This window comes from Parasphingorhabdus sp. (assembly GCF_048269915.1).
Taxonomy (GTDB): Bacteria; Pseudomonadota; Alphaproteobacteria; order Sphingomonadales; family Sphingomonadaceae; genus Parasphingorhabdus.
On sequence record NZ_JBLWTY010000002.1, the window covers coordinates 344162 to 386287 of the forward strand.

Consider the following 42126-nt stretch of genomic DNA (forward strand, 5'->3'; position numbering starts at 1 on the left):
CGCTCGTCTACGCGATCGAGCCTGATCAGCATCCGATCGCAAGCTATTACCGCAATTCGATCATCCATCATTTTCTCGACAAGGCGATAATCGAACTGTCGATTTTGAAAGCGCGAGAGGTCAGTGACGGCAACCCGGCCGATATTTTCTGGGAAGAGACTGACCGCCTTCGTGATCTGTTTAAATTCGAGTTTTTCTATCCCGAAAAACAGCAGTATCGTGAGAATTTAAAGGTCGAATTACAACGGGCAGATCCGGATTGGCAGGCAAAACTGGAAGAGGGGGGTGCCATGCTCGCCAGTCTCACCAACCGCTTCCAGCCGCTCGTCGGTCACGCGGTATTCTTGCCATTTGTTGAAGCCTATACGATCGTTCTGGATATCTTGTCACGGCTGGAGCCGGGCAACGCGATCGACAAGAAAACCTGTGTGGAAACCGCTTTGAAAGAGGGGCGCCAGGCTTATTTGCTTCGCCGGATCACCAGCGAGGCATCGATCGGCAAAATCCTGTTTGAGAATGGCTTTAAAATGGCAGCGGGTCTCGGTCTGACCGGGGAAACAACCCCGGCCACGATTGCTCAAAGGAAGGCGTTGTTGCGGAAGTTTCGTGCCCTTTCCCGTCGTATGGAAAAGTCGCGACTGGAACTGCTGACGCTAACCGACAAGATATTTGAATGATCCGTGCTGTCGAAAGGACAGAATTCATGACCGAGCCGAGCAATATAAGTCAGCTGAGCGCGCAAGATGCACAGTTTCTATATATTCAGTCTGCTACGAATCTCACGCATGTGACGGCTGTCTATATCTATGATCCATCGACTGCACCGGGCGGAAAGGTGCGGTATAAGGATATTATCGAACATATGCGCAAGCGCATCGATGTCTCGCCGATGTTCAAACGGAAATTATATCGTTTGCCGCTAGATATCGACCATCCTTATTGGGTCGAAGACGAGCATTTCGATCTCGAGGCGCATATTTCTCACGGCCGCCTGCCTAAGCCCGGCGACTGGCGGCAATTTTGCATTCATGTGGCGCGCCATCACAGCAAACCACTGGATATGACCCGGCCGCTCTGGGACATGTATGTGCTGGAAGGTCTCGACAATATTCCGGGCTATGCCAAGGGCAGCTATGCCATTTTGACTCGAATCCATCATTCCACCATCGATGGCGTGTCCGCGGTTCATTTCTTTGCCGCCATTTCGGACATGGACGCCAAAGGAACGCCTGCGATACCGCTACCCGAAGGCAAGCCAGCTGCCAACGACCTGCCGACAGCCGCAGAGATGCTGAACCGTGCAGTTAACAGTACCGTCGCCTCACCGGTAAAATTGGCTCAGGCGCTGCTGAAATTCACGCCTGCGCTTCTCTCGACCGCGCAAAAAAGCCTGAAAGGCGGCGAAGAGAAAAGCGATGCCGGCGTTCCGCAAACCCGGTTCAATGGTCCCGTCACGCCCAATAAAATCTTCGACGCGATTACATTTGATCTCGACGACCTGAAGCAAATGCGCCTCAAGGTGAACGATGCGACGATAAATGATGTTGTGCTCGCGATCTGCAGCGGCGCGTTGCGCCACTATCTGACCAAACATAAGGAACTTCCCGAAGAGTCGCTTGTGGCGGTGGCTCCCGTCAATGCACGTAGCCGTTCGGGTGAGGAATCCAATCCGGGCAATAATATATCTGCGATGACGATAAAAATCTGGTCGAATATTGCCGATCCGCTTGAACGCCTCCAGGCAATCCGGGATATGACGCGCGAAACCAAGGCAGCTAAATCCGGCCTCAGCGCGCGAATCCTGACCGACCTAACCCAGCATATTCCTGGCGCTACCATGGCGGGTGTTGCGCGGATCCTGATCGACGAACGTTTTGCTCCGAAAATGAGCAATTTGATGGTTTCCAACGTTCCTGGCCCCCAGATTCAGTTATATATGAATGGAGCGAAGCTGACGCACCAATATGGTCTGGCACCTCTGGCGCACGGAATGGGCCTGTTTATCGCTGCGCTAAGCTATAACGGAACAATCTCCTTCAACATCATTTCCGACCGCAAAATGATGCCGGATGTTGAGTTTTTCCGCGAATGCCTGCAAAAGGCGTTTAACGAACTGGGCGACGCCAAGCCAAATATGCGTGTATCTGGGACCAATAAAACGACGATGGCATCGAAGTCGGTGGCATCAAAAAAGCCGGCGGTACGGAAAGACGGTTCGGTGATGTATCGGCGGGTTGCCAAAAAACCCAGAACAGCTGCATCAAAAGCGATCGGAGGAGGAAATCCGAAGGGGAATTAGGAAGCGGATATATGGTAGGCCGTCCGATACAAGAGCGTCGACCGATACCATGCGTAATTTTGGTGAAAGAGTGAACCGAAGATGATCCTGAACACGACGTTGAAGATGGAAAAAGCAATGGCTCAGGCCAAAAGCTATTCTGAATGGTCGAAAGCCGCGAAGGCGCACGACAAATCCACTGGAGTAGACATATGGAAATCGTCGGACGAGAGTAAACATTTCGACTATAAGTCGATCCGCCGCCGCCTGAAACGCATCTCCAAGCTTTGGAAGTCTCAGGATAATGCCGGGCTGCTTTATGCACTGAATGAAGGCATCCACGGAAATATGGACGGGATGGGCCACCCCCGGCTGCACCAGAAGGCGCAATTCGGCACCAAGCAACTCATTCAGGACTATGTCGACGCGATCGTCAATTCGCTGGAATATCTGGCGAGCGAAAAGGTAACCGATATCCCGTTTGAGGAAAAACTCGATTTCTTTCGACGGGCGCAGCATTGTTATGGGCGATCAGCGTTCCTGATGAGTGGTTCCGGCGCTTATCTCTATTTCCATGTCGGCGTCGCCAAGGCGCTTTGGGAAGAAGGGTTGCTGCCCCACATCCTGTCCGGCTCGAGCGGTGGTTCGATAGTTGGCGCACTGATGAGCACTCATAGTGATCAGGATATCCCGCCGTTTTTCGAACCGGAGAATCTGGTCGTGAGCTCGGACCATGAAAACGAAGGGAAGGGAGGCTTTCTGGGTGGCCCCACTCGGATGCGGGCAGATGAAATTCGCCAGCGCCTGACGAATTTGCTTCCCGACCTGACATTTCAGGAGGCATATGAGCTCACCGGGCGCCATCTCAATATTTCCATTGCCCCGGCGGAAAAACACCAGACTTCGCGTCTGTTGAACGCCATTGCATCTCCCAATGTCTATATTCGCGAAGCCGTTCTGGCCTCTTGCGCGGTGCCGGGCATTTATCCGGCCGTTACATTGGCGGCAAAAAACCATCGAGGCGAGCGGGTTCCCTATTTGCCAAATCGCAAATGGGTTGACGGTTCCGTCACGAATGACCTGCCGGTTAAAAGACTTGCCCGGCTCTATGGTGTCAATCACCATATTGTCAGTCAGGCGAACCCGCTGATCACCCCGTTTGCCACCGATTTCAGCCAGAAACGCAATCCGCTCTCCTCTATCCGGAACGCGTCGACCGCGACCATGAAGGCGTGGCTCAACGCCAATGTGGAAATGATGCAGAAGCCGCTGTCCTATTTTCCGCGGTTGAATAGCATGACCAATATGGCGCTATCGGTTATTAATCAGGATTATACGGGTGATATCAACATTATCCGGCCAACGATGTTCTGGGGATTATCCAAGATTTTGAGCAATTTGCCGATTGAGGATATCGCGGAACTGATCCGGCTCGGTGAGCATACGACATGGCCGAAAATTGAGATGGTCCGTACCCAGACCAAGATCAGTCAGACGCTGGATCGGATTTTATTCGATTATGAAAGCGAACTGGCGCATGATCACGAGCTTGTCGTGAAAAGGAAAATCGCTTGAAGAACGAGGAGGGGATGCTGACGCTTCCGACGGCATCAAAGGCTGCGGGCGCACAAATATACTGGCAAAAATGGCTACCCGGCAAGTATCCCAAAGCCGTTATTCTGCTAGTGCACGGTTATGCCGAACATTCGGGACGATACCAGTATTTCGCAGAACATTGCGTGGGCAAAGGCTATGCTGTCTATGCTCTGGACCATTGGGGGCATGGCAAATCCGATGGTACGCCAGGATTTGTACCGAGTTTTTCGGTATTTCACGATGGTATCGGCGAGTTGGCCCGTTGCGCCAGACAGGATTTCCCGGAACTACCCGTCATACTCATTGGCCATAGTATGGGCGGATTGATCAGCGCCACCTACCTGATATCGGATCAGTCCAAATTTTCTGCATGCGTCCTCTCCGGCCCGGCGATCAAGGCCGCAGAGGAACCCTCCGCCTTTTTAACGGCCATCAGTGGCTTTTTGTCCCGCTTTTTCCCAAAACTCGGTGTACTCGAACTGGATCCGAATGGTGTCAGCCGTGATCCGCAGGTAGTCGCCGATTATCTTGCCGATCCTCTCGTCTACAACGGGAAAATGGGGGCCAGGCTGGCAGCGGAAATGCTTGGAGCCATGACCAACATCCAGAATAATGCCGGACAGATTACGCTGCCCCTGCTTATGCTCCACGGGGAAGAAGATAGCCTGGCCGCGGCAGACGGTTCAAGGTTCCTCGACGCTCATGTTTCTTCGCAGGAAAAGAAGCTCAAAATCTATCCGGAATTGTTTCACGAGATTTTCAATGAACCGGAAAAAGATATGGTCTTGAACGATATGACCGACTGGTTGGACAAACAACTGGCGGCGAGAGGAGTGTAACTTGGAAGTGATCGAAATTTTCCTCATCCTTTTGGGCGTCTTGATGGTGTCGTTGCTTGCGGTCTATGTCCTGTTTCCGCGTACCTTATACGGTTTCTTGCGCAACAGCTTGCGGCGAAAAGGCAAGCTGACCGCAAAGTCGATCAAGGTGGGCGACATGATCTGGCCTTATCTCGAAGGTGGTCCACCCGATGGCGAGCCTTTGGTGCTTCTTCACGGCTTTGGCGGTGACAAGGATAATTGGGCGATATACGCGCCGGAAATCGTCGGCAAATATCGTCTGATTGCTCCGGACTTGCCCGGGTTCGGGGAGAATATCCGCGACATCGATCGTGATTATGACATGGCTACGCAGGCAGCCCGCGTTCGCGATTTTCTGGATGCGATGGGGATAAAGAAATGCCACATCGGCGGCAACAGCATGGGCGGGTTTGTCTCGCTGCGTTTTGCACTGGATTATCCGGAACGCTTGATCTCGATGACCTTGTTCAACAACGCGGGCGTCGTCGGAGCCAATGAAAGTGAACTTCAGAAAGAGGCCCAGGCAGGGATAAACCCCTTGGAGATCCACAGTCCCGACGACGTGAAGCGGATGCTCGCTTTCGTTGCCCACAAACCGATGAAAGTCCCCGGGCAATTCCGGAAGATTTTCTACGAAGATTTCGCCGTGCATCGTGAGCTGCTCGACAAGATTTTCTGGACGCTCGTGGAAGATGGCACGGGAAAGCCACTGAATGATCAGCTCGATCAAGTGAAGGCGCCGACGCTTATCATCTGGGGCCGTCATGATCAGCTGATAGATGTCAGTTGCGTCAATGTGCTTGAAGACGGCATTCCCAATGCTGAATCGGTCGTATTTGAGGATGTCGGTCATGTTCCGATGATCGAAAACCCCAGGCGAACCGCCGAAAGGCATCTGGAGTTCCTTGCAAAATACTGAAATCCCCTGCAGTTTAAACAGGATGCACTCTCGCTAGAGGAGTCGTCGATGGAGGGTGTTTATGGAATTGAATGTTGGACTGCTGGGTGGCGGCTCATGGGGCACCACTGTGGCGTCACTGGTTTCGCGCAATGCACCCATTAAACTCTGGGCGCGAGATCTGGAAACCGTCCGCGATATCAACGACAATCACCGGAACAGCAAATATTTGCCGGGCGTAAATTTGCCCCATGCGTTGACCGCTACGTCCGAAATCGGTGAAGCGGTGTCGGGAGCAGACGTACTGGTCATGGGGATTCCCTCCAATAATTTTCGTAGCGTTTTGGAAGAAGCGCGGCAGTATCTTCGCCCATGGGTGCCAGTGATCAGTTTGACCAAGGGACTGGAACTGGCAACCAGCAAGCGGATGACCGAGGTGATCGAAGAGGTGCTGCCGGGACATCCGGTCGGCGTTTTAACCGGTCCCAATCTGGCCCGCGAAATCATGGCTGGTCAGGCAGCGGCGAGCGTCATCTCGATGGAAGACGAGATTATCGTGAAACAGCTGCAGCAACTTTTCCACTCGGGGCTGTTTCGCGTCTACACCAACACCGATCTACTCGGTTGTGAACTGGGCGGCGTGCTAAAAAACATCATCGCGATTGCCGTCGGTATGGGCGATGGTTTAGGAGCCGGGGACAATACCCGCTCGGCATTGATTACCAGAGGGCTTGCAGAAATCACCCGTCTGGGGGTCGCCATGGGTGGTAAACCGGAGACATTTTCCGGTCTCACCGGCATGGGCGATATGATCGCCACCTGTATCAGCCCCCTAAGCCGTAATCGTCACGTTGGCGTCGAGCTTGGCAAAGGACGCCATATTGATGAAATTGTCGATGAAATGCTGATGGTAGCGGAGGGGGTCAAAAGTGCGCCGACAGTGATTGCTCTGGCCAAGAAATATGGTGTCGCAATGCCTATCGCCGAGGATGTTTATGAGGTCACAAAGGGCAATGGTTCTGCGGTCCGGGCATTTCGCGGATTGGTTAAGCAATCCGCGGGCGCTGAGTCAGACGCGGGCTGAAACCCTGTGGTTGCGAAGAAAAATCCCACATTCGAAACTCGACCCAAATCACAGGCTATGCGGGAAAAACCGCGTCATTCGTGGATGATGTTAATAATTTCCCCGCAATCACTCTCCTGCAAATGATTCAAAGATAAGCAAATTCCTGAATCCATTAAGCATATTTGGCAATTTTCTGGGTTTTGCTTGCTTTGAAATGGGGCATATCATAAAATTCGATACCGTAGCCGGAGGATTTTGTTAGGCGGAGTAATGTCAACAGCTTTGGCATACAAGGAGTGCAGTATGGATTTTCGCAGTCGCGCGGCCAACGATCCGGAACAAAATCTGCTCGTTGAAGCAGAGGAAATGCTAGTATCGGCGGCACTCCCTTGTGAAGCGAGTATTCTAGAAAAACAATTTGAGGAAATCGATCTGCGGTTTGATCGTTCCGACCAAATATTCTGGTGCTATATGAACCAGAAATCGCGGCCCAGTTATACATATCAACTGGGCGAGGAGATCCAGCAGGTTCAGGACTGGATTCACTCCAATTATGCGATGGATGGTTCAAGGAACCCAGACCCTTTGCGCTATTTTGTTTGTGGATCACATACACCCGGGATCTATAATCTGGGCGGCGACCTGAAACATTTTGCAGATTGTATCCGTCGCCGTGATCTGGGAGCGTTAAAGAAATACGCGCGCATCTGCGTTCACATGCAATATGAGAATAGTACAGGGTTTGGTGCACCAATCATAACCATGGCATTGGTTCAGGGGGATGCGCTCGGCGGCGGTTTTGAGCATGCACTGGCTTTTGACGTGCTGGTCGCTGAAAAAAGCGCCCGATTGGGGCTTCCGGAAATTCTATTCAATCTCTTCCCTGGGATGGGCGCGTATAGTTTCCTGCGACAACGGCTTGGACGCCAGGAGACCGAGCGGTTCATTCTCGAAGGCAAATTATTCACCGCCACCGAGCTGTTTGAAATGGGTGTCGTCGATATATTGGCCGATGACGGAATGGGCGAAGCTGCGATTATTGAATATACCAAGAAGAATCATAAACGGTTTCATGCCGAACGGGCGATCTATCGCGCCCGGAAAATCGCCAATCCTGTAAGTTTGGAAGAGCTTCTGGAGATCACCGACATATGGGCTGAAACCGCGCTTTGTCTGGAAGAGGCGGATATCCGGAAGATGCTGCGTCTGGCATCAGCGCAGGACCGGCGTATTCAACGCTCGTTGCGCGCGGTCACCGATAGCGAACCAGCGGTCGGTTAAATTAGTGCAGATTTTTTGGCTGGAATCTTGTCTTGGCCGACTCCTGAAATATTTTCGAGGCAAGCGCGAATATCGGAAACCTGCCGGTCAACTTTTGTCAGATATTCAAACCGTCGGTCCATGAAATCTTGCTCGGTTATCACCTCCAATATTGCGCATGTTTCAACCAGACGGTTGGCACCGACGTTCGAGGCACCGCTCTTGAAAGCGTGTGCATGGAAGCGAAAATCATCAATCGATTCATCATGGACTGATTTTCTAAACGCAATCAGGATCTCGTCGGCGTCTTGCAAATAGGCTTCGACCACGGATTGAACAAAAGACTCATCGCCGATCGAAAGTAGATAGTCTAGCTGAGCCGGATCAACGGCCGACCGATCAGGCTGGCGCGCTTGATCATCGATATTGCTGACCACTCCCATCGGATCAGCGTCGATGGCTTTTGCTGTTCGAGAGGATAGTTCGACGGTTTGCGAAGCGATGATTTCAATCAGTTCCTTTGCTTCAATCGGTTTGGTCATCCGCAAATCCATGCCGGCATCAAGACATTTTTTCTCGGTGCTCTCGGTGGAATCAGCGGTTAAACCTATGATCGGAACGTGCATCCGTGGGCCCTCAATCTGACGCCATAGCTTGCAGCATTCAATCCCGCCCATATTGGGCATGTTGACGTCCAGAAATACTATATCAAAATTCCCGCTTTCGAGGGCTTCGAGAGCTTCCTCCCCGTCCGCGACTGCAGTGACTTCGTGACCCGCATTGGCCAATATCGTCTCGAGGACCATCTGGTTCGTGCGGTTGTCGTCAGCAATCAACACCCGAACAGGAAAAACGTCCAATGGTTGAATAGTCTCTCGCAGTTCGATTTGTTTCTGGGTTAGCGAGCCTACAAAGGAACAGCCAATCTGGACAGCGCTGCGGACCGCTCGGAAATCTGAGCCTTGCGGTAGAAGCGTAGCAAATGCTGCACGCAACTGAATGTCCTTCAGACTTTTTTTCTTGCCTTCGGTAAGCAAAACGGGAGGAAGTTTGGCTTCCCGGAACGCTGTCCATAGCGATGCCCCGTCATCATAGTCGTTCGCAATTTCTTCATCCAGGAGAGCAATATCGTAAAATTCAAGATTGCGGTGATCGAGAATTTTTTCGATGTCATCTGATTTTAGACACTGGATGTGATCTATTGTCATGGCTTGGCTATCGGCATCGCAAATAACAGGTACCTGTGCATCTCGTGTCAGGGAGAGAATTTTGACCGGATCGGGACTGCGGGTTACGGTTTCCGCTGGTTCGGCCGGGAATGACAAAGTAAATGTGCTGCCTTCGCCGAGTTTGCTGCACACCGAAATGCGCCCGCTCATTTGACTGGCCAGCTTTTGGCAGATCGCCAGTCCGAGGCCGGTTCCGCCAAACTCACTCATGATTGAGTCATCAGCCTGCTGGAAGACATCAAAGATTCTCTGTTGTGCTTCCGGTGCAATACCGGGGCCAGTGTCGGTCACTGAAAGCCACATTTCGCCTCGGTCGTTTTCTGAATCCATTCCACACCGCAATGTGACGGTTCCGGATTCCGTAAATTTCACAGCGTTGCTGGTAAGGTTGATCAGAACGTTTCGGATATAATCGAGTTGGCCGGAAATGACCTGATCGCTGCCTGGTTCTGCCTGGAGAATGATTTTAAGATTTTTCTCATCGGCACCAACTTGCATAATATCGCTAACGTCAGCCAGCACCTCGACCAGGGAAAATGATTTTGGTTCTGGCAGTTCATCAAGCGATTCCGAATGTGCAAAATTCAGTAGCTGGTTGATCAGGTGCAGCAAATGACGTCCGGCGGACACGCTGGTTGCGACCATCTGATGCTGTTTTTCTGGCAACTGCGTGTCCAGCAAATGAGTGCCATAGCCAATGATCGCGTTGAGCGGCGTTCGCAGTTCATGACTGATGCTGGCTAGAAACAGACTCTTCGCTTTGTTGGCAGCCTCGGCCTCTTCCTTGGCCCGCGAGATTTTTGTAATCAGGGTTGAGCAATATCCCGGTATAACCAACAATCCAACCAGCAAGCCGATCGAGAGGGAAGGGCTGTTGCGCCAATAATCGACAGAATAGATCGTCCACCCGAAGGTGACGGCTGCCATAGCAGAGGCAAGAAATAGCCAGTTCACCCCAAAACGGAAGCCGTTGCCCAGAATGACCCACAGCAATAGCGGATAAAGCACCGCAGAGCTTTCCCCGCCGACATAGAAGAGGAAGGTCGCTGCCCCGAAATCTGTACAGAGGCCTGCAAACCGCCTTAACCCTGAAGGCTTCCGGTGTACGTGATAGGCGATTGCGATTACGATGCTGAGAACGAAATAAACGCCGAATCCGACGATCAGGCCCTGGGCCGCACCCAAGATAGCGCAAGCTGTCCATGCGAGAATGATTAAAATGATCCGGTTCTTGATCATTTCATGTTCGCGGTCACGTGCCTGACCATCCATGCCATGGTGATGATGTACGTGATGCTGGGATTTAGTGGCCGGCGTCTTTTTATTGAAAAACATGTCGATCAACCCTCCGCTGATCGGCTGGGACGATCCCTTTCCGGGCCATTAAACAATTTGCCAAGATCTTCCGAGCGTTGCGGACGTGCAATCTTGAACCCCTGAATTTCATCGCAGCCTGAGACCCGCAACAAATCAAGCTGGGCATCATTTTCGACCCCTTCAGCGACCACACGCATATCCAGCGCGTGGGCCAGATGCGCGATGGTTCCGATGATCGCCCGGTCTGCCGCGCTATGTTCAATGCGCGAAATAAAGGTCCGATCGATTTTGAGGCAATTTGCTGGCAAATCTCTCAGATATTGCAGAGAGGAATAACCGGTACCAAAATCGTCAATGGATATGCCTACTCCATGACTGCGGATACGCTGAAGCATTGCCCGGACGTCTTCGTTATTGTCGATCAGCAGCTCTTCGGTAATTTCGATCGTAATCTTTGATGGATCAATGCCATTGGCTTCGATGTTTTTGAGCAGTTCGTCGCACAGGTTTTGGCTTTGAAATTGCCGCGGCGAAACATTGATAGCAACGCGTGGTAGATCAATACCACGATCCGCGTAAGATTTTATCTCGCTACATACTTCAGCAATTACCCAGTTGCCGAGAAGATCCATCAGTCCGCTGTCATCGGCAACCCGAATGAACTGGATAGGCAGCAATCGACCCCGGCGTGGATGATCCCACCGGATCAAAGCTTCCAAGCCGACATATTCAAGAGTTTTGGCATCAACAATGGGTTGATATTCCAGCGCGAACTGGTTTTCGCTAAGCGCGTCACGCAGTTCATTTTCAAGCGCAGCATCGGCTTGGGCAATTTCGTTCATGTCGTCCGAGAAAAACCGATGGCAGTTTCGGCCATTGGCCTTGGCATCATACATCGCAAGGTCCGCCATGCGCAGAACTTCTTCATACTCATCCCCGTCTCTAGGGATAAGGCTTACGCCTATCGATGCGCTGATAACCTGGCCCACGCCAGCGATTGCGTAGGGTTCGTTGATCGCTTTGAGAATTTTGGAACAACGGGAATTGATAGAATCTATATTTTCAAATTTGTTCAGAATAATCGCAAACTCGTCACCACCAATGCGAGCGGCAAAATCCTCCGGACTGATGACGTTGGAAATCCTTTCTGCAACTTCCCGTAACAGTGCATCCCCACTATGATGGCCGCGGGTATCATTGATAATTTTGAAGCGATCGAGGTCCAGTAGCAAAAGAGCGGATTCGCTATTCGATTTCTTGCAATGCTCGATGGTTGTTTTGACATTCTCAGCAAGCAGCACACGATTTGGGAGTCCCGTCAGCATGTCATGTAACGCCAGGTGAGTTCGATGCTCCTCGGCAAATTTACGGGCCGTTATGTCTACTGCTGTTGTCAGAACGCCAATTGTTTCCCCCTTGTGATTGAGCAGGGGTGATTTGTTGCAATGAAAAATCAGGTCCACACCGTCGGTGGTGATTTTCTCTTCATAATGGGGAATGGCCAGGCCGGATTTAAGAACCAGCGCATTTCGGCGCTGGCTGTTGGCGGCTAAAGTTGGTTCGAAATTATTGGCAAAATCCGTCCCAACCATTTCATCGGGATCTTTATCGAATAGCGCGGATTGATAGGCGTTTGTAAACAGGCATTTCCCGGAACGATCGGTTGCATTGATCATGATCGGAATCGTGTCGATGATTTGCTCAAGCATGCTTTTGCCGGAGGGGCCCTCGGTTGATGAGGCCGCGTCAAATGCGGCATGCTTGCGCTCAATTTCCGAAGCCCGCCTGCGCAAGGTCACACTTTTCTTGCTCTGGGTCAGCAGCGACAAGGCACGACTGCAGAACTCGACATGCGAAACCGGACTCTGCAGAAAGTCCGTGGCACCCGCATCCAGGGCGGCAAGACGACACTCGCGATCTTGATGTGCTGTAATAACGATCGCAGGTATTTCGCTGGCGCCCGGCATCATCCTGACTTTCCGGATAAATTCGGCGCCGTTCATTTGCGGCATACGATAGTCGACGACCATCAAGTCCGCACGATTGCTTCCCAGCCACTGCAGGGCCTCGATAGGATCGGCATAGGTGATGGCGGAATATTTTTCCCCCATCAACGTTACAAACTGGGCATAGATCCTCAGATTGGTAGGCCGATCATCGACTATTAATACGCGTGTGTTCATGATTGTATGAATTAAAGGCCTTTGATCAAGATAAGGTTAACGCGCGATTACGGAATTATACTCAAATATTTCAATGTGTTAGTGCGTTTATGTGGTGAGCGGCCATGTAATCCGTGCAAAAGAGACGGGGCCCTTCCAGCCGCGGCAATATCGCCGGCCACGGTCTTCTCATGCAGCTATCCCGCGGCTAAATTATCGGGAATCACGATCGCAATGATTGCTCGTTTATTTCGGTTAATTTTTTGGTCCGAATCGCTCCCCCAATTGCGATTTGGCGACGGCATTCTGGGGCGGTGCATTGTCCGACAGATTGCTGTGGAGGCGGTACCCTTTTTCGGTCAATCATTCGGACGGCCCCACCAAGACACGTCAATTGCGTTGCCGATAGCTGAAATTATACAGCCCGGCCCGTGCCGGCGTTTCGGACTCGCTGATGACGACGAAAAGAGAATCTTCAGGCAGATTGGCCCTGGTTGCGGAGGGGAAGATTATTCGCTTGTGGCATCAATCAACCGGTTTTGCATATGACCGGTGTTGCATATGGAAGCAGAGAGCCGATGGGGAGAATTGTTGGTCGGGAAGAGAGGATTCGAACCTCCGGCCCCTGCGTCCCGAACGCAGTACTCTACCAGGCTGAGCTACTTCCCGATCCTTTTGCCTTGATGGGCGCAAAGGGTATGATTTCCGGAATATATGTCGGTCAGATTGCCGGTTCAAGCCAAATAAAAGCCTGCGCCATTCCGGCATCGCAACCAATTGGCTGGTTGAGCATATGGCCGGAGCGGTCTAGCGTCTGCCCGACACTTGGTTGGAGAATGATGAATTGATTCCCGGACAACATTATGAGCAGCAATATCTCGATCTGATGCAGCAAATCTGGACGCAGGGGGACGAGCGCATCGACCGGACCGGCGTCGGAACGCGCGCCATTTTTGGCGCGACAATGCGTTTTGATCTCGCCGACGATGCGATCCCTCTTTTGACCACGAAGCGTGTGTTCTGGAAAACGGCAGCGCGGGAAATGCTGTGGTTTCTCACCGGAGATACCAATATCCGCGAACTGGTGAAACAGAAAGTACATATCTGGACCGACTGGCCGCTCGACAAATATCGCAAGCAGACGGGCGATCAGATTGACCGCGATGCGTTTGAGCAGCGGATTATCGAGGATGATCTATTTGCGGCAAAATGGGGCGATCTTGGGCCGGTCTATGGCAAGCAATGGGTCGACTGGCCGCGCTATACTCCTGCTGGAGACGGGCTTTACCGGCGCGAGGAAAAGGGAATCAACCAAATCGCCGCGCTGATCGACGGAATCCGCAATAACCCGGGTTCACGCCGTCATATTTTCACCGGCTGGAATGTTGCCGAACTGGATCAGATGGCGTTGCCGCCCTGCCACAAGACCTATCAATTCTATGTGTCTGACGGGAAATTGTCTGGGCTGCTGTATCAACGCAGTTGCGACCTCGGCCTCGGTTTTGCATTTAATGTCTTCTCGGCGGCGCTGTTGATACGGATGATCGCGCAGCAATGTGATCTTGCACCAGGAGAGTTGGTCTGGAATGGCGGTGATGTGCATCTCTACCTCAATCACGCTGATTTGGTAAAAGAGCAATTGTCACGTGAGCCGGCTGGCGCCCCAACGTTCAAAATATTGCGGCTGCCTGATTCCATTTTTGACTATCGCATAACCGACTTCGAGGTGAAAGATTACGCCCCGCAATCTCACATAGCGGCGCCGGTAGCCGTTTAGTTTGGCGGCCCCGGTATTGCGCTGATATTATACCGGTGGCCTATAATATTGCACAGATCGGTTGTGACAAAATACTGCTCTCCAACTTTAGTTCGCAGTACGAATTTATATTTCTAGTAAAATATGATACTAAAGCCGTGGCGGCTGAGTCGCGAGTTTTTGTGTGTAGTCGTCGAGGAGTAGTCCAACCAACTCTTAGGGGGAGAGCATAGAATGTCACTTCGTTCGATCAATCGTTCACTATTAGTCACGGTTTCTTCAGCAACCTGTATCATGGGGTTGTCCGCAGCGGCCAATGCTCAAACAGCACCCACCGGTGTAGAAGATGCACCGGCTATAGTCATTCGTGATGACCTGACTTTGAACGACCCACCCCCTGTTGGTATTCTGGACAATGTTGTGGATGTCACCGGCGTCGGGCAAATGACTGTGCGAGCCGATCAAAATACAACTTCATTGGGTCTTTGCACCGGTACGCTAATCAACCCACGAACCGTTATTTTTGCGGCCCATTGCGTTAATGATCAAGCTGCTAACAGCTATGGTTTTGCAACAGGGGGTACTGCAATTGCCTTCGGGTTTAGCGCCAATAACCTTCCAGCCGTTCGGCGCTGGGTGGGCCTCGACGGTGGGGTAGCAAATCAGACTGATGTAGATTTCAACATTTATAATGTTGAGCAGGTTTGGTATGACGAGCGCTCTATTCCAACCGGTTTCCTTGAAGCGGATGTCGCTCTGGCAACGCTTGATACCCATGCTGGTGGCGTGCCGACATGGACGATGTTGTTTTCGCCCTTAACATCAGAAACCCATGGCGTGATAAACGGATACGGATCACGGGGGTTGGGACCTGACGGGTCTAATCTTGGCATTGATTTCCGGCGCCGTATTGCGGAGAATATGATCTCATCCGCCAGCTCGCTGAATGATAGAAATAATTTCCTGTTCGGGCCGGATGACTATGGGTTGCCGCAAACTCTGTATAATACCGATTTTGATAGTCCCGCTGGTCAGGATGCGTTTGATGCCTCAAACGGTGCTTTCGATTTCGACCTGTATGACGGAGCTGCATTGCCGCGGGAAGGCACCACTGCGGGCGGCGATTCAGGTAGCGCCTTGGTTGCCGATGAACTTTTCGATACACCGGTTATCACTGCGGTATTGTCCGGCGGTTCGAGATTTTTCGGAAATGACCCCAACGATCCGCTCACATTCCAACCCTTTTCATCTTACGGAACGCAAAGCTTCTATCAGCCGCTCTATTTATTCTGGGATCAGATCGTAGCAAATAATAGCTATGTTTATGCGTCCAGCCGCGCCGGAAACCGGGACTGGCTGGATCCGGACCACTGGGTGCAGGATATGGATCCCAATTACGGCATCAGCGTTGATGGTGAACTCGTCAACGGACTCCCGGGATTTGTGGCTCCCGGCGTCACAGGCGATACGCCAAAATTTGGCAATATCTGTTTCCTGGATGACTGTTTCGACCTTTCTGCGCTGAGCGTTGAACTCGATGAAGGGGCACCCAATAGCATTTATATTGAAGGCGGTCCCGGAACCCGCGATTTTGTTCCCAACAATGTCGTGGCCGATCCGAGCGCTGATGTGAAGGCGCGCTATTATGAAGTGACCTTGGCGGCGCATGGCAAAACGAAATTGCGCGACGCAGTGACCATCGACCGACTCAATATCAAGGGTGCCGCGCGACTTGATATTAGCAGCGATGGCGATCTGACGGTCCTCGGGGACTATACGCAAACCGGTGGCTGGCTTGACCTCGACGGCAGCCTTGCAACTGGCGAAGCATTTCTGGGGTCAGGGCTTCTGACGGGTGAGGGCTTTTTTGATCCGACGTTCCTGACGTCGGTCAACGGGACTATTGCACCGGGTAGCAGCTTTGCCGACAAGGGCACTTTGACCATTGCGGGTGATGTTATCCTAGCATCCGGCACATTATCCATTTTCGATGTGAGCCGTTATGGAAATGACAAACTGGCAGTTGTTGGTGATGCCGACAATCTGGGTATCATATCATTGGGTGGTATCGCAGCGGTGGTCAATTCCTACGGCCGCCGCAGTGCCCGCTATGGCCAGACGTTTGAGATTATTACGGCGGAAGGCGGCGTTCAAAATACGTTTGACCACGTCGTCGGTGGGATCGGCGTTCTTTATCCGGAACTCAGCTACGGCTCGAACAATGTTGTTGCGAAGATGCGGGCTATCCGTTTCTTCGATTTCTTCAAGGGAAGAGGGTTTCACAACCCATTCTCACTGGCATTTGGTCGGGCGCTGGATCGTTCGCGCCATGGACATTATGGCGATCTTTCGAATGTCTATGGTTTGATCGATGTTATGGAAGCGTCAGAGTTGAACAGCACCTTCCAGAACTTGTCCGCTTCCCAGGCGGGCCGGACGACAACTCTGGACGAGAAACAAGGATCCGCGATGCGGACATTGGTTTCGGACCGCTTGTCGCTGCTCGGTACCGGAGAGGGCGTTGCGGGTAAAATCCGCATTATCGGTGCACCGGAGGTTTTCGATGGCCGACGCCAGATGACCGGAAGTGCAGCATCTCAGATCAGCTTTGCTAAAAACTATCAGTCGTCCAATTGGAACGCGGTGACGTTGCCGGAAAATATGAGCGGCTTCATGTCTGCTGGATATAACCGGTCATCTTTGGCATTTTCGGATGATAACGCGGGGACAGAGCAAGGTAGCTGGCATATTGCCATGGGTCTTGAGTTTGGTCTGAATGATCGCGCTACATTCGGTACGGCCTTCGGTTATGCCAATGGCGTGCAGGAAGTTGGTGGCAGCGTTGCCAATGTCGAAACCAATCAAGCATCCGTCTATGGCAATTATCGCTTTGGTGGAAATTTCTACGTTGGCGGACAGGCAACCATGTCCTACTCGCAGATTGACTCCAATAGCCGGCTAACGGCGGGATTGTCGACGAGCAACCTGAATACCAGTTCTCTGGCCTTCGCCAGTGAGATTGAAGCAGGCTACAATATCGACGTCGATGGCTTGATGCTGACACCGCGGGCTAGCCTCGGCTATTCATCCTACAATGTTAACGGATTCCGCGACAGTGCCGGCAGTCTGGCGCTGGCCGTAGATGAGATCAATCGCTCGGGTTTGGAAGCCAAAGCGGGATTGAAAATGTCGGGTAGCACCAAACTGGGTTTTGCATCGGGGTGGTCTTTCCAGCCTGAAATGAAACTGGATTATGTGAACCGAATTTCCGGGAATGACACGAATTTTCGTGTTCGCTTTCTGGATGCCGAGAACGTTCCGCTGGCATTGCCTATTGGATTGCAGGATGCGTCTTATGGAGAGATTAAAGGCGGATTCAGCTTCACTAACGGTGATCTAAGCTTTGGTGCCGCGGTGGAAAGCCGTTTGGGTCAGCAGATTTATCGTGATGATCGCGCGATGTTGAACATGGCTCTGCGCTTCTGAGCACAGAAACCTTACAAGATATGAGGAAAAGGGGGGCGTTTAACTGCTCCCCTTTTTTATGCAGACGCATAGGGCAGAAATATTGACCTTTATGGGAAGATGAAATAATATAATAATCAAATGAACTAATATTGCACTGCATCGATGCGGTGCAGCGGGAGATTTTGGATGGCTGATGACAATCACAAAAGCAATTTGCCGCCGCTAACCTTGCATGTGCCAGAACCGAAGTTTCGTCCTGGTGATGCGGTTGACTATAGCGATCTGGATATCCCCGCAGCCGGTGCGCAAGCGCGGCCCGACATTAACACTGCACCCAGAGATATGCAGGACATGGTTTATGACATGATCCGCGTGCTGGACGATGACCACAAGGCAGTCGGGCCTTGGGACCCCAAGCTGGACGACCAGACTTTGCTCAGGATGCTCCGTACGATGGTGCAGGTGCGTACGTTTGACGACCGGCTCCACCGCCAGCAACGGCAGGGCAAGACTAGTTTCTACATGAAATGCACGGGCGAGGAAGCAACCTCGGTTGCCGCCGCCATGGCCTTGGACGGGGATGACATGTGCTTTCCCAGCTATCGCCAGCAGGGAATATTGTTCGTCCGCGGTTATCCGATGGTCGAAATGGTCAACCAGATATTCTCGAACAAGGCAGACAAGCTCAAGGGGCGTCAACTGCCGATCATGTATAGTTCGAGCGAGCTGAATTTCTTCACCGTGTCGGGCAATTTGACCACGCAATATCCGCAAGCAGTGGGTTGGGCGATGGCCAGCGCGAGCAAGGGTGACAACCGGATCGCTGCTGCATGGTGTGGCGAGGGGTCGACCGCCGAGGGCGACTTCCATGCGGCGATGACCTTTGCCACCGTTTATAACGCGCCGGTGATCATGAATGTCGTCAACAACCAGTGGGCGATATCGTCCTTCTCCGGTTTTGCCGGTGCGGAGCGGACCACCTTCGCGGCGCGCGGCGCCGGATATGGTATGGCTGCCCTGCGTGTGGATGGCAATGATCCTCTGGCTGTCTATGCAGCGACAAGATGGGCGGCAGAACGGGCGCGGACCAACCAGGGTCCGACATTGATCGAGCATTTCACCTATCGCGCCGAAGCCCATAGCACTTCCGATGATCCGACTGCCTATCGCAGCGCGCAGGAGCGGGAGGAATGGCCGCTCGGCGATCCGATCATGCGGCTTAACAAGCATCTGATCGGTCGCGGCGTGTGGAGCGAGGAGCAGCAGGAGCAGCTCGACGCCGAATGTTTGGCAGCGGTCAAGGAGGCCGTCACCGAAGCCGCCAAAAACGGCATATTGGGCCACGGCCTGCATCAGCCTTTCGAAACCATGTTCCAGGATGTGTTCGAAGAAATGCCCTGGCACCTCAAAGAGCAAGCGGCGCAAGCCAACAAGGAACGGGAAATCAAATGGCCGTCATGAACATGATAGAGGCCATCAACAGTGGCCTCGACACTATGATGCAGCGCGACGATGATGTCGTGATCATGGGCGAGGATGTCGGCTATTTCGGCGGGGTCTTTCGCGCGACAGCCGGTTTGCAGGAAAAATATGGCAAGACGCGCTGTTTTGACACGCCGATTTCCGAATGCGGGATCATCGGAGCGGCGGTCGGCATGTGCGCTTATGGATTGCGGCCGGTGCCGGAAATCCAGTTTGCGGACTATATCTATCCGGGCATGGACCAGCTGATTTCGGAAGCGGCAAGGCTGCGCTACCGCTCGGCCGGTGAATTTACCGCGCCGTTGACCGTCCGGTCGCCTTTCGGCGGCGGGATTTTCGGCGGGCAGACGCACAGCCAGTCGCCCGAGGCGATGTTCACCCATGTCTCTGGCCTGAAAACGGTCATTCCATCGACGCCTTATGACGCCAAGGGATTGTTGATTGCCGCCATCGAGGATAATGATCCGGTGCTCTTTTTTGAGCCGAAGCGCATCTACAACGGGCCGTTTACCGGCTATTATGACAATCCTGTCGCGCCCTGGTCAAAATTTGCCGAAGCCGAGGTGCCGGAAGGTCATTATACCGTGCCGCTGGGCAAGGCCAACATCGTCCGCGAGGGTGATGCGGTGACCGTTCTCGCTTATGGTACTATGGTTCATGTCGCCAAGGCGGTGGTGGAAGAGCATGAGATCAACGCTGAAGTCATTGATCTGCGGACTCTGGTGCCGCTCGACATCGAAACAATCGAGCAGTCGGTCAGGAAAACCGGTCGCTGTCTGATTGTGCACGAAGCAACGCGGACCAGCGGTTTTGGTGCTGAACTGTCAGCTCTGGTACAGGAACGCTGTTTCTATCATCTTGAGGCACCGATCGAACGGGTGACCGGATTTGACACACCCTATCCGCATAGTCTGGAATGGGCCTATTTCCCGGGACCGGTCCGGATTGGCGAAGCGCTGGAAAAAATTGTCGGGGATCTGAAATCATGAGCAAATATATATTCAACCTGCCTGACATTGGCGAAGGCATTGCGGAAGCCGAAATCGTTAAATGGCATGTCAAAGTCGGTGACAGCGTCGCGGAAGATGATCAGCTTGCCGATGTCATGACCGACAAGGCAACGGTTGAAATGGAAGCCCCGGTTTCAGGCACAATCGTTGCTCTGGCCGGCGAGGAAGGCGATATTATCGCGATCGGATCGATGCTGGTCGAGATCGAAGTTGACGGTGAAGCCGACGTTGAGGAGCTGGAAGAATTGGAGGCATCCAACGCGGTTGTCGAAGCCTCTGAAGAGGCTGTTTCTGACGTCCAGAAGCCGGATCAAGTTGCTGATGATAAAGAAAAAGAATTAGAATCAACACCAGCGGTCACACTTCAGAAAGAGGCTGCAGAAAAGCCGCCAAAAATTGCGGGCGAGAAAGTGCTCGCCACGCCCGCCGTACGCAAGCGTGCGACCGAACTCGGTGTTGATCTCGCGCTGGTCAAGGCGCAGGGCGATCATGTCCGTCACAGCGATCTCGATGCCTATCTGAACTATGGTTCGGGGCAGGGCTATCGTCCGAGCGGTGCTTCGCACAAACGCGATGACGAGGAGATCAAGGTCATCGGAATGCGCCGCAAGATCGCGCAGAATATGGCTGAATCCAAACGCAATATCCCGCATTTCTCCTATGTCGATGAAATTGATATGACCGAATTGGAGGACATGCGCGCCGATCTCAATGCCAATCGTGGGGGGCGTCCGAAGTTGACAATGCTGCCACTGATGATCGTTGCCATATGCAAGTCGCTGCCGCAATTCCCCATGCTCAATGCGACTTTTGACGATGAAGCGGGTGTAATCACCCGGCATGGTGCGGTGCACCTTGGCATGGCAACCCAGACCGGGCAGGGGCTGATGGTGCCGGTGCTGCGGGATGCACAGGATATGAACATTTGGCAACTGGCCTCCGAAATTGGTCGTCTGGCCGCCGCTGCACGTGATGGCACCGCAAAAGCGGCAGAATTGTCGGGATCGACGCTTACCCTCACATCTCTTGGCCCGTTGGGCGGGATCGCAACGACGCCGGTGATCAATCGTCCGGAGGTTGCTATTATCGGTCCCAACAAGATTGTCGAACGTCCGATGATTATTGATGGTGAAATTCAGGCGCGCAAACTGATGAACCTCTCGATTTCCTGTGATCACCGGGTGGTCGACGGCTATGACGCTGCCAGCTACGTGCAGGCGCTCAAGCATTTGCTCGAGACCCCGATATTGTTGTTCGCAGACTGAGAGTCGTAACAACGGTTCTGAACGGCTTATCTGTTAGAGCCCCAGATTCCCCGGTGTTTCCTGGTCAAATTTCAGGCGGAAGGTAATGTACGGGCCGTCTCTGGTATAGCGGCTTTCTTCAAAGTCGCGGTCTTCAAAACCTACAACATTATAGCCGACGGAAATATAGCCGTTCTTGAACGGTGTGATCCCGAGGCTCGGCCCGCCGGAATAGGCGATGCTCTTGAACCCATTGCCGATGCGTGTGGTCGCCTGGCCGCCGATATCGATCGTGTCGGTTATATTATACTTCATGCTCGCACCGAGCACATTGCTCCAGCCTTTTACATCATCCACCCCGAAACGATCGAAAACATAGCGGCTTCCCCAGAAGAAACTATATTCTCCTGCCTCGGTGAACAGGCCACGACTGGAACCCAACGGGGCGTAGTTCACGCTCAAACTGTTGACGATTCGCAGCGAGGTCACATCACCATAGGCGAGCAAAGGCGCGCCACCGATCGGGCCCGACGTCCCGGCAACGGCATTGCGCACGCGATCTTCGCGAAATTCGAGTTTCTCGAGCCAGGACCACCGGCTGTCCATGGGGCGATGCGCCCAGCTGGCTTCGGCTTCAATGACGCGTGTGCTGACGCCGGTCTCATCTTCTGCGACAAAGATGCTGGCCAACGCGCCCAGAGCGCTGCCTTCGCCGATTTGTTTCAGCACGGCCGTGGTAAGGCCATAGCGTTCGCTGATGTCACCGTCGCGATATTCGGCCCGACTGCTCCAGCTCCAGTCGTCATTGCGAAAAGTTGCGCCGGCCGTAATCGCGATAAAATCTTCTGTCAGTGTCGCGTCATTCCCGAGGAAGCCACCGGAAGCGACCGGTTGCTGGTCGTTGATCACATCGCTGCGATCAAATCCGCCAATAGTTTCATTGCCGTCGAGTGAGAAATCCACGGTCCATTTGTCGCCGAGCGGGATGCTCTGCGTCAGGCCATAGGCCGCATAGGTGCGCGGGCCGAATTTGCTGATTTCCTGCTGGTTCATGCTGCTGACTATCCGCCCGCCGTCCCATGGTGAGACGTCGACGCCGATCCGGGTCGTCCGTGCATCGATATTTTCGCCATCGGCAATCTCGTATGTACCGATAACCTTGATGTCGCTTGTGATGGCATAGCGGGCCGAAAAACTGTGCCGGGCAGGGAAGTCAATGCTTTCGTCCTGGCCACCCAGTGCAAATTCGGTTTGCGCGTCCAGCTCCAGCTTGCCGTCGAACAGCCGCTGGGTCGCGCCCAGCCGCGCCAGAGCGGATTCGTTCACCGTACCGTCGGACAGCCGATCATTGGCGTAAACCATGCCCGCGCGGAAAGATGTGTCGTCGGCGCGATACTCCAGTTCGGCTGTCCCCGCGCGGCGGCGAGCGCCTGACGTAAGGAAATTCTCCTGATAGCTGGTGACTGCCAGTGACAGGTTCTCGCGAACCCGGAGGCGGGCATCGACACCGAATTTGCGCGTGCCGGATTCGGCCGCATTGAGCTGTCCCAGGCCATAGCCATTCGCCTGCTGCCTGACATAGGCGAGAATATCGAAATTGGATCCATGATGCTCGGCTTCCACCAGCCATGCGGTTGCCGCCCGGCCGGTATCGGTCGCACTGACCGTTTTGGCTTCATTGTCGGTAACAGCCAGCTCTGCGCGCAATTCGGTTTTGACGTCGGGGCGATAGTGAACGTCGACGCCCAGCAGGTCGGTTTTGACGCTTTCATTCTCGTCATGCACTGCGGTCGCGCCGATTTTCAGCTTCTTGTCCGCCGTCTGATAGGTTGCGCGGCCACCAGCATTGAGATTGCGGTCGCCAACGCCCGGCACTTCATATTCAGCGATGATGAATTGCGGATCGAGGTTGCTGCCACGACTCAAAATCGGTTCGCGGAAACGCAGCGTGCCAGCGAGATAGTCGATATCATAATCGATATGCCGGCTCAGCTCGCGCCGCTCAACGATCCGGTCCGAGCGAAAGCGATCCCGTGTTTCCAGCGTAATCCGCTCGCTATTCGCCAATATATCCCGGCTGGAGAGAGCGTAAGGGCCGGACAGGCCATTGCCCTGAATTTCTTCACGACGAAAACGGTTGGCCGAATCCGCGGCAAAGGCGTTGAGGTGTACCTGATCGCTGCGATATTCTGCTTTGATCCCGTTGAAGGCGCGCTGATATCGTGCCAGTTCTGGTTCATCAATCCCGGTTTCATAATCGCCAAACAGGGCGTAAAATTGCGGGCGTTCCAGCTTGAGATAGAGTCGCCGGACCGATGCGGCATCATAGCGTTGCTCGCTGCGGTCCGCATAAACCGTATAATAGCGCCGCGGATCGATGACGCCCTGGAAGCGGGTTTCATCTTCTTTCTTGTCGGTGTCATAGGCGAGGGTCATCAGCCATTTGCCGGTCACACGACCCTTGGCATATAGCGCGATCCGTCCATCTACATTGATATTGTCATCATCGTTTACCAGATCCTCAAGGCGTTCGTCGAGCGTGTTGAAGCCAACTGTGCCGGCGGCAAAGCCAACCACCGTCCAGGGGCGATCGCCCGGATCGAGCCAGGTTTCTATTCGCTGAGTCCGTTCGACTTCGCCATCGCGAAATGGAAAGGATATGCTGAGCGATCCGGAAGCCGTTGTCGGGGCCAGTTCGATATAGGCAATGCCTTCCTCACCCTCTACCCGCCACACAGGCGCTCCCCGCTCAAGCCCGGAGAGTTGATTGGCCTGCTGGGCATCGATTTCAATGGCCGGTGCATAAGGTGCCGGAACATCAAAGTCGCCAACCATCCCGTGACGCGCGGGTTTGCCGTTGCGATCGGTCAGGCGCACCGCAATGACCGGACGGGTTACGCCATCGGCGACCAGGACCGACCGGTCCTTGAGCAGCTCAGCATTGAGCGCGCTGCCGGCATAATGGACTTTGCGCTCCAGCTGCTGGACCAGCTCTCCGTTGCGATCAATCACCCGTGCCACAAAGACATTGGTTCCGTCTTCAATCTCGATCCCGCGCCATGTGCTGACCCGGATTTTGCCGTTCTCGCTTTTCTTCGTTCCGTCAAAGACAAGCGGATTGACCGGATTACCGTTTACCGACAGTTCAACCTTCTGCCCTGCATGATGTTTAATCGCGACGCGCAATGCTTTTACGCGGGGGTTGTGATCTTCTTCGGGGAATAACCAGGCGATTCCCGGTTCCTGACCGGATATCCAGTCGCGACCGGCTCCGGCAGCTTCCGGGTCTGAGGCAACTTCGGGTTTCTGGTATCTATTCTGCTTGCTTGTTTCTCTCGGTTCTATCTTCTTGGTGTGGAAGTCTGCCCGTTGCAGCGCGCCGCCCCGGCCTTCGACGAAGCGAGAAATATTGCTGCCGGCGCTACGGGTATTTTGTGCGCAGTCGGCTGGTGCCCGGTCGGCGGGGAAAGTCGATGGATCGACCTGAACCACGTGCAGGCCGGGCCGGATTCCCTCGAAATGATAACGGCCTGCGCTGTCGGTCACCGTATAGGTCCCGTCTTGCAGCATCACGCGCACACCGCCAACGCCGGAAGCTTCTCCGGGATTGGCGTCGCAGCCACCATCCACAATGCGCCCGACAAGGGTGAAACGTTCGGAAATATTATCCTGTTCAATGCGCACCATGGCGTCGGTCGTTGGGCTGGCAGCACCGTGGTTATCGCGGGCTGATGCGAGATTCATGGCCTCGCCCGGCTGCGCATCCTGTCGAACCTCGGTTATATAGGTCAGCAATCCCGTTCCCAATGGCGGCAGGGGAGGCGCTTCAACGGTGAAACCCTGGCCATTGGACTGGATATTCGGGGTGACCAGTTCACCATTGTAACGGACCGAGCCGGTTTTCAGGCGCATCGCGTAGGGGAGCTGGTCCGAAATCGTAATCTGGCCGGTGTTTCCGACAGCATCGGTATTTTCTACCGTTATCCGATATTGAATGGCGTCGCCGGGAGCCGCTTTCGCAGTAGAGGCCGTTTTTGTGATCGCCAAGGGCTCGACCGGCCGGTCTAGCGGCACGTCTACGCGTACGGGAGCGGGGTCATCCAGGGTGATGATGCCACCATATGACCCCTCGACAATGGCGAGCGGAAGTCCACCTGGCGTCTTGAAGCGGGCCAATTGTTCCGGTGTGGCTGTGGATGGGAAGCTATAAGGCTGCGGGGGTTCGACAAGCAGGCGGTAATTGCCTGGCCGTGCGAACGGGAAGCGGTAGAAGCCATCGGGAAAATCATAGACTTTGCCGCTGCTGTCGGTGACTGATCCGCCGGATATCACCGAGTTGGGGTAGATGGAAACGCCGTCATCGCCAAACACATCGGTCGGCAGACCCGTCGCTACATCAATCAGGGTGACGCGGGTTCCGGAAACGAGTGTGCGGTCACGGCTGTCGAAAAATATGCCAAACGGATCGATCAATATGCCGACATTCGCAGTAACAAGCGCACTGCCGGTCAGTCCGCGCATGGTGATATCAAAAGATTCGCCGGGTATGACGGTTAACACGCAATCGCCCGGTACCGGGGCTGGCGGTGATCCGGCCGTGTTGATCATGCCCACAAACCGGCCGCTGTTCGCTTCGGTTTCGACAATATTTATCTGCTCCCGGTCACCGCCGGGGGTCGTGAAAAATATGTCAAAATTGTCAATGTTCTGACGGCTCAGATTAAAAGCGGGGGCAAGGATCGAGACGATCAGTGGTTCGCCAGCCCGAATCTTGTCGGCGGGCTTGATTGAGGCGGGACTTGTAGAGGTCCCGGCGAAGACACCAGCGAGTTCGATCGGCCTATTGCCTTGAGAACCTCGGCAAACTGTTCCTGGCATCGGGACCTGCTCGGCCCCGGCTGACTTGGCGAAATGATAAATGCCGATCTCGGGCGGTGCGCTGGGCGGGGCAACGACCTGAACATCGACGCGATTGGAGGGTTTTTGTCGCCGTTGGCCACCAATATCCCATTCCGCTTGTGCAACGTTGGATATCAGCGGTAAATTTTGCGATTGTGTCTGTGTGGATTCAGATTGTGCAAGGGCCGTAGAGGCAGGCACGGTTAATGCGCCTGCAGCAAAGGCTAGGCCGATTGGCCCTAGAAGGTTGGTGAACAATCCCACAGATTTAGGTGAAACTGGTCGGCAAACTGGCACAATTGCCAGTTTGCCGCCAAATTTCAGCGAGCCTAGTCCACTGTTACGCGGAAAATCATCGCACGGTTTGTACCCGCGGTGACGTCAGACAATGTACCGCTAACGGTAGGATCGGCGAAAGTTCCGCCCGCAACACCGCCGGTACAAGTTTGAGTTTGCGGGGGTCCAGCGTTAATCACTGCGGTGGCATCCACAAGAATGGATCCGTCGACAAAGGTGATGCCGTTGCCACCGATATCCGCTGGCAGCGTATCGGTAATGGTGACGCCTGTCGCCGATGCCGAGCCCGCTCCGTTGGCCACCGAAATACAATATTCGATAACCGCGCCTGGAATGGCTTTTGGATTTGCTGATCCCAAAGGATCGCTAACCACGCGGCTCGATTTGAACACCGAAATATCCGCTGCGGCAACTTCATAAGTGTCGGTATCGCTGTGATAGCCGTCAGCTGCACCGTCGGCGCTCCCGGTGCCTGCAGTGTCTGCAAAGACGTTCTGGACAAGCGTCGGATCATCCACATCGCCGGTATTGTCGGCAAATGCGACACCGGTTGTCGAATCTGCTGCCTGGCCAATGAGTACGATGTCAGCGAGATCGCCGGTCACCACACCCGTTGGGATATTGGCGACTGCGTGAACGGTTACCGTTTCATCTTCTGCCAAATTGTCGATCGATGTGATCAATGTGTCATTGGCATCAAAAACTCCGACTGTATCACCATCGTCGAGATAGTAGGTGATCGTACCGGTGGCGTCGAAATCTTCGGAAGCAAGCTGCTCCGAAGTCAACAAAACGTCAATTGTATCATTGGTCTGGTTGCTGACGGTGTAGGTCACGGCCTGCTGCGTAGCGCCCGGAGCAACGATGGTATTTGCCGAATTGGCTTCGGCGACGACAAGGTTGACTTTACGGTCGACGACGAAAGTATCGCTGTCGGTTTCCGCAATCTGGGATGTTCCCCCTACATTGAAAGCAACGCTTACATTGTTGGTAATACTCGTGCCGGCATCAGTGCCCAAATCTGCCGCAAGCGCCGGGGTTACACCCAGCGCTGAAACAGAAAAGACACTCGTGGCAACGAGAAGTTTCAGTTTACTGGTCATAACTGTACTCCTGTTTCACTCATTCTATGTTTGAATTGCCCAACCCGCGGCAATTCGATACGGTTTGTGGCTATTTTACTGTGCCACGAAAGACTAGCTCTCCTTCAGAACCTACTGAAAGCGAGCGGTTAAATTTCCATTTTAAATGTGTTACATCGGTCATCAGAGCGGGACGGACATCGCCATTTTCGCTCGGATAGGTAAGAGCCGACAAGGGCCCCCAGGTCTTGCCTCCGTCAACGGAGACAATTTCAGTGCCATCAGACGTTCCATTAAACGCCACTGCTTTTGGCAGCGGATTGGTGACAGAGAATTCTGAAGCCGGCGCGCTGCCGACATTTTTATATTTCACAACGAACACAAGTTGATCGCCGGGAATGACTGTTGTGGGCTGTTCGAGAACCACTGCTGTGGTGCCGTCTGATTTTGCCACTTTGCGCTCGACATATACATTGCTCGACAGGCTGACACTATCGGCAGCGATGGCGGTGCCTGGAGCTATCAGCGATATCGCAAGAAAAAATCGTTTTAGCATGATCAAATACCTCAATTAATTTCAGTCGATGGTGACTTGAAAGGTGATGGTGCGGGTTTGTCCGCCGGGAATCGTGCCCAAGGACACGCCGATCGAACCGCCGTCGAAAGCGCCTGCATCGGCGTCGCTGGCATCATCGGTCAGGGCCGCACCTTCCAGAGTGATGCTTCCGGCTTTATAGGTCGTATCAGCAGGAATATCGTCGGAGATCGCCAGATTGGGCAGATCGCCGGTACCGGTCACCGTTGCAACCAGCTGATAGACAATGACAGCGCCGGGCACAGCCTCTTCTCCGCCAAACGGATCGACTATGGTAGCGCTTTTCAGCAGCGTGAGTTCGGCGGCCTGAATCACGAAAAATCCGCTGGACTCGCCACTCGCGCCGGTCGACCCGACAACGGCATCACCGCCGCCATCGCCCAGACCAGCGAACATGTCACCCGGTGTGCCGTTGCCGGTGTTTGCCACTGCGGACAATTCGATCTCGGCACGTTGCGTATCATTGGCGGATGCGGGAATCGAGGAAAGGATGAAAACCGTGACGCTTTCATCTGGCGCCAGTACCGGGTCATTCGTGCCGGGTGTGTAAATAGTGTCAACGCCCGGATCATAAACCCCGTTGCCATTGGTATCGAGAATGATTTGTTCAAACGTCGTGTCAAATTCGTCGCCCGGCTTTGCGGTATCAGCTGATAGTGTGAAGGCCTCCGAGCCATTTCCGGTATTGGTGAGCTGATAGCTTAGCACTTGCGCCGCTGTTCCGGGCGCGGTGGTAACGTCGCCCGGGTCGTTGGAAACGACTGTTACATCCAGCAATTCGTCGACCTTGATTGTTACCGTATTGGAATCGATTGTGACCGGTTCCCCGCCTTCGGGTCCGTCATAGGTTGCCTGCGCGACATTGATGATATCGGTTCCGGCGATCGTGCCTGCGGCGTATGCCGGAGTTGCGGCCATAGCAAGCCATGCCGTACCCACCGCAAGGGCCAGACGGCCACTAACGGGAAGCACAGCAAGTAAATCCGACGAGCGCCGACAATCTTGCAAAAGTGAATAATTCATGGCTTCTTTATAGAGAAGAAACGCAAAGATTAGGTAAATAGTTTACGAGTGACGTCATGACGCGAAAAGGGCGAAAATCGTCAGAAAATCTTTGATAAATATGGATAATTGCATTTCTATTGCCATGTTTTCATGTCTTTGCGACTGTAAATAGTTGTAACTATTGCAACCATATTTTTCTAAAAAAGGGCGGTTGCGAACGGTGAAAGTTGAATAGGGCTTCATGATGCGAATCAGCCGAGAATGACAACAATCGAAGCTCTGATAAAAAATTTGTAAGATATTCGAAAGAGTGTGGTTGACAGGAATGCAGTGCTCTTCTACTTGCGCTGCTTCACCGCCCAATGCAGGCGCATGTGCGGGTGTAGCTCAGTTGGTTAGAGCGCCGGCCTGTCACGCCGGAGGTCGCGAGTTCAAGTCTCGTCACTCGCGCCATTTTCCCTGTTTTCCGGGAAAATGGCGAAACGATCCTGTGTTCATCCAGCGCAGTATCGGTTTTACCGGAAATATCCAGGCAATCCCCAGAATCACATAGGCCGGCAATTGGAGCCAGAAGTTCAGTCCGCTGAGCTGGTCGATAAGAGTCACGGCAATTCCGCACCATAAAAGAATCAGCAATAATATCAGTACCATGCCGACTGGCTTGCGCCAGCTCGGGCGGTCTTGTGGATTTCTGTCGAATTCTGTTGTCATGATGTCATTCTGGCTCACTCAATAATTTCGCATTCTGTCACGATCATCTGCAACGGCAGGTCATGCGGTTCGACCGGTATTTTGTCGGCTTCCTGGACCGACCAGGCAAGGCCGATACGGAGCGCGTCAGGATATTTTGCAAAGCTCCGGTCATAATATCCACCGCCCTGGCCCAAGCGTCGGAGGGACCGGTCGAAAGCCACGAGGGGCGAAATCATGACATCTGGCCGGCACAACTGACATGTTTCATCGGGTTCGGGAATATTGCGAAATCCGGATACCAGCGTGTCGACACTGGAAATCAGCCGAAACTCAAGCGAATCGTCATCTGTGACGCGTGGCAATGCGATACGGACGCCGATTTCCGTCAAATATTCGATCAGGCGCTCCGTCGGCGCTTCCGAGCCGATGCTCCGATAAAGTGCCACTGTCTGATCGGGCTGGATCAGGCGCGCCAGTGGCGAGGGAAGGCGACGGAAAGACAAATTGCGGCTTGCGCTGTCCAATTGACCAACAAAATTATCGCGCCGCCGTCGATATTGTTTGCGCAGTTGCTGCTTATTCTCTTTCAAGATACTCAAAAAATATACTTTCTGTGGAAAAGTGACGGGACCATCTTGGTCGTTTGCCGGAAAATCCTCTGACGCCTATTACGTCAGGTGGGCGCCATATGCATCGGACCCGACTGCCGAACAGTCCGCAATCCGGGCAGGGACAGCTCCCTTGGATGTTATATCGCCTCAGGGATGTTCGCTTCTAGCTCGTGCCAGACAGTACCCGTCCATCTCTATCTAGGCGTGATGGGGTGGTTACTCAAGGCTGTTTGCGAGTTGCTCGGCTCGGTCTGCCAGTTTTTCCAGTACAGAAACCGTCTGCTCGTCGATCGATTCGGATTGTGCCGGCAGGCTGGCGTCGGACGCGTCCGCGGTGCCGGTTTGTTCGCCGTGCAATTCATCCGCTAATAGCAATGAGGTAAACAGCAGCATACGACTTTCCGTCAAGCCGGCCGGATCCCCGGACTCGCGCGCTTTTCTGTCAACCATACCCGCGAGCTTGGCTAGATGGGCTTCTTCACCATCCTGGCAAGTCACCATGAAGGAGCGGCCACCGATTTCCAGTTTCATTTGCGCCATGTTTCAGTGTTCCTGTCGTTCGATCAGTCCGTCTATCGTCTCGATTGCCTGCCGCATTTCCGCTTTCAGCGCTTCGTGACGAGCCTCCAGAGCCGGGTCGATTTCAGCCGCCCTGTTACTTTTAATCGATTCTATACGACTTAGCGCGCGTTCAATACGGCCTATGGCAAGGATGACACGTTCATTGTCCATGAGCATTTTCCATAGCTTGGTTCAAACAGGTAAGGCCCTGTCTTTCCTTGCTATCAATCTATTCCCATAACGTAAACAGCATATCCTGCAAAGCGGTCCTTGACGGGGCCTTGCTGGACCATCAAAGAAAGGGCCAAATAGCGAATCGCAACATCTTGTTGCGCGTTCATGCGCGCCAAATCAGGGGATCAGACCAGACATGACCGTTTCCGAACAAAACATGGCAAACGCCATACGAGCGCTCGCCATGGATGCGGTGCAAGCGGCTAATAGTGGCCATCCGGGGATGCCAATGGGAATGGCCGACGCGGCAACGGTTTTGTTTAGTGACTTTCTGAAATATGATCCCAAGGCGCCAAAATGGGCCGATCGGGACCGGTTTGTCTTGTCGGCAGGCCATGGCTCGATGCTGATTTATGCGCTGCTCCACCTCACCGGATACGAACGTCCTACCCTACAGGATATCAAGGACTTTCGTCAGCTGAGTTCGCCCTGTGCCGGGCATCCCGAAAATTTCAAGCTGGAGGGCGTGGAAACAACGACCGGGCCGCTGGGGCAGGGCTTCGCCACTGCCGTCGGTATGGCGATTGCCGAGCGGCACCTGAACGCAAGCTTTGGCGATGATCTGGTCGATCACAAGACCTGGGTTATTGCCGGCGATGGTTGCCTGATGGAAGGGATCAACCATGAAGCGGTTGGACTGGCAGGTCATCTGGGCCTTGGAAGACTTAATGTTCTTTGGGATGATAACGGCATAACTATCGATGGTAACACAGATTTATCTACCAGCGAAGATATCCCGGCTCGCTATCGCGCTTCTGGTTGGCATGTGGTTTCCTGTGACGGTCATGATTTTGACGATATCCGCAAGGCTCTCACCGAGGCCGAGGCCGATCCGAGGCCATCTCTGATCGCCTGTAAAACCATCATTGGCTATGGTGCGCCGACCAAGCAGGGTACGGCTGCAACTCATGGTGCTCCGCTTGGGGAAGGCGAAATTGCCGGTACCCGCGCTGCGCTGGGCTGGGACCATGAGCCATTTGATATTCCTGATGATATTCTGGCGTCATGGCGTCAACTGGGAGCTAAGGGCGCGGCGGCGAAGGCCGATTGGGACAAGCGGCTGAGCAGCCATTCCCAGGCCGCTGAATTCAAGCGGCGTATGGCCGGCGAACTTCCCGACGACGGTGCAATGCAGGACTATCTCCAGGGGCTGGCAAAAGATCCTCCAAAAGTCGCGACTCGCAAGGCTTCCGAAATGGCGCTCGGTCCGATAACCGAATCCTTGCCCGAGATGCTCGGAGGGAGTGCTGACCTTACAGGTTCAAACAATACCAAAACTTCCTTTACCAAACCACTGACAAAAGATGATTATTCTGGCCGTTATATCTATTATGGTATCCGGGAATTCGGCATGGCGGCGGCAATGAACGGCATGGCCTTGCATGGCGGTATCATCCCTTATGGCGGCACTTTCATGGTGTTCACCGACTATTGCCGCGGCGCGATGCGGCTTTCCGCAATCCAGAATGCGCGGGTCGTCTATGTCATGACGCATGACAGTATCGGTCTGGGCGAAGACGGGCCGACGCATCAGCCAATTGAGCATTTGCAGAGCCTGCGGGTGATGCCCAACATGCATGTCTACCGCCCCGCCGATGCCATTGAAACGGCCGAGTGCTGGGCGCTGTCGATCAAGCGCGTTCATGGGCCGTCAACCCTTGCCCTGACCCGTCAGGGGCTTCCCCCGCTCCGCGATGATGTTAGCGTAAATCTTTGTGAAAAAGGCGCCTATCGTCTGAAGGCAGCGGAAAGTGAAAAGCGGGTCGTGCTGGTTGCGACTGGTTCTGAAGTGTCGCTGGCAATGGATGTTGCGGCGAAGCTGGAAGCTGCCGGTGCCGGTGCCGATGTCATATCCATGCCCTGCGCGGAATTATTTGACGAGCAGACTGCGGAATATCGTAATGAACTGCTCGGCGGTGCGGGTATTCTGCGGGTGTCCATCGAAGCCGGCACAACCATCGGCTGGGAACGATATACTGGGCTGGACGGGCTGCGTTTCGGAATCGACAGTTTCGGTGCATCCGCACCGATTGACGATCTTTACGCGCATTTCGGTCTGACCGTGGATGCAATTACCCCTCAGATATTAGAGAAAATTGGCTGAACAAGGCCAGCAGGTTGAATTCAAAGGAGCAACTATCGATGACAAAAGTAGCAATTAACGGATTTGGCCGGATCGGCCGTCTCGTCGCCCGCGCTATTCTCGAGCGCGATGATGACGATTTCGAACTGGTCGCGATCAACGATCTCGCCGACGCCGATGCCAATGCGCTGCTTTTCGGTTATGACAGCGTTCATGGCCGCTTTCCCGGTGAAGTCTCCGCCCATGGGGATCATATCATGGTCAATGGCAAGAAAATTGCCGTAACGTCCGAACGCAACCCTGGCGATTTGCCGCACGGCGAAATGGGTGTGGACATCGTGCTCGAGTGTACCGGCTTCTTCCAGTCCAAGGATGCAGCGCAACCGCATATCGATGCCGGCGCCAAACGCGTATTGATTTCGGCGCCGGCAAAGGGCGATTTGAAAACGGTTGTCTTCGGGGTCAATCATGACGTCTTGACGTCAGACGATATCATTGTTTCCAATGCCTCCTGCACCACCAACTGCCTCGCTCCGGTCGCCAAGATATTACATGATACCGTTGGCATCGAACGCGGCTTCATGACCACAATTCACAGCTATACCAACGACCAGCGGATGCTGGACCAGATGCACAGCGACATGCGCCGGGCCCGGGCAGGGGCGGTCAACATGATCCCGACCACCACAGGTGCCGCCCGCGCTGTTGGTCTGGTCCTGCCGGAACTGAACGGAAAGCTGGATGGCTCTTCGGTTCGTGTCCCGACACCCAATGTCAGCCTGGTCGATCTGGTAATTACGCCCAGCCGGGATACCAGTGTCGAGGAAATCAACGGCGCGCTGAAAGCGGCAGCGGATGGACCGATGAACGGAGTGCTGGCTTATGAAGACAAGCCGCTGGTCTCCAGCGATTTTAACCATCAACCGGCGAGCAGCTCGGTTGACAGTCTGGAAACCACGGTGATGGACGGTAAATTGGTCCGCGTCGTCAGCTGGTATGACAATGAATGGGGTTTCTCCAATCGCATGATCGATACCGCCAAGGTCATGGCAGGCTTGCTTTAAGTCAGAAGGATTGAAAGCAATGTCCGGTAAAACGTTCAAAACGCTTGATGATATCGGAGATGTTCAGGGGAAATGCGGTCTGGTCCGTGTTGACCTGAACGTGCCGATGGCGGACGGCAGGGTGACCGACGACACGCGCCTCAAGGCCTTGTTGCCGACGGTCACCGAATTGGCTGACAAGGGTGCAAAACTGCTCTTGCTGGCGCATTTTGGACGTCCAAAAGGGGCATATAAGCCGGAATATTCGCTGGCGCCCGTGGTCGCGCCGCTGGCTGCTGTGCTCGGTCGCGACGTCGGCTTTATGGAGAAACCGGATCAGGACGAAATTGATGCCTTGGCTGATGGCAGTATTGTCGTGATGGAAAATAGCCGCTTTGCGCCGGGCGAGGAGAAGAATGATCCGGCGATGGCCAAGGCAATCGCCGGTTATGGTGATTTCTACGTCAATGATGCTTTTTCCGCTGCGCACCGGGCCCATGTCACGACCGAGGGACTGGCCCATTATCTGCCATCCTACGCCGGTCGTTCGATGGAACGCGAGCTGAACGCGCTCGACCGGGCGCTGGGCGATCCGGAACATCCGGTTGCCGCAGTTGTCGGCGGGGCCAAGGTTTCGAGCAAGCTCGATGTCTTGCGGCAGATGGTCGAGAAAGTGGATCATCTGATCATCGGCGGCGGCATGGCCAATACCTTTTTGGCCGCGCGCGGCGTCAATGTGGGCAAATCTTTGTGCGAGCATGATCTGACCGATGTCGCCAATGAAATACTCGAAGCGGCGGACAAGGCAGATTGCACGGTTCACCTTCCCTATGATGTCGTGGTCGCGAAGGAGTTTCGCGCCAATCCCCCAACCCGCACCGTGAATGTTCACGAAGTGGAAGCGGATGACATGATTCTGGATATCGGGCCGGCTGCGGTTGAAGCGCTGTCCGATGTGCTCAAGACCTGCAAGACTCTGGTCTGGAATGGCCCGCTTGGCGCGTTTGAAACACCGCCGTTCGATGTGGCCACGGTTGCCCTGGCAAAAACAGCAGCTGCCCTGACCAAGGAAGGCCAGCTGCTCTCGGTAGCCGGTGGAGGTGATACGGTAGCGGCGCTCAACCATGCGGGCGTGGCCGACGATTTCAGCTTTGTATCAACCGCAGGTGGCGCGTTCCTCGAATGGATGGAAGGCAAGGCCTTGCCCGGTGTCGAAGCACTGCAAAAATCTGATTGAAAAAGGGGGCCAGAAAAATGGCTAATAATGAAATGATGAACAAGATTGAAAATGGTGAAGGTTTTATCGCGGCGCTGGACCAGAGTGGCGGTTCAACGCCGAAGGCCCTGGCCGGCTATGGTATCGGTGAAGACGCCTTTTCCAATGATGACGAAATGTTCGCGCTGATCCACAAGATGCGTACCCGCATCATTACCGCGCCCAGCTTTGGCAATGGTAAGGTGATCGGTGCGATATTGTTCGAAAAGACGATGAATGGTGAAGCGGAAGGGAAGCCGGTACCGGAAGCGCTGTGGGACCGCGGCGTTGTCCCGTTCCTGAAGGTCGACAAGGGGCTGGCGGACGAGGAAAATGGCGTTCAGCTGATGAAGCCGATTCCCGATCTTGACGAACAATGCAAAAATGCCGTCGCCAAGGGGATGTTCGGCACCAAGATGCGTTCGGTTATCAACAAGGCCAATGCCGAGGGAATTGCGGCCGTAGTCGCGCAGCAATTTGATTTCGGAAAACAGATTTTGAGCCAGGGTCTGGTGCCGATCATTGAGCCGGAAGTGAATATCAAAAGCGACGAACGGGCCGAATGTGACAAGATATTGCTTGGCGAGCTGACAAAGCAGCTGGATGCCCTGGCAGACGATCAGCGCGTGATGCTGAAACTGTCGATCCCGGTCGAACCCAATCTGTACAAGCCGCTGATCGACCATCCGAAAGTCATCCGTCTGGTAGCCCTTTCCGGCGGCTTTTCGACCGATGAGGCGTGCGCCGAACTGGCAAAGAACCACGGAATGATCGCCAGCTTCAGCCGTGGCTTGCTGCAGGACCTGCGGGTTTCGCAAAGCGACGAGGAATTTGATTCCGTGCTCGGCAGTGCGATCGACCAGATTTACCGGGCGTCGATTGCTTAGCGTTCCGGGGGCGTTGGTGCTGTGAGCGATAACTACCCCTGCCAGCTCTATCTTATCTCCCCGCTCGAAACGGGCGGGGATTTTCCGGAACGGCTGAGAGCAGCGCTCGAAGCCGGACCGGTTGCGGCCTTCCAGTTTCGCGTAAAAGATACTGGAGAGGAAGAGGCGGCCCGCCTCGCCGAACCGCTCAAAGCCATTTGCGATGAATTTGATGTCGCCTTCATCGTCAATGACGATGTGGGACTGGCCAAGCGATTGAACGCCGACGGCGTGCATCTGGGGCAGGGTGACGAAAGCCTGAAAGCCGCGCGCGAGCAGCTGGGCCCGGACATTCAGATCGGGATCACCTGTCACGATAGCCGCCATCTTGCGATGGAAGCGGGTGAAGGGGGAGCAAACTACGTCGCTTTTGGCGCATTTTTCCCAACCACGACGAAAGAAACCCACTACAAGCCAGGCTTGGATATATTGCAATGGTGGGCCGAGATGATGGAAATCCCGTGTGTTGCCATTGGCGGAATTTCACCGGAAAATTGTCAGCCGCTGGTCGATGCAGGTGCAGATTTTATTGCGGCAAGTGGTTCCGTCTGGAACGATCCCGCAGGGCCGGGTCATGCTGTTCGCCAATTTGCCGACAAAATGAGTCGTAGCGAAGACGCTTAGTGCGAACCGTTTGTGCTGCCGATATGTGAAGCGAGATATTGCGCGACGAAGGTTCTGGCAGAGGGTGGTGCGAAATTGGGCATTTGTTCAATGTCGCGCAAATAACCTTCGGTTGCCTTGAACGAGTGCATCTGGCCTTCGGAGATCGAATAGCCGAACAGGCCAGCAGCCAAGGCAGTGTGTCGGCGCGGCGTTGCATTCCTGTGTTCCGGTCGGGGATATGGTATTTCTGTCCGTGCCATGATCCGGTGATAGCCGCTGGGTGATTTTCGGTATTGTATGAAAAAGACCTGTGAGCGATCACATATGCTTTCGTCGTCACCGGGCTTGCCTATTATCAGCCAGCGCATTAGAGCGCCGCTCAATCAAACAATCTATCAAGCGAGAACAGCGATGAAAATCAGCGGTGTTGATATCCGTCCCGGCAATATTTTGGATTATGAAGGCGGCCTGTGGAAAGTTGCCAAGATTCAGCATACCCAGCCGGGCAAGGGCGGGGCCTATATGCAGGTCGAGATGAAAAACCTCGTCGATGGTCGCAAGACCAATGTCCGTTTTCGCAGTGCCGATACGGTCGAGAAGGTTCGTCTGGATACCAAGACATTCCAGTTTCTCTTTGCCGATGGCGAAATGCTGACCTTCATGGACAAGGAAAATTACGAACAGATCACCTTGCCGGCGGACTTGCTGGGTGAAGCGGTCGAATTTTTGCAGGACGGCATGGACGTGCAGCTCGAGCTGTATGAAGAAAATCCCATCTCTGTACAATTGCCCGACCAGATCGAGGCAGAGATTGTCGAGGCCGATGCGGTGGTCAAGGGGCAGACGGCTTCGTCCAGCTACAAGCCTGCCATTCTCGACAATGGCGTCCGCGTCATGGTGCCGCCGTTCATTTCAGCGGGAACCCGGATCATTGTTGATGTTTACGCCCGCGAGTATGTCGGCAAGGCGTGATAATATTCAATTCCGCTGCGGTCGCGTCGAGTCGCGATATTCAGTGGTACCATATCTGCCTCTCGACAATGCGCGAGACGAACGGAGCGATTAACTAATGCCAGCACATTCCGCCCTTATCACCGTCATGGAGCGCGCCGCGCGCAAGGCGGGCTCGCGCCTGCGCCGGGACTTTGGCGAAGTCGAGCATCTGCAGGTTTCGAAAAAGGGGCCGGCAGACTTTGTTTCCAAGGCGGACATGCGCGCCGAACGAATTCTCTATGACGAACTGCTAAAAGTGCGTCCCGGCTGGGGTTTCGTGCTCGAAGAAGGCGGTATGATCGAGGGCGAGGAAGGCAAGCCGCGCTGGATCATCGATCCGCTTGATGGCACTTCGAACTTTCTCCACGGTATCCCGCATTTCGCGATTTCAATTGCAGTGCAGGAACGCTCGCTTGACGGCCGGGGCTGGGGCAAGATCACCAGCGGCCTGATTTACGAGCCGCTCAATGACCAGACATGGTGGGCGGAAATGGACAAGGGTGCGTGGCTCGGCGAAAAGCGCCTGCGCGTGTCGGCCCGCCGTGACCTGTCGGAATCGCTGATCGCAACCGGAATCCCGTTCAAGGGGCATGGCGACCTCGGCGAATGGGCGCGTATTTTTGGTGCTATCGCACCGCAGGTGGCAGGAATCCGTCGGCATGGATCGGCGGCGCTCGATCTGGCATGGCTGGCCGCCGGCCGCTATGATGGTTTCTGGGAAGCGGGGCTTCAGGTGTGGGATGTTGCTGCCGGCATTTTGATGGTTCGCGAAGCCGGCGGCTTTGTTACCGACTATACCGGCGGGGATCAGCCGATTGGCCAGCAGGAGATTTTGGCTTCGAACGAAGCGCTGCACAGCAAGCTGCACCGGATATTGGCGAAGTCGTTACTGTAAGTGCGAATGCCTCGCAAATGGCCGTAATTTAAAGCCATTTCGCCCTTGCGGCATGGCAAGCCACTGCCTAAAAGCGGCCCCGAATATTAGCGAAACGAGTCTTAAGTGGTCGATCTTTCCGAATATGCACCGATATTATTGTTTCTGTTTGTAGCCGTCGGTCTGTCGGCTGCCTTTGTATTCCTGCCGATGGGCGTGTCACGATTGACCGGAACCCATAATCCGAGCGCTGAAAAGCTTTCTGAATATGAATGCGGTTTTCCCGCCTTTGAAGATTCGCGCAGCCAGTTTGACGTGCGTTTCTATCTCGTTGCGATCCTGTTTATCATTTTTGATCTGGAGGCTGCATTTCTGTTTCCTTGGGCCGTATCGCTAGACCTCACCGGATGGGTTGGCTGGACAACCATGATGGTCTTTCTCGCCGAATTGATCATCGGCTTTATCTATGCCTGGAAAGTAGGAGCGCTGGAGTGGGACTAGAAGCAAACACCAGTGGTTCTGCCATATTGAACGCTGACGGCACGCCGATGCGGCCGGATACGCAGCCCGACGAGGGTTTTTTCAAGGATCTGAATTCGGAAGTGAATGACAAGGGTTTTCTTGTCACCTCGACCGAGGAGCTGTTCCAGTGGGCCCGCACCGGTTCACTCTGGTGGATGACTTTTGGTCTCGCCTGCTGCGCCGTCGAGATGATTCACGTCAACATGCCGCGCTATGATATGGAGCGGTTCGGCGCTGCGCCGCGCGCTAGTCCGCGACAGTCGGACGTGATGATCGTCGCGGGAACCCTGTGCAACAAGATGGCTCCGGCCTTGCGCAAGGTCTATGACCAGATGTCCGATCCGAAATATGTGATCTCGATGGGCAGCTGTGCCAATGGCGGTGGCTATTATCATTACAGCTATAGCGTCGTCCGCGGCTGTGATCGTATCGTGCCGGTCGATATCTATGTGCCGGGATGCCCGCCGACCGCAGAGGCGCTGCTTTACGGCGTGATGCAATTGCAGCGGAAAATTCGCCGCATCGGGACGTTCGAGCGTTAATATGGCCAATAATGCACCAGTCATGTCCAGCAATAGCGGCGTCGCTGCCAAGCTTGGCAAAGCGATCGGCTTCGCCCTGATTGATACGGTCGAGGCTTATGGCGAAATCAGCTTTACCGTGGAGCGCAAGAAGCTTGCCGCGGTCTTGGAAAAATTGCGCGAGAAGCATGAATATCAGCAGCTGATGGAAATCGCGGGTGTCGACTATCCGGATCGTCCGGAGCGGTTCGAGGTCTGCTATCATCTGCTCAGCCTGACCAGGAATCACCGTATCCGGGTCAAGGTTTCGACTGACGAGGATACGCCGGTGCCAAGCGTCACCCATATCTGGGAAGTCGCCGGCTGGCTCGAGCGCGAAGTGTTCGATATGTATGGCGTATTGTTCGACGGCAATACCGACCTGCGGCGCATCCTGACCGACTATGGTTTTCAGGGCCACCCGTTCCGCAAGGATTTCCCGCTGACCGGCTATGTCGAGATGCGCTATTCCGAAGAAGCCAAGCGTGTGGTCTACGAACCGGTGAAGCTGGCCCAGGATTTTCGCAGCTTTGATTTCATGTCGCCATGGGAAGGTGCCGATTATATCCTGCCCGGTGACGAAAAAGTGGGTGGCGAGGCGCCACCACCGACACCGAAGACCACCGACGACAAGAAAGATACCGGCGCCGGTGCCAAGGCTGACAAGAAGGCTGCCAAGCCATCGAAGCGGAAAGAGGCTGCAGCGAAGAAGCCTGCCCCGAAGCGGACCAAGTCCGGGACGCAGAAGAAGGGAGAGGGCAAGTGATGAATCTTCCTTTCTGTTTTCCTGCGAAGGCAGGAATCCATCTCCTGCCAGTGCCGCATGACGCAATGGTCCTAGATGGGCCCCTGCCTGCGCAGGGGCACGTTCACTCCGAAGGAGGTAAACGTGGCTGACTATCTCGACGAAATGGATCATATCGCTGACGCTGCCGACCCGACGGTCGGCGATCTCGAAATCCAGAATTTCACGATCAACTTCGGTCCCCAGCATCCTGCCGCGCATGGCGTGTTGCGCATGGTGATGGAGCTGGACGGCGAGGTTGTCGAGCGCGTCGATCCGCATGTCGGCCTGCTGCACCGCGGCACCGAGAAGCTGATCGAGCACAAGACCTATTTGCAGGCTCTGCCCTATTTTGACCGGCTTGACTATTGCTCGCCGCTGGCGATGGAGCACAGCTATGTGCTGGCGATCGAGAAATTGCTCGATCTGGAAGTGCCGCTGCGCGGCCAGTATCTCCGGGTATTGTTCGCCGAGCTGACTCGCATCTGCAATCACATGCTCAACATCGGTGCCCATGTCATGGATGTTGGCGCGATGACCCCGAATATCTGGGTGTTCGAAATTCGCGAGCAGTGCATGAACTTTTTCGAGCGGGCCAGCGGCGCGCGGATGCACAGCGCCTGGTTCCGGCCCGGCGGCGTGCATCAGGACGTGCCGCTGAAGCTGCTCACCGATATTGCCGACTGGCTCGACGAATTCCCGACCCTGTTCGAGGATGCGATGAGCCTGGTGGTCGACAACCGCATCTTCAAGCAGCGCAATGTTGATATCGCCACCGTTTCCAAGGACGACGCTGTGCGCTGGGGCTTTTCCGGCCCGGTATTGCGCGGCAGCGGTGTCGCCTGGGACCTGCGCAAATCGCAGCCCTATGAGGTCT

The 42126-nt window shown here is 54.3% G+C and carries 33 protein-coding genes, 2 tRNA genes and 1 pseudogene (1 of these 36 running past the window's edge); 24 read left to right on the forward strand and 12 right to left on the reverse strand.

Annotated features, from left to right (window positions below; translation table 11 throughout):
• The 7 genes from ACN0WX_RS06630 to ACN0WX_RS06660 all read left to right on the forward strand — a co-directional run.
• A protein-coding gene (locus tag ACN0WX_RS06630; protein WP_417621513.1) for a glycerol-3-phosphate 1-O-acyltransferase crosses the window boundary here: on the forward strand, positions 1-677 show its 3' portion. The gene continues 1666 nt to the left of window position 1, outside the view; only the last 677 of its 2343 coding nucleotides appear in the window; its start codon lies off the left edge, out of view; its stop codon occupies positions 675-677.
• A 26-nt stretch (positions 678-703) separates the two neighbouring features.
• Positions 704-2299, forward strand: a complete 1596-nt coding sequence (locus ACN0WX_RS06635; protein ID WP_417621514.1) for a WS/DGAT/MGAT family O-acyltransferase — start codon at positions 704-706, stop codon at positions 2297-2299.
• A 105-nt stretch (positions 2300-2404) separates the two neighbouring features.
• Positions 2405-3853, forward strand: coding sequence for a DUF3336 domain-containing protein (locus ACN0WX_RS06640; protein ID WP_417621869.1), 1449 nt, complete (start codon positions 2405-2407; stop codon positions 3851-3853).
• Entirely contained in the window at positions 3850-4713 is an 864-nt protein-coding gene (locus ACN0WX_RS06645) for a lysophospholipase (RefSeq protein WP_417621515.1), read from the forward strand. The genes ACN0WX_RS06640 and ACN0WX_RS06645 overlap by 4 nt, the downstream gene beginning before the upstream one ends.
• 7 nt (positions 4714-4720) lie before the next feature.
• Positions 4721-5653 (forward strand): alpha/beta fold hydrolase, encoded by a 933-nt coding sequence (locus ACN0WX_RS06650; RefSeq protein WP_417621516.1) that lies wholly within the window; start codon positions 4721-4723, stop codon positions 5651-5653.
• A gap of 61 nt (positions 5654-5714) precedes the next feature.
• Positions 5715-6716, forward strand: a complete 1002-nt coding sequence (locus ACN0WX_RS06655) for an NAD(P)H-dependent glycerol-3-phosphate dehydrogenase (RefSeq protein ID WP_417621517.1) — start codon at positions 5715-5717, stop codon at positions 6714-6716.
• A gap of 285 nt (positions 6717-7001) precedes the next feature.
• Positions 7002-7979 (forward strand): crotonase/enoyl-CoA hydratase family protein, encoded by a 978-nt coding sequence (locus tag ACN0WX_RS06660; protein WP_417621518.1) that lies wholly within the window; start codon positions 7002-7004, stop codon positions 7977-7979.
• On the opposite strand, the gene ACN0WX_RS06665 is transcribed toward ACN0WX_RS06660, so the two are convergent.
• The 3 genes from ACN0WX_RS06665 to ACN0WX_RS06675 all read right to left on the reverse strand — a co-directional run bounded on the left by ACN0WX_RS06665 (position 7976) and on the right by ACN0WX_RS06675 (position 13335).
• Entirely contained in the window at positions 7976-10522 is a 2547-nt protein-coding gene (locus tag ACN0WX_RS06665) for a response regulator (protein WP_417621519.1), read from the reverse strand. The genes ACN0WX_RS06660 and ACN0WX_RS06665 overlap by 4 nt on opposite strands.
• Before the next feature lie 5 nt (positions 10523-10527).
• Positions 10528-12687: an EAL domain-containing protein gene (locus ACN0WX_RS06670; protein WP_417621520.1), complete on the reverse strand. Its 2160-nt coding sequence runs from the start codon at positions 12685-12687 to the stop codon at positions 10528-10530.
• Positions 12688-13258: 571 nt separating this feature from the next.
• Positions 13259-13335, reverse strand: a tRNA-Pro gene (locus ACN0WX_RS06675).
• 175 nt (positions 13336-13510) lie between these two features.
• On the opposite strand from ACN0WX_RS06675, the gene thyA reads away from it, so the two are divergent.
• The 5 genes from thyA to ACN0WX_RS06700 all read left to right on the forward strand — a co-directional run bounded on the left by thyA (position 13511) and on the right by ACN0WX_RS06700 (position 21647).
• Complete coding sequence (gene thyA / locus ACN0WX_RS06680; RefSeq protein WP_417621521.1) at positions 13511-14443, forward strand: thymidylate synthase; 933 nt, start codon at positions 13511-13513, stop codon at positions 14441-14443.
• Positions 14444-14656: 213 nt separating this feature from the next.
• Positions 14657-17908, forward strand: coding sequence for an autotransporter domain-containing protein (locus tag ACN0WX_RS06685; RefSeq protein ID WP_417621522.1), 3252 nt, complete (start codon positions 14657-14659; stop codon positions 17906-17908).
• 168 nt (positions 17909-18076) lie between these two features.
• On the forward strand, positions 18077-19351 hold the full coding sequence (locus tag ACN0WX_RS06690) for a 3-methyl-2-oxobutanoate dehydrogenase (2-methylpropanoyl-transferring) subunit alpha (protein ID WP_417621523.1): 1275 nt from the start codon (positions 18077-18079) through the stop codon (positions 19349-19351).
• Positions 19348-20361: an alpha-ketoacid dehydrogenase subunit beta gene (locus ACN0WX_RS06695; protein ID WP_417621870.1), complete on the forward strand. Its 1014-nt coding sequence runs from the start codon at positions 19348-19350 to the stop codon at positions 20359-20361. The genes ACN0WX_RS06690 and ACN0WX_RS06695 overlap by 4 nt, the downstream gene beginning before the upstream one ends.
• Positions 20358-21647 (forward strand): dihydrolipoamide acetyltransferase family protein, encoded by a 1290-nt coding sequence (locus tag ACN0WX_RS06700; RefSeq protein WP_417621524.1) that lies wholly within the window; start codon positions 20358-20360, stop codon positions 21645-21647. The genes ACN0WX_RS06695 and ACN0WX_RS06700 overlap by 4 nt, the downstream gene beginning before the upstream one ends.
• Before the next feature lie 33 nt (positions 21648-21680).
• Here the strand turns inward: ACN0WX_RS06700 and ACN0WX_RS06705 are convergent, their stop codons facing one another.
• The 4 genes from ACN0WX_RS06705 to ACN0WX_RS06720 all read right to left on the reverse strand — a co-directional run bounded on the left by ACN0WX_RS06705 (position 21681) and on the right by ACN0WX_RS06720 (position 29522).
• Complete coding sequence (locus ACN0WX_RS06705; RefSeq protein ID WP_417621525.1) at positions 21681-26504, reverse strand: hypothetical protein; 4824 nt, start codon at positions 26502-26504, stop codon at positions 21681-21683.
• A gap of 350 nt (positions 26505-26854) precedes the next feature.
• Positions 26855-27925, reverse strand: coding sequence for a hypothetical protein (locus ACN0WX_RS06710; protein WP_417621526.1), 1071 nt, complete (start codon positions 27923-27925; stop codon positions 26855-26857).
• A 70-nt stretch (positions 27926-27995) separates the two neighbouring features.
• Positions 27996-28460: a hypothetical protein gene (locus ACN0WX_RS06715; RefSeq protein ID WP_417621527.1), complete on the reverse strand. Its 465-nt coding sequence runs from the start codon at positions 28458-28460 to the stop codon at positions 27996-27998.
• A 21-nt stretch (positions 28461-28481) separates the two neighbouring features.
• Positions 28482-29522, reverse strand: coding sequence for a hypothetical protein (locus ACN0WX_RS06720; RefSeq protein WP_417621528.1), 1041 nt, complete (start codon positions 29520-29522; stop codon positions 28482-28484).
• 358 nt (positions 29523-29880) lie between these two features.
• On the opposite strand from ACN0WX_RS06720, the gene ACN0WX_RS06725 reads away from it, so the two are divergent.
• Positions 29881-29957: transfer RNA gene (locus tag ACN0WX_RS06725), tRNA-Asp, on the forward strand.
• Here the strand turns inward: ACN0WX_RS06725 and ACN0WX_RS06730 are convergent.
• From ACN0WX_RS06730 to ACN0WX_RS06745, 4 genes are all read right to left on the reverse strand, one after another.
• A complete protein-coding gene (locus ACN0WX_RS06730) occupies positions 29946-30215 on the reverse strand; it encodes a DUF2842 domain-containing protein (protein WP_417621529.1) in 270 nt (89 codons plus the stop codon). The genes ACN0WX_RS06725 and ACN0WX_RS06730 overlap by 12 nt on opposite strands.
• A gap of 14 nt (positions 30216-30229) precedes the next feature.
• Complete coding sequence (locus ACN0WX_RS06735) at positions 30230-30796, reverse strand: 5-formyltetrahydrofolate cyclo-ligase (protein WP_417621530.1); 567 nt, start codon at positions 30794-30796, stop codon at positions 30230-30232.
• 228 nt (positions 30797-31024) lie between these two features.
• The gene (locus ACN0WX_RS06740) at positions 31025-31348 is read right to left on the reverse strand and encodes a cell division protein ZapA (RefSeq protein ID WP_417621531.1); all 324 of its coding nucleotides are present in this window, start codon (positions 31346-31348) and stop codon (positions 31025-31027) included.
• 3 nt (positions 31349-31351) lie between these two features.
• Positions 31352-31540, reverse strand: coding sequence for a hypothetical protein (locus ACN0WX_RS06745; protein WP_417621532.1), 189 nt, complete (start codon positions 31538-31540; stop codon positions 31352-31354).
• Between the two features lie 199 nt (positions 31541-31739).
• Here ACN0WX_RS06745 and tkt point away from each other — a divergent pair, with 199 nt between their 5' ends.
• From tkt to thiE, 5 genes are read left to right on the forward strand one after another with little or no spacing between them, the layout of a single operon-like run.
• Complete coding sequence (gene tkt / locus ACN0WX_RS06750) at positions 31740-33707, forward strand: transketolase (protein ID WP_417621533.1); 1968 nt, start codon at positions 31740-31742, stop codon at positions 33705-33707.
• Positions 33708-33745: 38 nt separating this feature from the next.
• Positions 33746-34750, forward strand: coding sequence for a type I glyceraldehyde-3-phosphate dehydrogenase (gap, locus tag ACN0WX_RS06755; protein WP_417621534.1), 1005 nt, complete (start codon positions 33746-33748; stop codon positions 34748-34750).
• A gap of 19 nt (positions 34751-34769) precedes the next feature.
• A complete protein-coding gene (locus ACN0WX_RS06760) occupies positions 34770-35966 on the forward strand; it encodes a phosphoglycerate kinase (RefSeq protein WP_417621535.1) in 1197 nt (398 codons plus the stop codon).
• Positions 35967-35983: 17 nt separating this feature from the next.
• Positions 35984-36871: a fructose bisphosphate aldolase gene (locus tag ACN0WX_RS06765; RefSeq protein ID WP_417621536.1), complete on the forward strand. Its 888-nt coding sequence runs from the start codon at positions 35984-35986 to the stop codon at positions 36869-36871.
• Positions 36872-36892: 21 nt separating this feature from the next.
• Positions 36893-37534, forward strand: coding sequence for a thiamine phosphate synthase (gene thiE, locus ACN0WX_RS06770; protein WP_417621537.1), 642 nt, complete (start codon positions 36893-36895; stop codon positions 37532-37534).
• Here thiE and ACN0WX_RS06775 read toward each other — a convergent pair.
• The gene (locus ACN0WX_RS06775; RefSeq protein WP_417621538.1) at positions 37531-37884 is read right to left on the reverse strand and encodes a hypothetical protein; all 354 of its coding nucleotides are present in this window, start codon (positions 37882-37884) and stop codon (positions 37531-37533) included. The two genes, thiE and ACN0WX_RS06775, sit on opposite strands and share 4 nt — an antisense overlap.
• A 43-nt stretch (positions 37885-37927) precedes the next feature.
• Between ACN0WX_RS06775 and efp the strand changes: the two genes are divergently transcribed.
• The 6 genes and pseudogenes from efp to ACN0WX_RS06805 form a co-directional block, all read left to right on the forward strand.
• The gene (efp, locus tag ACN0WX_RS06780) at positions 37928-38488 is read left to right on the forward strand and encodes an elongation factor P (protein ID WP_417621539.1); all 561 of its coding nucleotides are present in this window, start codon (positions 37928-37930) and stop codon (positions 38486-38488) included.
• Between the two features lie 97 nt (positions 38489-38585).
• On the forward strand, positions 38586-39404 hold the full coding sequence (locus ACN0WX_RS06785; protein WP_417621540.1) for an inositol monophosphatase family protein: 819 nt from the start codon (positions 38586-38588) through the stop codon (positions 39402-39404).
• A 105-nt stretch (positions 39405-39509) separates the two neighbouring features.
• Complete coding sequence (gene ndhC, locus ACN0WX_RS06790) at positions 39510-39884, forward strand: NADH-quinone oxidoreductase subunit A (protein WP_417621541.1); 375 nt, start codon at positions 39510-39512, stop codon at positions 39882-39884.
• Between the two features lie 47 nt (positions 39885-39931).
• Entirely contained in the window at positions 39932-40447 is a 516-nt protein-coding gene (locus ACN0WX_RS06795; protein ID WP_417621871.1) for a NuoB/complex I 20 kDa subunit family protein, read from the forward strand.
• Between the two features lies 1 nt (position 40448).
• A complete protein-coding gene (locus ACN0WX_RS06800; protein WP_417621542.1) occupies positions 40449-41231 on the forward strand; it encodes an NADH-quinone oxidoreductase subunit C in 783 nt (260 codons plus the stop codon).
• 594 nt (positions 41232-41825) lie between these two features.
• Positions 41826-42126, forward strand: a pseudogene (locus ACN0WX_RS06805) (NADH-quinone oxidoreductase subunit D); the annotation flags it as partial.

Excerpts from the sequence above, each read along its gene's own strand:
- ACN0WX_RS06635 (WP_417621514.1), top strand. The coding sequence starts at position 704 with ATGACCGAGCCGAGCAATATAAGTCAGCTGAGCGCGCAAGATGCACAG.
- ACN0WX_RS06640 (WP_417621869.1), top strand. The coding sequence starts at position 2,405 with ATGGAAAAAGCAATGGCTCAGGCCAAAAGCTATTCTGAATGGTCGAAA.
- ACN0WX_RS06655 (WP_417621517.1), top strand. The coding sequence starts at position 5,715 with ATGGAATTGAATGTTGGACTGCTGGGTGGCGGCTCATGGGGCACCACT.
- ACN0WX_RS06660 (WP_417621518.1), top strand. The coding sequence starts at position 7,002 with ATGGATTTTCGCAGTCGCGCGGCCAACGATCCGGAACAAAATCTGCTC.
- ACN0WX_RS06665 (WP_417621519.1), bottom strand. The coding sequence starts at position 10,522 with ATGTTTTTCAATAAAAAGACGCCGGCCACTAAATCCCAGCATCACGTA.
- ACN0WX_RS06670 (WP_417621520.1), bottom strand. The coding sequence starts at position 12,687 with ATGAACACACGCGTATTAATAGTCGATGATCGGCCTACCAATCTGAGG.
- ACN0WX_RS06685 (WP_417621522.1), top strand. The coding sequence starts at position 14,657 with ATGTCACTTCGTTCGATCAATCGTTCACTATTAGTCACGGTTTCTTCA.
- ACN0WX_RS06690 (WP_417621523.1), top strand. The coding sequence starts at position 18,077 with ATGGCTGATGACAATCACAAAAGCAATTTGCCGCCGCTAACCTTGCAT.
- ACN0WX_RS06695 (WP_417621870.1), top strand. The coding sequence starts at position 19,348 with ATGAACATGATAGAGGCCATCAACAGTGGCCTCGACACTATGATGCAG.
- ACN0WX_RS06700 (WP_417621524.1), top strand. The coding sequence starts at position 20,358 with ATGAGCAAATATATATTCAACCTGCCTGACATTGGCGAAGGCATTGCG.
- ACN0WX_RS06705 (WP_417621525.1), bottom strand. The coding sequence starts at position 26,504 with ATGCCAGGAACAGTTTGCCGAGGTTCTCAAGGCAATAGGCCGATCGAA.
- ACN0WX_RS06710 (WP_417621526.1), bottom strand. The coding sequence starts at position 27,925 with ATGACCAGTAAACTGAAACTTCTCGTTGCCACGAGTGTCTTTTCTGTT.
- ACN0WX_RS06715 (WP_417621527.1), bottom strand. The coding sequence starts at position 28,460 with ATGCTAAAACGATTTTTTCTTGCGATATCGCTGATAGCTCCAGGCACC.
- ACN0WX_RS06720 (WP_417621528.1), bottom strand. The coding sequence starts at position 29,522 with ATGAATTATTCACTTTTGCAAGATTGTCGGCGCTCGTCGGATTTACTT.
- ACN0WX_RS06730 (WP_417621529.1), bottom strand. The coding sequence starts at position 30,215 with ATGACAACAGAATTCGACAGAAATCCACAAGACCGCCCGAGCTGGCGC.
- ACN0WX_RS06740 (WP_417621531.1), bottom strand. The coding sequence starts at position 31,348 with ATGGCGCAAATGAAACTGGAAATCGGTGGCCGCTCCTTCATGGTGACT.
- ACN0WX_RS06745 (WP_417621532.1), bottom strand. The coding sequence starts at position 31,540 with ATGGACAATGAACGTGTCATCCTTGCCATAGGCCGTATTGAACGCGCG.
- tkt (WP_417621533.1), top strand. The coding sequence starts at position 31,740 with ATGACCGTTTCCGAACAAAACATGGCAAACGCCATACGAGCGCTCGCC.
- gap (WP_417621534.1), top strand. The coding sequence starts at position 33,746 with ATGACAAAAGTAGCAATTAACGGATTTGGCCGGATCGGCCGTCTCGTC.
- ACN0WX_RS06760 (WP_417621535.1), top strand. The coding sequence starts at position 34,770 with ATGTCCGGTAAAACGTTCAAAACGCTTGATGATATCGGAGATGTTCAG.
- ACN0WX_RS06765 (WP_417621536.1), top strand. The coding sequence starts at position 35,984 with ATGGCTAATAATGAAATGATGAACAAGATTGAAAATGGTGAAGGTTTT.
- ACN0WX_RS06775 (WP_417621538.1), bottom strand. The coding sequence starts at position 37,884 with ATGCGCTGGCTGATAATAGGCAAGCCCGGTGACGACGAAAGCATATGT.
- efp (WP_417621539.1), top strand. The coding sequence starts at position 37,928 with ATGAAAATCAGCGGTGTTGATATCCGTCCCGGCAATATTTTGGATTAT.
- ACN0WX_RS06785 (WP_417621540.1), top strand. The coding sequence starts at position 38,586 with ATGCCAGCACATTCCGCCCTTATCACCGTCATGGAGCGCGCCGCGCGC.
- ACN0WX_RS06795 (WP_417621871.1), top strand. The coding sequence starts at position 39,932 with ATGCGGCCGGATACGCAGCCCGACGAGGGTTTTTTCAAGGATCTGAAT.
- ACN0WX_RS06800 (WP_417621542.1), top strand. The coding sequence starts at position 40,449 with ATGGCCAATAATGCACCAGTCATGTCCAGCAATAGCGGCGTCGCTGCC.